At 40.3% G+C, this 46,104-nt stretch carries 38 protein-coding genes; 10 read left to right on the top strand and 28 right to left on the bottom strand.

Translation table 11 applies throughout. The annotated features are described in order from the left end of the window. Positions 1-123: 123 nt before the first annotated feature. The gene (rpsO, locus tag O3658_RS07320; RefSeq protein ID WP_001018251.1) at positions 124-393 is read right to left on the bottom strand and encodes a 30S ribosomal protein S15; all 270 of its coding nucleotides are present in this window, start codon (positions 391-393) and stop codon (positions 124-126) included. A gap of 205 nt (positions 394-598) precedes the next feature. On the opposite strand from rpsO, the gene O3658_RS07315 reads away from it, so the two are divergent. Together O3658_RS07315 and thrS are read left to right on the top strand one after the other, a co-directional pair. Further along, positions 599-973: a hypothetical protein gene (locus O3658_RS07315; RefSeq protein WP_371560431.1), complete on the top strand. Its 375-nt coding sequence runs from the start codon at positions 599-601 to the stop codon at positions 971-973. Positions 974-1,294: 321 nt separating this feature from the next. Then, positions 1,295-3,238: a threonine--tRNA ligase gene (gene thrS / locus O3658_RS07310; RefSeq protein WP_371560429.1), complete on the top strand. Its 1,944-nt coding sequence runs from the start codon at positions 1,295-1,297 to the stop codon at positions 3,236-3,238. Positions 3,239-3,443: 205 nt separating this feature from the next. Here thrS and O3658_RS07305 read toward each other — a convergent pair whose 3' ends face one another. From O3658_RS07305 to O3658_RS07285, 5 genes are all read right to left on the bottom strand, one after another. Next, on the bottom strand, positions 3,444-4,493 hold the full coding sequence (locus tag O3658_RS07305) for a DUF389 domain-containing protein (RefSeq protein ID WP_371560427.1): 1,050 nt from the start codon (positions 4,491-4,493) through the stop codon (positions 3,444-3,446). 450 nt (positions 4,494-4,943) lie between these two features. Then, positions 4,944-6,935 (bottom strand): ABC transporter permease, encoded by a 1,992-nt coding sequence (locus tag O3658_RS07300; RefSeq protein ID WP_371560425.1) that lies wholly within the window; start codon positions 6,933-6,935, stop codon positions 4,944-4,946. Position 6,936: 1 nt separating this feature from the next. Further along, a complete protein-coding gene (locus tag O3658_RS07295) occupies positions 6,937-7,695 on the bottom strand; it encodes an ABC transporter ATP-binding protein (protein WP_371560422.1) in 759 nt (252 codons plus the stop codon). Positions 7,696-8,021: 326 nt separating this feature from the next. After that, complete coding sequence (locus tag O3658_RS07290; protein ID WP_371560420.1) at positions 8,022-8,996, bottom strand: sensor histidine kinase; 975 nt, start codon at positions 8,994-8,996, stop codon at positions 8,022-8,024. Next, positions 8,989-9,666 (bottom strand): response regulator transcription factor, encoded by a 678-nt coding sequence (locus O3658_RS07285; protein ID WP_371560418.1) that lies wholly within the window; start codon positions 9,664-9,666, stop codon positions 8,989-8,991. The genes O3658_RS07290 and O3658_RS07285 overlap by 8 nt, the downstream gene beginning before the upstream one ends. 95 nt (positions 9,667-9,761) lie before the next feature. Between O3658_RS07285 and O3658_RS07280 the strand changes: the two genes are divergently transcribed. After that, a complete protein-coding gene (locus O3658_RS07280) occupies positions 9,762-10,838 on the top strand; it encodes a DUF2974 domain-containing protein (protein ID WP_371560416.1) in 1,077 nt (358 codons plus the stop codon). A 105-nt stretch (positions 10,839-10,943) separates the two neighbouring features. After that, entirely contained in the window at positions 10,944-11,573 is a 630-nt protein-coding gene (locus O3658_RS07275) for an MBL fold metallo-hydrolase (protein WP_371560414.1), read from the top strand. A gap of 104 nt (positions 11,574-11,677) precedes the next feature. Here the strand turns inward: O3658_RS07275 and O3658_RS07270 are convergent, their stop codons facing one another. Both O3658_RS07270 and O3658_RS07265 read right to left on the bottom strand, forming a co-directional pair. Then, entirely contained in the window at positions 11,678-12,442 is a 765-nt protein-coding gene (locus O3658_RS07270) for a hypothetical protein (protein WP_371560412.1), read from the bottom strand. A gap of 88 nt (positions 12,443-12,530) precedes the next feature. Then, positions 12,531-14,423 (bottom strand): M13 family metallopeptidase, encoded by a 1,893-nt coding sequence (locus O3658_RS07265; protein ID WP_371560410.1) that lies wholly within the window; start codon positions 14,421-14,423, stop codon positions 12,531-12,533. Between the two features lie 185 nt (positions 14,424-14,608). Here O3658_RS07265 and O3658_RS07260 point away from each other — a divergent pair, with 185 nt between their 5' ends. From O3658_RS07260 to O3658_RS07240, 5 genes are all read left to right on the top strand, one after another. Then, on the top strand, positions 14,609-15,331 hold the full coding sequence (locus tag O3658_RS07260) for a metal ABC transporter ATP-binding protein (RefSeq protein WP_371560408.1): 723 nt from the start codon (positions 14,609-14,611) through the stop codon (positions 15,329-15,331). Further along, the gene (locus O3658_RS07255; protein ID WP_000559787.1) at positions 15,328-16,176 is read left to right on the top strand and encodes a metal ABC transporter permease; all 849 of its coding nucleotides are present in this window, start codon (positions 15,328-15,330) and stop codon (positions 16,174-16,176) included. Before O3658_RS07260 ends, O3658_RS07255 begins: the two co-directional genes overlap by 4 nt. A 31-nt stretch (positions 16,177-16,207) precedes the next feature. Then, complete coding sequence (gene psaA / locus O3658_RS07250) at positions 16,208-17,137, top strand: metal ABC transporter substrate-binding lipoprotein/adhesin PsaA (RefSeq protein WP_371560406.1); 930 nt, start codon at positions 16,208-16,210, stop codon at positions 17,135-17,137. A 118-nt stretch (positions 17,138-17,255) separates the two neighbouring features. After that, positions 17,256-17,750: a thiol peroxidase gene (gene tpx, locus O3658_RS07245; RefSeq protein WP_371560404.1), complete on the top strand. Its 495-nt coding sequence runs from the start codon at positions 17,256-17,258 to the stop codon at positions 17,748-17,750. 89 nt (positions 17,751-17,839) lie between these two features. Further along, positions 17,840-18,490: a metal-dependent transcriptional regulator gene (locus O3658_RS07240; RefSeq protein WP_371560402.1), complete on the top strand. Its 651-nt coding sequence runs from the start codon at positions 17,840-17,842 to the stop codon at positions 18,488-18,490. 40 nt (positions 18,491-18,530) lie between these two features. Here O3658_RS07240 and dtd read toward each other — a convergent pair whose 3' ends face one another. From dtd to O3658_RS07145, 19 genes are all read right to left on the bottom strand, one after another. Then, positions 18,531-18,974, bottom strand: a complete 444-nt coding sequence (gene dtd / locus O3658_RS07235; RefSeq protein WP_371560400.1) for a D-aminoacyl-tRNA deacylase — start codon at positions 18,972-18,974, stop codon at positions 18,531-18,533. Between the two features lie 30 nt (positions 18,975-19,004). Then, the gene (locus O3658_RS07230; protein ID WP_001123766.1) at positions 19,005-21,221 is read right to left on the bottom strand and encodes a bifunctional (p)ppGpp synthetase/guanosine-3',5'-bis(diphosphate) 3'-pyrophosphohydrolase; all 2,217 of its coding nucleotides are present in this window, start codon (positions 21,219-21,221) and stop codon (positions 19,005-19,007) included. Positions 21,222-21,364: 143 nt separating this feature from the next. Beyond that, positions 21,365-22,495, bottom strand: a complete 1,131-nt coding sequence (locus O3658_RS07225; protein WP_049504000.1) for an ABC transporter ATP-binding protein — start codon at positions 22,493-22,495, stop codon at positions 21,365-21,367. Between the two features lie 113 nt (positions 22,496-22,608). After that, positions 22,609-23,478, bottom strand: coding sequence for a helix-turn-helix domain-containing protein (locus O3658_RS07220; protein WP_371560397.1), 870 nt, complete (start codon positions 23,476-23,478; stop codon positions 22,609-22,611). A gap of 2 nt (positions 23,479-23,480) precedes the next feature. Continuing rightward, a complete protein-coding gene (locus O3658_RS07215) occupies positions 23,481-23,867 on the bottom strand; it encodes a Mini-ribonuclease 3 (protein WP_045763483.1) in 387 nt (128 codons plus the stop codon). Continuing rightward, complete coding sequence (gene cysS, locus O3658_RS07210; protein ID WP_371560440.1) at positions 23,860-25,203, bottom strand: cysteine--tRNA ligase; 1,344 nt, start codon at positions 25,201-25,203, stop codon at positions 23,860-23,862. The genes O3658_RS07215 and cysS overlap by 8 nt, the downstream gene beginning before the upstream one ends. Before the next feature lie 229 nt (positions 25,204-25,432). Next, positions 25,433-26,194, bottom strand: a complete 762-nt coding sequence (locus O3658_RS07205) for a nucleoside phosphorylase (RefSeq protein WP_371560394.1) — start codon at positions 26,192-26,194, stop codon at positions 25,433-25,435. Positions 26,195-26,273: 79 nt separating this feature from the next. Next, on the bottom strand, positions 26,274-26,891 hold the full coding sequence (cysE, locus tag O3658_RS07200) for a serine O-acetyltransferase (RefSeq protein WP_248035959.1): 618 nt from the start codon (positions 26,889-26,891) through the stop codon (positions 26,274-26,276). A 15-nt stretch (positions 26,892-26,906) separates the two neighbouring features. Next, entirely contained in the window at positions 26,907-29,129 is a 2,223-nt protein-coding gene (pnp, locus tag O3658_RS07195) for a polyribonucleotide nucleotidyltransferase (RefSeq protein ID WP_371560392.1), read from the bottom strand. Positions 29,130-29,588: 459 nt separating this feature from the next. Further along, complete coding sequence (metF, locus tag O3658_RS07190) at positions 29,589-30,455, bottom strand: methylenetetrahydrofolate reductase [NAD(P)H] (RefSeq protein ID WP_371560390.1); 867 nt, start codon at positions 30,453-30,455, stop codon at positions 29,589-29,591. A 62-nt stretch (positions 30,456-30,517) separates the two neighbouring features. After that, positions 30,518-32,767, bottom strand: a complete 2,250-nt coding sequence (gene metE, locus O3658_RS07185; protein ID WP_371560387.1) for a 5-methyltetrahydropteroyltriglutamate--homocysteine S-methyltransferase — start codon at positions 32,765-32,767, stop codon at positions 30,518-30,520. A gap of 243 nt (positions 32,768-33,010) precedes the next feature. After that, positions 33,011-33,373 (bottom strand): TIGR02328 family protein, encoded by a 363-nt coding sequence (locus tag O3658_RS07180; RefSeq protein ID WP_371560385.1) that lies wholly within the window; start codon positions 33,371-33,373, stop codon positions 33,011-33,013. Further along, complete coding sequence (locus O3658_RS07175; RefSeq protein ID WP_371560383.1) at positions 33,357-33,761, bottom strand: YbgA family protein; 405 nt, start codon at positions 33,759-33,761, stop codon at positions 33,357-33,359. Before O3658_RS07175 ends, O3658_RS07180 begins: the two co-directional genes overlap by 17 nt. A 100-nt stretch (positions 33,762-33,861) precedes the next feature. Then, entirely contained in the window at positions 33,862-36,906 is a 3,045-nt protein-coding gene (locus O3658_RS07170) for a type I restriction endonuclease subunit R (RefSeq protein ID WP_371560381.1), read from the bottom strand. 55 nt (positions 36,907-36,961) lie between these two features. Next, positions 36,962-37,480: a restriction endonuclease subunit S gene (locus O3658_RS07165; RefSeq protein ID WP_371560379.1), complete on the bottom strand. Its 519-nt coding sequence runs from the start codon at positions 37,478-37,480 to the stop codon at positions 36,962-36,964. A 64-nt stretch (positions 37,481-37,544) separates the two neighbouring features. Next, positions 37,545-38,651, bottom strand: coding sequence for a restriction endonuclease subunit S (locus O3658_RS07160; protein ID WP_371560377.1), 1,107 nt, complete (start codon positions 38,649-38,651; stop codon positions 37,545-37,547). Beyond that, a complete protein-coding gene (locus O3658_RS07155) occupies positions 38,651-40,219 on the bottom strand; it encodes a type I restriction-modification system subunit M (protein WP_371560374.1) in 1,569 nt (522 codons plus the stop codon). The genes O3658_RS07160 and O3658_RS07155 overlap by 1 nt, the downstream gene beginning before the upstream one ends. A gap of 150 nt (positions 40,220-40,369) precedes the next feature. Next, positions 40,370-41,542, bottom strand: a complete 1,173-nt coding sequence (locus O3658_RS07150) for an AbiH family protein (protein ID WP_371560372.1) — start codon at positions 41,540-41,542, stop codon at positions 40,370-40,372. A 46-nt stretch (positions 41,543-41,588) separates the two neighbouring features. Next, on the bottom strand, positions 41,589-44,234 hold the full coding sequence (locus tag O3658_RS07145) for a DEAD/DEAH box helicase family protein (protein ID WP_371560370.1): 2,646 nt from the start codon (positions 44,232-44,234) through the stop codon (positions 41,589-41,591). A gap of 140 nt (positions 44,235-44,374) precedes the next feature. On the opposite strand from O3658_RS07145, the gene O3658_RS07140 reads away from it, so the two are divergent. Then, complete coding sequence (locus tag O3658_RS07140) at positions 44,375-44,995, top strand: TVP38/TMEM64 family protein (RefSeq protein WP_371560368.1); 621 nt, start codon at positions 44,375-44,377, stop codon at positions 44,993-44,995. A gap of 254 nt (positions 44,996-45,249) precedes the next feature. Here the strand turns inward: O3658_RS07140 and O3658_RS07135 are convergent. Continuing rightward, positions 45,250-46,104: IS3 family transposase (locus O3658_RS07135; RefSeq protein WP_371560366.1), on the bottom strand; the 855-nt coding region annotated here is incomplete at its 5' end.

The raw sequence follows: 46,104 nt of genomic DNA, 5'->3' as shown, positions 1-46,104 counted from the left end.
TGATATCAGAGAGCTTGATTCTTGCTGGACAAAACGTTTATAGACTAGGCGGCAAGCCGAAGATTGTACTGATGGTACATCGAGGAGAAGCCAACGAAGTATAGAAACGTTTTAGACGCAAGATTAGCGACGAAGTCCAAGAGAGTTGATTAACTCACGGTAACGGTTAACGTCGTTTTTACGCAAGTATGCAAGCAAGTTACGACGGCGACCGATTTTCTTCATCAATCCACGGTAAGTAGCGTGGTCTTTTTTGTGTTGTTTGATGTGTTCGTTAAGGTGGTTGATTTCCCAAGTAAGGACAGCAACTTGAACCTCTACTGAACCTGTATCACCTTCGTGACGTGCATATTGTGCAATGATTTCATTTTTTTTCTCTTTTGAGATTGCCATGATGTTTCTCCTTTTTATTTGGCTTCATCCGAGTGACAGGTTGGCATGCCTGTAACCAAGAAGAAGTTATTTGTCTTTACGACATTTCCTATTCTACCAATAACTAACTTCTTTGTCAACTGATTTACTATTCTTACCGCAAAAGTGCTATAATAGTTATAGGAAGTATATCTAAGTAGACATCTTGAAAAGAGAGGTGATTACCATGCGTAAATTCTCGCAATATCTCCCCTACTATCTGGTCATATTTTTCTTTTATTGGCCACTTTATGAGCTGTTATTATGGACTATTACTGAAAACTATATCTTGAAGGAGCTCACCATCGGCAACGTTATTATCTTCTCTCCACTGGTGACTTTCATAGTATCACTATTCTACACTTATCGTTTCAAATTCTCAGTTTGGTGGTTAATTGGAGTTGGCTTGCTCTTTTGCTTTACCATCATTACTTTCGGAGAATTTATCCTTCTCTACTTCCTAGCCTATGAAATCTTTGCCCTCGCGGGTATGGCTGTCGGTGCCGCTATTAAGAATCTAGTGCAAAAACTGAAAAACAAAAAACTTTCACAAAATCCTTGAAAAATCTCACAATCATGCTATAATAATGCATAGAGACAAGTCACTTAGAACCTTTCTACCAGAGAGTGCGTGGTTGCTGAGAACGCATAGGAAGACTATACTGATACTACTCTACTGACTTTTATGCAAACATAAAACGGTGGCCACGTTAGAGCCAATCAGAGGTGTCAACAGTTTTTGTTGTACATAAACGAAGGTGGAACCACGTTGCGACGTCCTTTTGGGAGGTCGCTTTTTGTTTTTCTTGATTTAAAACTGCTGAAATAGGGAAACACTTCTGCTATAAAAATAATTGATAACTAATAATATAAGGAGAAAATCATGATTAAAATTACTTTCCCAGATGGCGCTGTTCGTGAATTCGAATCTGGCGTTACAACTTTTGAAATTGCTCAATCTATCAGCAATTCCCTAGCTAAAAAAGCCCTTGCTGGTAAATTCAACGGCAAACTCATCGACACTACTCGTGCTATCACTGAAGACGGAAGCATCGAAATCGTGACACCTGATCACGAAGATGCTCTTCCAATCTTGCGTCACTCAGCAGCTCACTTGTTTGCTCAAGCAGCTCGTCGCCTCTTCCCAGATATTCACTTGGGTGTCGGTCCAGCCATCGAAGATGGTTTCTACTACGACACTGACAACCAAGCTGGTCAAATCTCTAACGAAGACCTTCCTCGTATCGAAGAAGAAATGAAGAAAATCGTTAAAGAAAACTTCCCATCAATCCGTGAAGAAGTGACTAAAGACGAGGCGCGTGAAATCTTCAAAAATGATCCATACAAGTTGGAATTGATCGAAGAACACTCTGAAGATGAGGGCGGTTTGACTATCTACCGTCAAGGTGAATATATAGACCTTTGCCGTGGCCCACACGTCCCATCAACAGGTCGCATCCAAATCTTCCACCTTCTCAACGTAGCTGGTGCTTACTGGCGTGGAAATAGCGACAATGCCATGATGCAACGGATCTACGGTACAGCTTGGTTTGACAAGAAAGACTTGAAGAACTACCTTCAAATGCGTGAAGAAGCCAAAGAACGTGACCACCGTAAACTTGGTAAAGAATTGGATCTCTTTATGATTTCTCAAGAAGTTGGTCAAGGTCTTCCATTCTGGTTGCCAAATGGTGCGACTATCCGTCGTGAATTGGAACGCTACATCGTCGACAAGGAAATCGCTGCTGGCTACCAACACGTCTACACTCCACCAATTGCCTCAGTAGAACTTTACAAGACTTCTGGTCACTGGGATCACTACCGTGAAGATATGTTCCCAACCATGGATATGGGTGATGGTGAAGAATTCGTTCTTCGTCCAATGAACTGTCCTCACCATATCGAGGTCTTTAAACACCACGTTCACTCATACCGTGAATTGCCAATCCGTATTGCTGAAATCGGTATGATGCACCGTTATGAAAAATCTGGTGCTCTTACAGGGCTTCAACGTGTACGTGAAATGTCACTTAATGATGGTCATACTTTCGTAACACCTGAACAAATTAAAGATGAGTTCCAACGTACGCTTCAATTGATTATCGACGTTTACGAAGATTTCAACTTGACTGACTATCGTTTCCGTTTATCATATCGTGACCCTCAAGATACTCACAAGTACTTTGATAATGATGAAATGTGGGAAAATGCTCAACGTATGTTGAAATCAGCTATGGATGACATGGGACTTGACTACTTTGAAGCTGAAGGTGAAGCAGCCTTCTACGGACCAAAATTGGATATCCAAGTTAAGACTGCCCTTGGAAAAGAAGAAACCCTTTCTACTATCCAGCTTGACTTCTTGCTTCCAGAGCGCTTCGACCTTAAATACATCGGAGCTGATGGTGAAGAACACCGTCCAGTTATGATTCACCGTGGGGTTATTTCAACCATGGAACGCTTCACAGCTATCTTGATTGAAAACTACAAGGGGGCCTTCCCAACATGGCTTGCCCCACACCAAGTAACTCTTATCCCAGTTTCGAACGAAAAACACGTGGACTACGCTTGGGAAGTAGCTAAGAAACTTCGTGACCGTGGTGTCCGTGCCGATGTGGATGAACGTAATGAAAAAATGCAGTTCAAGATCCGTGCTTCTCAAACACAAAAGATTCCTTACCAATTGATCGTTGGTGACAAGGAAATGGAAGAGAAGGCTGTAAACGTTCGCCGTTATGGTCAAAAAGAAACTGAAACTATGCCGGTAGACGCATTTGTAGAATTGATTCTTGCAGATATTGCTAACAAGTCTCGTGTTGAGAAATAAACGATAAAACCTGAGATAAAAACTCCAGCTAAATAAAGAAGCAACAACTGAAAACGTTGTTGCTTCTTTATTTAACCTGAGCTAGTAGTGATTGGTCAAACTTCCACAAATGTATCCTCATCAACAATCCTTTCTATCCACTAACTTTTGGATATAGGATATCCTCCCAAGATTTGCTTCCATGAGTTAGATAAGTTGACTATCCTCAGTCCTTGTCTGCCTCATTTTCTTTTACGAGGTCTTTTTGTGAATCTTTTTCAGAGAGTTTTTGATCGATATACTGGTTAATGGTTTCGTAAAATTCCTTGGCCGTCTCACTATCTAATTTTGTCGAATTATGGACTTGATTGACTTTCAATTGAACAGATTGAATACCGTAAGAGGCTTGTTTTTGGCGAATGGTTTCTAATTCTTCTTCTGAAATCGGATCTCCAACAACCGTCAAGACCAATTCATTGCTCCTTGACTTGTAGACTTGATTAATGACCGTATGATTGGCGAACTCTTTGCCTACAAACTGTTTAATCCCTTCTTTTCGCGCTTGATCCATCGTCAGAGTGACTGCTGAATAGCTGGCTGGAAGAACCAATAATACAATCAAGGATATCAACCCAATTTTCATTTTAATATTTAGCTCTTTAAATGAACTTAAAGGAGATTTTCTCATCAAAATTCTTGTTCCAACAATGTTGGCTAGCATGATAAAAACACAGTTGATCAAGAAAAGATAGAGAGCCCCAAATAAAAATCGCACATTCCCATTAGCTAAACCATAGCCTGCAGTACAGATAGGTGGCATTAGAGCTGTTGCAATGGCTACTCCAGGCACGATATTGTTTGCTTCTTTTTTCCTTGAACCAATTACACCTGCAATCCCACCAGCAATAGCAATGAGAACATCCCAAATGGTTGGAGATGTTCGTGCAATCAACTCGCTACTTGCATAAGATAAGGGAGAAATCCAGAAATACAGAGTCGAGACAAGCAAACTGACCAATACTTGAGTAAATAAAACCTCTAGAGATTGCTTGATTAAACGCGTATCAAAAATAGCTAAACCGAATCCCAGTCCAACAATCGGTGTCATGAGAGGGGAAATCAGCATGGCTCCAATAATGACAGCTGTTGAATTCATATTTAGACCTATAGAGGCAATAAAAATCGCACACATTAAAATTACTGTATCTCTTAATCGAACATGAAGGTCATCATATAATTTCTCACGGTATTCACGTGTTGAATAGTTTCCGGTCATTGGTTACTCCTTTTATTTCATATAATCTTGTTTCTGCATGGATGGTGGTAGAGAGACATCCGTCCAATCTTACATATTTTTAATTCTCACTTGTCATTCTTTTGAAAATTATCCTTTAAATATCCATCAGTCCATATTTAACATTATATCAAAAATTTTACAGCCTTTCTCTGAAGAAATCAATCAATTTAAGAGATAGAGAAAGGTAGAAATTTTTGTTTCCTTATCCGAAGAAGAAAAAACGTTATCTCCTCTGAAAGAAGATAACGTTTTAATGTTTAAACATGATGAGTGTGTTTGGTTTTCCAATTATGTATCATGCAAATCTCCCAAGGTGTTGTGATCCTCAAGGTAAACTCGTAAATTATAGCTACTAAAATAGAGTATTCAATATAATCTAGGATTCCTCCGTCAAAATAACTTTCAGACTTTACATTATATCCTTTATTTTTATATTTGAACAATTTTGCGATAACTTCTTGAAGTAATCATAAAGATTAGGACATAGACTAAAGCAAAGATACCACAAATGGAAAGAGTTACGCTTAACATCATGGCTGAATCAACAACACCAACGACCTTGAGAATCAGGCTCAACATGTGATAAGCAAAAGCCAGATGAAGAAAGGCAAAGGCCAGAGGTAGGAAGAAAACAGTCAAGACCTGCTTGTTAATGGTTTGCTTGATTTGTTTTTGATCCAAACCAACCTTTTGCAGAATGACAAAGCGTTCACGGTCTTCATAACCTTCTGAAATTTGTTTATAGTAGATAACGAGTACAGTACCTACCATAAAGATGATAGAGAGAAAAATACCGATAAAGAGGACTCCACCAAAGAGAGCGTTCATTTCGACAGTTGACTCACTCGCAATGTTTGCACCATAAACCATACCATTCTCGTTCTTGAGATTGTGACTGAAATTATCAGAGTAGTTTTCAAAATCATCTGCAAGTTTGAGTTGTTCCTCTTTACTTGCCGTCACATCCATTCCACCGTATAGCTGAGTGTATATAGCAGAATCCTGGTATTTATCTAAAAAGTCCTGTAAATTTGAGACAACAAGGTAGTTATAATCTGAGATCAAAAGTACATACTGGTTAGCAACATGGTCTCTGAGGAAATCTTGCTGGATTTCTTGCTTGATCGTATAGTTCTGATTGTTCAGACTGAATGCTTTTTGACCTTTAAGGCCATCGTTCTTAGCGAATAGTCCCACCTCATTATTCGTAAGGTTCAGCTTTTGTCCAGTCATTTTTTCATAGTCTTTTTGATCAAAAACTAGGAAAACTGTCTTGGGCATAACACTATTTTGACCTTTTGCAAAGGTGGTTAATTTGGTACCATCTTGACTAGAAAGGCCGAAACTTGCATAGCTAAGAACATCCTTAGTGCTGATTGTTAGGTTCTTTTCCTTGGCATACTGAGTTAAAAGTTGGTCTAAATCCTCAACTTCTACATTTTGTCCTGAAATTGACATATCATGAGGATACAGGAGTTTTTTAATATTTTCAGAACCATTGTAGATACTGGTTGCTGCCGACATGGTGACCAAAACCATGGTGGAAAGGATGGCAATAGTCGCTAAACCAACCGCATTTTTCTTCATACGGAAAATGAGGTTAGAAACAGAAATGAGATTGTTAGGTTTGTAGTAATATTTCTTGTTTTTCTTGAGCATTTTCAAGAAAACTGTAATCCCAGCATTGAACAAGAGATAGGTTCCTAAAATGACCAGTATTACAGCTAAAAAGAAGGTAGAAATAGCTAATAGAGCATTTGTTACGCTTTGAGCTAGATAATAGCCACTACCTAAAGAGAGTAGTCCCAAGATTGTCTGAAACACTAGGAAACGACCCTTCTTCTCACCTTTTGCTTTCTCACGAGATAGTTGGAGAGCATCCATACGGATAATGCGGATAGCATTTAGGAAGACAATGACTAAAAAGATAAAACCAAATACCAGAAGGATGGAAAGGACTACGGACCATTGGAAGGTTGCGACTAACTCCACCTTCATCTTTGAAAGTTTTAGCAATAAAGCGAAAATCAGATTGTCAAAGAGGGCACCAATCCCAATCCCAGCAGTGACTGTTACAAGCCCAAATATCAAGAGTTCCTTGAAGGTCATACCAATCAAATGTCGCTTTTCTAGTCCCAACATGCCATATATACCCAGTTCTTTGGAACGATTTTTCATGACAAAACTGTTGGCATAAAGGACGATAATGGCAGATGCAAGTGTTACTACGATGAGACCTAGTTGTAGGGTAAATTGAATAGAAGATCCACCCCGCATTTCTACCATTTTAGGATTAAAAGTTAATGAATAAAATAGGTAGCTGATAGTAACTGCAAGGAGAACTGCTAGTGCAAAAGGATAATAGAGTTTGCGGTTTTTGATTAAGTTGGATATGGCCAACTTATTGGTTAATCGAAACATACTAGTTCACCTCACTTGCCATAACAGTCAAGGTGTCAGAGATTTCTTGGAACATCTGACGCTCAGTCTTTTCACCACGGTAGATTTGATTGTAAAGAATTCCGTCCTTGATGAAGAGGACACGTTTCGCACGACTTGCTGCAGCTGTTGAATGGGTTACCATGAGAATGGTTTGTCCTTGTTCATTGATCTGATCAAAAATATCAAGAAGGGCTGCAGATGACTTAGAATCTAGAGCTCCTGTTGGCTCATCAGCAAGGAGAATTTCTGGTTCTGTGATGATGGCGCGTGCAACTGCTACCCGTTGTTTTTGTCCACCAGAGATTTCATAAGGGTACTTCTCCTGCAATTGATTGATGCCAAGATTTTCAGCCGTTACGACTAATTTTTTCATCATTTCTGTAATAGGCTTTCTAGACAATACCAAAGGGAGTAAGATATTGTCTTTAACAGAAAGCGTATCTAACAAATTGAAGTCTTGGAAGACAAAGCCTAACTTTTCACGACGGAAGCTTGATGCTTCAGAATTTTTAATGGTAGCTGTGTCAGTTCCGTTTAGGAAGACCTGGCCACGAGTTGGTTTGTCAAGCATGGCGAGAATATTGAGTAGGGTTGATTTCCCGGAACCAGACTCACCCATGATAGCAACATAATCACCTTTTTCTACCGTAAAGTGAATGTCTTTCAGGGCTTCTACTTGGCTGCCTTGAAAGCGAGTTTTATAAATCTTCTGAACGTGTTTTACATCTAATACTGTCATTTTAACTTCTCCTTTTTAATATCCCATTAATTGAAACTGAGCTTGCATCATTTCGATGCCCATTTGAACTCGCTCGATATCCTTTGGACTCGGCTTACTTGTATGTTTCTTTTGTAAAATTGTTTTCATGGTTTCTCTCCTTTTTCTTTATGCCCTAAGTTTACTCCAAAAAAAGATGGCTTGCCATAACATAACCTTACAAAAGAGGCCTTTAATCTTACATTTTTGTAAGATTAAAATTTTTTATCTGATTGGAGCTTTTTTTCACCATATCAAGGTCTAAAGAAGAGCTTGAAAGGTTTCTTCCAAGCTCTTCACAATTCTTTTCATTCAATCAGTAAATTCACTTCAGAGAACTTAATCCTCACAGTTGTTCCTTGCCCAAGTTCAGATTCTATTTGAATCTGATGTCCTAATTCTTGGCTGATTTTCTGGGTTAGATAGAGCCCAAGTCCAGACGACTGCTGGGTCATTCGACCATTATAGCCTGAAAATCCGCGTTCAAAGACTCGCAATCGATCACTATTTTTGATGCCAATCCCAGTATCTTTGATGCAAAGGTCTGAACCTTCCATGTAGATTTCAACTCCACCTTCATTTGTGTACTTGAGACTGTTTGAGATGATTTGTTCAATAACCACTAGTAACCATTTTTTATCCGTCACGATGCTTCTATCCAAGTCATGCAGATCGACACTTAGACCTTTCTGGATAAAGAAAAGGGCATATTTGCGAATGACTTCCTTGACCAGATCTTCTATATTTTCTTTCTTCAAAACCAAATCATCATGGAAGCTTTCTAAGCGTAGATATTGGAGTACGAGATTGGTGTAGGAATCAATCTTAAAAATTTCCTGCTCCAACTGTTGTTTCAGTTGGCGATCCGCCACCTCACTCACTAGGAGTTTACTGGCCGCAATCGGTGTCTTTATCTGATGAACCCAGAGAGTATAGTAGTCCACTAAATCATTGTAGCGGTTTTCAGCATCCGATTTCTTTTGGTAGAGCTCAGCTTCGCTTTTTTCTAATTTTTCAGTTAGAAGGACTTCCATTGGTGACTTAGCTTCTCTCTCGCCATAGAGCAATTCCTTACGATAACGTTGCAATTCCACCCAAAAATCCCATATCAAGAATATAAAGGAAAAAACTGATGATAGAAGGAAAAAATAGTTAAAGTAAGGTCCTTGACTAACAAATAGGACATCAAAAAGAAAGATGAGACCCGTCAAAAACAGAATAAAAGCGAAAAAACGACTACGCGAACGGATATACGTTAGAAAAAAACTTTTGAGTTCAACCATGTTTCAATCCGTACCCTATTCCTTTCTTGGTTTCGATAAAACCAATCAAACCTTCTTCCTCCAGTTTCTTGCGCAAACGAGCGACATTAACGGACAAGGTATTATCATCGATAAAAAAGTCACTGTTCCAAAGCTCCCGCATCAAATCATCACGCGCCACGATATTGCCTGCGTGTTCAAATAAGACACGTAAAATCTGAAATTCATTCTTGGTTAAATTGATAGCTTTTCCATTGATATGCACATCCATAGACTTGGTATTGAGGATAACTCCTGCAAACTCTAGGAGACTCTCGTCCCGTCCAAACTCATAAGAACGGCGTAACAAACCCTGAACCTTAGCTAAAAGAACCTGTTGGTCAAAAGGCTTGGTCACAAAATCATCCGCTCCCATGTTGATAGCCATCACGATGTCCATAGCCTGATCTCTTGATGACAGAAACATAATAGGAACTTTGGAAATCTTGCGAATTTCCTGACACCAATGATAGCCATTAAAGAGAGGCAATCCAATATCCATAAGCACCAGATGAGGCTCAAACTGAGCAAATAGCGTCAGAACTTCCATGAAGTCTTCCACCATGACTACTTCAAAACCCCATTCGGAGAGCATTTTCCCAACTTGTTGACGGATTACTTGGTCATCCTCTACTAGTAAAATCTTATGCATCTGCTCCTCCTTTTTCTATATTATAGCAAAATTCTCCTGACTACTAGCGAAATTGATGTAAATCTGATATGATAAAAGTTAAGAAAGGAGTTCTCATGGCCAATATTTTTGACTATCTAACTGATGTTCAATACGATTCATTTTATGATATCCCATTAAACGAACTGGATGTACTTGCTCTGACTGAACTAACTTATCTGTCTTTTGATAACTTACTAGACGAATCAGATAATCGCTTACTAGATGTCGCAACACGTGTTCCTCGAGACAGTAACATGTTGACTAATAAAGAACGTCTGCAACTCTTAGATCAACTCTCCACACACAAGCGTTTTAGAAATTGCAAGCTCTCTAACTTTGTCAACGATATTGATGAGGAACTCCAAAAGCAATTCGCTGCTATGACCTATCGTCTGAACCTAGATACCTATCTGATTGTCTTTCGTGGCACAGACGACAGTATTATTGGCTGGAAGGAAGATTTCCATATGACCTATATGAAGGAAATCCCTGCCCAAAAGCATGCTCTTGAATACTTGGAAGAATTCTTTACCCAACATCCAAAACAGAAAGTGATTGTAGCTGGACATTCTAAAGGTGGGAATCTGGCTGTCTATGCTGCCAGTCAAATCCAGTCTGAATTGCAGGAAAAGATATCGTCGGTTTATACCTATGATGCCCCTGGTTTGCAGGCTCATCTGACTGAGACCACTGGTTATCAAGATGTTATTCCAAAAATTCACCGTTTCGTCCCACAAGGTTCTGTCATTGGCATGATGCTAGAAGTTCCTGATACTCCTATCGTCGTCAAATCTACGGCTCTCGGAGGAATCGCCCAACACAGCACCTTTAGTTGGCAAACTGAGGATAATCACTTTGTCCAACTAGAAGAAATCAGCAGTGAGAGTCTCCAAATTAAAGACACTCTCAAAGAATGGGTGGATAGTGTACCAGATGAGGAACTGGAGCTCTACTTCGATCTCTTCTTTGGTACCATTCTAGAATCTGGAATCAGTTCCATTAATGAACTGTCTTCTAAAAATGCTATTGACCATGTTCGACAACTTGTTTCTCAAGCTCAGACATTGGAGCCCGAGCAAGTCGAAATCTTAAAAAATCTGACACAACTCCTACTGGATGCTCGTTTCCAAGCCTGGAAGAATCATTTCTAATTTGTCAAAAAGTCCTTCCTTTACGGAGGGACTTTATTGTTGATTTCTTATTTTGTGCTTCTGTGTTATACTAGTAGGAGTAAATGCTTTGAAAGAGGAAATCCTATGAAAATCCATAAAACTGTGAACCCCGTTGCTTATGAAAACACTTATTATCTTGAAGGAGACCATCACCTGATTGTGGTTGATCCAGGTAGCCATTGGGAGGCCATTCGCAAAACTATTGAAACCATCAACAAACCGGTCTGTGCCATTCTTCTGACCCACACCCACTACGACCACATCTTGAGTCTGGACTTGGTCAGAGATACTTTTGGAAATCCTCCAGTGTATGTAGCGGAAAGCGAAGCCACTTGGCTCTACTCTCCAGTCGACAACCTTTCTGGTCTCCCTCGACACGACGATATGGCAGATGTCGTATGTAAACCAGCTGAACACACCTTTGTCTTTCATGAAGAATACCAGATTGAGGAGTTTCGCTTTACTGTATTACCAACTCCAGGCCACTCTATCGGAGGAGTTTCATTTGTTTTTCCAGATGGACACTTGGTCTTAACGGGTGATGCTCTCTTCCGAGAAACTATTGGACGAACAGACCTACCTACAGGTAGCATGGAACAACTCCTTCATAGTATCCAAACCCAGCTCCTCACCCTCCCTAACTACGACGTCTATCCTGGACATGGTCCGGCTACGACTATCGCGCACGAAAAAACTTTCAATCCATTTTTCTAAAACATAAAAACCAAGGACAATCATCCTTGGTTTTTGTGTAGCTTCAATTTCTACATCACTACTTGCTCGGTAGAATCAAAATTGACTAGAAAAACAATTCAAAACTAATTAGCTGGATTCAATTCTTTCCAGTCAATGTTAGACAAATCAAGCTTTTCAGAAGAAATATCTAAAACTTGCTCTGCTTTTTCATTACCACCGATTTGAATAGTTGCTTCTTTAATCTTCTGCACTCCATTTTTTTCAAACGAATATAGAGCCAGGTTCATTTCTGGACGAGTTGACTGCCAGTCTGCATAAGAGACTAGACCATTTTCGTAAATAACAAAGCCTGAGCGAAAACCACCTGCAGAAGCTACATAAGCTGTGTGAAGTAAGTTTGGTTTTTGATTTTCCAAATAATAAATGGCTGAAACAAATTTTTCATCGCCAATAAGTAACTCATCTTGCCCATCCTTATTCAAATCAAGAAGAGCATATTTAAAGTCTGGTGCATTTTGATAATCCATTCGAGAGAAAATCAGGCTATATTCTTCTGAAGCAATCTTGTGTTGTTTATTTTCCTCGTATAAATCTTCTCTATTACCTTGTTTTAAAAGCTCTGTATAGTGATTATAACGTTCAATCACTTCTTTATACAAATCTGGTCCCGTTTCCTTCTTATTTTCAGCAATTGATTGTGACGCCTTGGTTGAAGAGTCACTAGTATTCTCAGTATTTTCTCCTGTTGATGAACTAGTCTTATCGTCTTTGGATACAGATGATAGTGTAGATGAAGGTTCTATATTTCTATTATTTTTATTGAGACCACAAGATGCCAAAACTGAAATTGAAAGAATAGCTGAAAGCACTATTAAGTATTTCTTCATGTTAACCTCGATAGCATTTTATTTTCAGATGGATAAACTTCAAGCATGAGTCACTCACTTCAAGATGATACTTGATTTAGGACTCACTTTACCAAATAATCACACGGTCTTCTGGTGAGCGCCACATTCCGTCGCCTTCTTTGACATCATAGGTTGTAAAGAAGTCATCAAAGTTTGGCACTTGGACATTGACACGAAGTTTAGCTGGTGCGTGTACATCGACGCTAGCCATGAGTTTCATCAACTCTGGACGACCTTTCATACGCCAGATACGTGCAAAGTTATGGAAGAACTCTTCAGCTGAGAAGTCTGCTTCTCTCTTGGCAGCTTCAAGGGCAGCAGCAATTCCTCCTAGGTCCGCAACGTTTTCTGATACGGTCAATTTACCGTTAATAGTTGCGCCGTAAGATTCTTGACCATCAAACTGGTCGATAACCTTCTGCGTTTTCTCTTTAAAGGCTGCATAATCGCTCTCAGTCCACCAATCCTTGAGACTTCCATTTTCATCAAAGGAAGCTCCGTTGGTATCAAAGGCATGAGAGATTTCATGGGCAATAACCGCTCCAATTCCACCGTAGTTGGCAGAAGATGACTGATGTAAGTCATAGAATGGAGCCTGTAAAATAGCAGCTGGAAAGACAATCAGGTTCTTTTGTGGATTGTAGTAGGCATTAACCATATGAGCAGGCATTCCCCACTCCTTGTAGTCAACTGGCTGGTTCCACTTGCTCCAGCTGTGCTTAATTTCAACTCGCGCAAAGGATAGGGCATTCTCAAAGAGGCTAGCGTTTTCGTCTACTACCTTGTCCTTGTAACGAGCTGGCAATTCTTCTGGGTAACCGATATAAGGCTTGATGACATTGAGTTTGACGATAGCTTTTTCTCGTGTTTCAGGAGTGAGCCAGTCTTTTTTGGCCAAACGTTCCTTATAAACATCAATCATGGTTGCTACTTTTTTCTCCACGTCAGCTTTGGCTTCTGGAGAGAATTTTTCATGTGCATACCAAAGGCCAAGGGCTTGTTTGAATGGTCCTTGCGCTAAGTGGTAAGCAGCCTTGCGTTTGTCTTGGGCTTCTGGAACACCTGAAAGGGCACGTCCATAAGCACCTGACAAGATGCGAATCTCATCTGTTAGGTAGCTCGTTGAAAGATTGACCACACTCAAGATCAAGCTTGCCTTGAGCAAAGGCCAAGCTTCTTCACTATAGAATTGCTCTGCGGCTTGCCAGAAACGTTCTTCATCTACGATAACCTTATCAGGTACTTGCCCAATCACTGCTTGGAAGAAGTCGTCGAGAGGTAAAGCTGGTGCAAACTTTTTGAAATCTTCATAAGCGTATGGATGGTAGAGTTTGGCGTATTCTGAACTCTCTTCGTTTGAAAGTACGACCGCTGCGATGCGACGGTCCAATTCCAATCGTTTCTCTAGCAAGTCTTCGATTTCTTCATCTGAAAAGTTATAGGCTTTGAGGAGATTAGAAGTACTTTCTTTCCAAAGGTTCAATAATTCCTCACGCTGTGGATGGTCTTCCGCATAGTAGGTTGTGTCAGGCAAGATTGTTCCTGGAGCACTGGCCCAAAGAACATTGGTTCTAGCATCCATAAAGTCTGGTGATACACCAAATGGAAGGAAGTTTGGTTTACCAGCTAATTCAAACTCTGCTAATTTGCTTGCGAAATCCGCAAAACTTTCCAAATCTTGGTATTCCTTAAGCAAAGGAAGGACTGGTTTGATTCCATCTGCTTCTCGTTTGTCAAAATCTCTGACCATACGATGGTACTTAACAAAATTTGCCAAGATAGCATCTTCTGGCACATCTTGGCCTGCCAACCATTTGTCGGTTGTCGTTAGCATCAACTCTTCAATTTCTTCGTCAAGGTCGATAAAACCACCTGTTCTCGATTTATCAGCTGGAATGACGGCAGTCTTTTCCCATTCTCCATTGATTGCATCATAAAAATCGTCTTGATAACGTGTCATCTTGTTCTCGCTTTCATTTGTATTTGTTTATTTGTTTTTAGCTTAACAAAAATTACCTGGGAATGCAATTAAAAATAAACGGATGTTTCCTATTGTTTTTCAGTTAATATTTTAATTTTTTGAAAAATTAACTTGACTTAATTTTTTTTTTAAGGTATATTAAGAGTCAGGAGGAATATAAGTTTATGATACGTATCGAAAACCTCAGTGTCTCCTACAAAGAAACGTTGGCACTTAAGGATATTTCACTAGTGCTCCAAGGACCAACAATTACCGGAATCATTGGTCCAAACGGTGCTGGAAAATCAACATTATTAAAAGGTATGCTGGGAATTATCCCTCATCAAGGTCAGGCATTTCTCGATGACAAGGAAGTTAAAAAATCCTTACACCGAATTGCCTATGTCGAACAAAAAATCAATATCGACTACAACTTTCCCATCAAGGTCAAGGAATGTGTCTCACTAGGACTCTTTCCCTCTATTCCTCTCTTTCGCAGTTTAAATGTTAAACATTGGAAAAAAGTAGAGGAAGCCCTTGAAATCGTCGGCCTAGCTGACTACGCTGAACGTCAAATCAGTCAACTGTCTGGAGGTCAATTCCAGCGGGTCTTGATTGCCAGATGTTTGGTGCAGGAAGCCGATTATATCCTCTTGGATGAACCCTTTGTTGGGATTGACTCTGTCAGTGAGGAAATCATCATGAATACGCTGAGAGATTTGAAAAAAGCTGGTAAGACGGTTCTCATCGTTCACCACGACCTCAGCAAGGTTTCCCACTACTTCGATCAAGTCTTACTTGTCAATCGAGAAGTGATTGCCTTTGGTCCGACCAAAGAAACCTTTACCGAAACCAATCTCAAAGAAGCTTACGGTAATCGACTCTTTTTCAATGGAGGTGACCTATGATTGCAGAATTTATCGATGGATTGCAAAAATTCCATTTCCTACAAAATGCCTTGATAACAGCTATTGTCGTCGGGGTCGTAGCTGGAGCTGTGGGATGTTTCATCATTCTACGCGGGATGTCACTCATGGGAGATGCCATTTCACATGCTGTCTTGCCAGGTGTAGCCCTCTCCTTTATCTTGGGCCTTGACTTCTTTATCGGAGCCATTGTCTTTGGACTGCTAGCTGCCATCATCATTACCTACATCAAGGGAAACTCGATTATCAAAAGCGATACCGCCATCGGCATTACCTTTTCTTCTTTCTTAGCCCTCGGTATCATCTTGATTAGTGTCGCTAAAAGTTCAACTGACCTTTTCCATATCCTTTTTGGTAATATCCTGGCCGTCCAAGATACGGATATGTTTATTACTATGGGTGTTGGGGCAGTCATTCTCTTGTTAATCTGGATTTTCTTCAAGCAACTCTTGATAACTTCCTTTGATGAACTCTTGGCTAAAGCCATGGGAATGCCTGTCAATTTCTATCACTACCTTCTCATGGTACTCTTGACTCTCGTGTCTGTGACAGCCATGCAAAGTGTCGGAACTATCCTGATTGTAGCCATGCTGATTACCCCAGCTGCAACTGCTTATCTTTATGCGAATAGCCTGAAAAGCATGATTTTCCTTTCCTCAACCTTTGGAGCGACTGCTTCAGTTTTAGGACTCTTTATCGGTTATAGCTTTAACGTTGCGGCAGGTTCTAGTATCGTGCTTACAGCTGCTAGTTTCTTTCTCATTAGCTTCTTTATCGCTCCAAAACAACGATATTTGAAACTGAAAAATAAACATTTGTTAAAATAAGGGGAAACGCCCCAATAAATTGGAGGATCTAATGAAAAAATTAGGTACATTACTCGTTCTTTTTCTTTCCGTCATTGCTCTGGTAGCATGTGCTAGCGGAAAAAAAGATGCAGCTTCTGGTCAAAAACTAAAAGTTGTTGCTACAAACTCAATCATCGCTGATATTACTAAAAATATTGCTGGTGACAAGATTGATCTTCACAGTATCGTTCCTGTTGGTCAAGACCCACACGAATACGAACCACTTCCTGAAGACGTTAAGAAAACTTCTCAAGCTGATTTGATTTTCTATAACGGTATCAACCTTGAAACAGGTGGCAATGCTTGGTTTACAAAATTGGTAGAAAATGCTAAGAAAACTGAAAACAAAGACTACTTTGCAGTCAGCGAAGGTGTTGATGTTATCTACCTTGAAGGCCAAAATGAAAAAGGAAAAGAAGACCCACACGCTTGGCTCAACCTTGAAAATGGGATCATCTTTGCTAAAAATATCGCAAAACAATTGAGCGCTAAAGACCCTAGCAACAAGGAATTCTACGAAAAAAATCTCAAAGAATATACTGATAAGCTAGACAAACTTGACAAGGAAGCTAAAGAGAAATTTAACAACATCCCTGCTGAGAAAAAACTCATCGTAACCAGCGAAGGATGCTTCAAATACTTCTCTAAAGCCTACGGTGTCCCAAGTGCCTACATCTGGGAAATCAATACTGAAGAAGAAGGAACACCTGACCAAATCAAGACCTTGGTTGAAAAACTTCGCCAAACAAAAACTCCTTCACTCTTTGTAGAATCAAGCGTGGATGACCGTCCAATGAAGACTGTTTCACAAGACACAAACATCCCAATCTATGCTCAAATCTTTACAGATTCTATCGCTGAAGAAGGCAAAGAAGGCGACAGCTACTACAACATGATGAAATACAACCTTGACAAGATTGCTGAAGGTTTGTCTAAATAAATTTCTAAAAACGTCATTCTCCTTGAATTGGCGTTTTTGTCTAATCAATTTTCAGTCAAACTATTGGAAAATTCTGACCGTTTCAGCTAAAATGGAAGAAAAAAGATTGGAGTATCTTATGGTAACTTTCCTCGGAAATCCTGTAAGCTTTACAGGTAAACAACTACAAGTTGGTGACAAGGCACTTGACTTCTCGCTCACAACGACTGACCTCTCTAAAAAGACATTGGCTGACTTTGAAGGAAAGAAAAAGATTTTAAGTGTCATCCCTTCTATCGATACAGGTATCTGCTCAACTCAAACGCGTCGTTTTAACCAAGAACTGGCTGGATTGGATAATACGGTTGTCTTGACTGTTTCTATGGACCTTCCCTTTGCTCAAAAACGCTGGTGTGGGGCTGAAGGAATTGAAAATGCCATCATGCTTTCAGACTACTTCGACCACTCCTTTGGACGAGATTACGCCCTCTTAATCAATGAGTGGCACTTACTTGCTCGTGCGGTCTTTGTCCTTGATGCTGACAATATTATCCGTTATGTTGAGTATGTAGACAATATCAATTCTGAGCCAAACTTTGAAGCAGCCATTGAAGCAGCAAAGTCGCTTGACTAAAAGAAAGCCCACTTGTAACAGGGCAGAAAGCTAGAGAAATCTAGCTTTTTTTGGTATACTAGATAGAGATAATAAACAAGGAAATGCGAATGACACCAAATAAAGAAGATTACTTAAAATGTATTTATGAGATTGGCATGGAACTTCCTAAGATTACCAATAAGGAAATCGCTGCTCGGATGCAGGTATCACCTCCTGCGGTAACTGAGATGATCAAGCGCATGCAATCCGAAAATCTTATCCTAAAAGATCAGAAAAAGGGCTACTTACTAACGGATATTGGTTTAAAACTTGTATCTGACCTTTACCGAAAGCACAGACTCATTGAGGTTTTTCTGGTTCACCATCTTGATTATACCAGTAACCAGATTCATGACGAAGCTGAGGTATTAGAACATACGGTTTCAGACTTTTTTGTCGAGAGATTAGACAAAATGTTAGGCTTTCCAAAAACCTGTCCCCATGGAGGAACCATTCCTGCCAAGGGAGAGCTTTTAGTTGAGATCAATAACCTTCCTCTCTCTGATATCAAAGAAGCAGGAACCTATCTACTGACTCGGGTTCACGATAGTTTTGAACTTCTCCAATATTTGGAAAAACACAGCATCCATATTGGAGACCAACTCCAAGTCAAGCAGTTTGATGGCTTCTCTAATACCTTCACTCTGAGTCACAAGAATGAAGAACTCCAAGTCAGCCTAGAAATTGCCAAACAACTCTATGTTGAAAAAATGAACTAAATACATTACAAAAAAACCAAGCCCACAAGCTTGGTTTTTCTTATCTATTTTTAGTATCAAGGATGATGGTTACTGGGCCATCATTGACCAGTTCCACCTGCATATCTGCTCCAAAGACTCCTGTCTCAACAGGAACTTCCTTGGCTAGTTCTTGGTTAAATTCTTGATAGAAAGCTTCCGCCATATCCGGTTTAGCAGCGCCTGTAAAGGCTGGACGATTTCCCTTTTTGGTATCTGCAAACAAAGTAAACTGAGAGATGGAGAGGATTTGGCCTTGGATATCCTTAACCGATAAGTTCATCTTGCCTTCAGCATCTGAGAAAATTCGCATATTGACAAGTTTTCTCACTGCATACTCCAAATCTTCCTGCTGATCCTCAGGTCCAACACCTACTAAGAGTAAGAGCCCCTGCTGGATTTTCCCATATACTTGCCCCTCAATAGAAACTTGAGCTTTCTTGACACGCTGAACGATAATTTTCATAGCAATCCTTTCTGATGATATCAAGCCAACTTAACCATTGGTCCGTTTAACCGAGTAGACTTCTGGTACACTCTTAATCTTATCAACTACGGTGGTCAGCATTGAAAGGTTTGAAATTCCAAAGGAAACATGAATATTGGCAAATTTCATATCCTTGGTTGGTTGGGCATTAACTGTTGAGATATTCTTAGTTGTATTTGATAAGACTTGCAAGATATCATTCAATAGACCAGAACGGTTGAGCCCGTAGATATCGATGTGAGCCATATACTCCTTACTTGAGAATTGGTCTTCCCATTCAACATCGAGTAGACGTTGTTCGTAATTTTCCTGTGAACGAAGGTTCATACAGTCTACACGGTGGATGGCAACTCCGCGTCCTTTGGTAATATAGCCGACGATATCATCACCTGGAACAGGGTTACAACATTTGGCAATCCGGATCAAGAGCCCAGAAGCACCTTGGATGACTACTCCACCCTCATGCTTAACCTTAAGCGTGTCCTTGTTCTCCACCTTGACTTCGCCACCCTTGACCAATTCTTCAGCTTCTGCCTTAGCTTTGGCCCGCTCTTCTTCACGACGTTCTTTCTCTGTCAAACGGTTAAAGACAGTGATGGCTCCGATTTCTCCAAAACCAATCGCCGCAAATAGCGCTTCTTCTGTCTTGTAGCTGGTTTTTTGAAGGACTTCATCCATGTGGCGTTTGTCCATAAATTTATTGGCCACATAGCCGTTTTCTTGGAGCTGACTAATCAGCAATTCACGGCCTTTATTGATGGACAATTCTTTGTCTTGGTTTTTAAAAAACTGACGAATTTTATTGCGTGCCTTGCTGGTCTTGACCATATTGAGCCAGTCACGGCTTGGTCCAAATGAATTTGGATTAGTGATGATTTCAACCTGGTCACCCGTTTTTAACTTGGTCGTCAATGGAACCATACGGCCATTAACCTTGGCACCAGTCGCTTTTTCCCCAATCTTTGTATGAATTTCATAAGCAAAGTCAATCGGACCTGAATCTTTTGGAAGTGAACGAACCGCCCCATCTGGAGTAAAGACATAAATCTCCTCAGCCAGATAGTTTTCTTTGACAGTATCCACAAATTCTTTGGCATCATCTGCTTGATCTTGGAGCTCCATCATCTCCTTGATCCAGTTCATCCCAATAGCAGATTCCTTACTATTAACCTGACCCTTGATTCCTTTTTTGTAAGCCCAGTGAGCCGCAACCCCGTACTCAGCAACCTCGTGCATCTCCTTAGTACGAATCTGGAACTCAATCGGTCCCTTTGGTCCATAAACAGTTGTATGGATGGACTGGTAACCATTGGCCTTACGATTGGCAATATAGTCTTTAAAACGGCCTGGCATTGGTTTCCAAAGCTCATGAACGTAGCCCAACATCGCATAGACATCACTCTGAGTGTCTAGGATACAACGAATAGCAATCAGGTCGTAGATCTCCTCAAAGCGTTTTTTCTTGTCCTGCATCTTGCGATAGATAGAGTAGATATGCTTTGGACGACCATAGATTTTTCCTGTAAGGTGGCGCTCAGATGAGTATTCCTCAAGTTTTGTCACAACCTCATCTACCAAGGCTTCACGTTCTTGACGTTTTTCCTTCATCATGTGACTAATCTTGTAAAACTCAGTCGGATTTAGATAACGGAAGGATAGGTCTTCTAGTTCCCACTTCACACTTGAAATCCCCAAACGATGGGCAAGCGGAGCATAGATTTCCATGGTTTCTCTGGAAATTCGTTCCTGCTTATCTTTACGAAGGTGCTTTAGAGTTCGCATATTGTGCAGACGGTCAGAAAGTTTGACCAAGATAACACGGATATCCTCTGACATAGCCATGAGCATCTTGCGATGATTTTCAGCCAGCTGCTCCTCGATAGACTTATACTCAACCTTACCAAGCTTGGTAACACCATCTACAATCACTCGAACATCATGGCCAAATTCGCGTTCTAAGTCATCTAAAGTAGCATCTGTGTCTTCTACCACGTCATGCAAAAAACCACAGGCAACAGTGACAGCATCTAGCTTGAGTTTAGCCAAGATACCTGCTACCTGAATAGGGTGGATAATATAAGGCTCGCCTGATTTACGATACTGGCCACTATGGCATTCTACAGCATAAACCAAGGCCTTGTGTACAAAAGCCACATCTTCTTTCGATAAATATTTTTGCGTTAAAGCGACGACTTCATCGCCTGAATAAATTACTTCTTTCGGCATGCATACTCTCCAATTCTTCCTACCATTTTAACACTTTTTTGAGGATATGAAAACTAGTAAAGCCCATTCTGTAAGAGTTTGCTAAACTTGATAAAAAACACTACTAGAAAAACTCTAGTAGTGCTCATTGATTAAAATCTATCTTAGTAAACTGTTCTTTCAGTTTCTACGTCGAAGAAGTGTGCTTTGTTCAAGTCAAATCCAAGTTCAACTGTTGCACCTGCTTGCAAGTAGTCACGAGCGTCAACTTTTGCAACGAACTCATCTTTACCAACTTGGCAGTATAGGTGAGATTCTGAACCAAGCAATTCTGATACAGAAATAGTTGCTTTCACAACTGATTCTGGGAATGTTTCAAGGAAAGCAGGTTCTGCATTCACGTCTTCTGGACGGATACCGAAGATCAATTCTTTTCCTTCGTAGCCTTTTTCACGAAGAACTTTCAAAGCACCTTCTGGAACTTTCAAAGTAAATCCGTCAGCAACAATGCGGTCACCATTCAATTTAACATTGATGAAGTTCATAGCTGGGCTTCCGATAAATCCTGCTACGAATTTGTTCACTGGGTTTTTGTAAACTTCTTGAGGAGTACCGATTTGTTCAACACGTCCGATAGTACCAGTACCAGCAGGGTTTTTAGTTGCTGACATGATAACGATACGGTCTGCAAGTGTCATTGCTTCTGTTTGGTCGTGAGTTACGTAGATAGTTGTAGCACCGATACGACGGTGGATTTTAGCGATTTCAGCACGCATGGATACACGAAGTTTTGCATCCAAGTTTGACAAAGGTTCGTCCATCAAGAATACTTTAGCATCACGGACGATCGCACGACCCATGGCAACACGTTGACGTTGACCACCTGAAAGGTCAGCTGGTTTACGATCCAAGAATTCTTTCAAACCAAGAATTTCAGCTGCTTCTTGTACACGTTTGTCAATGTCTTCTTTGCTGTATTTACGCAATTTCAAACCAAAAGCCATGTTATCGTATACAGTCATGTGTGGGTAAAGAGCGTAGTTTTGGAATACCATGGCAATGTCACGGTCTTTTGGAGCCACGTCGTTGACAACCACGCCATCGATAGATGCAGTACCTTCTGTGATGTCTTCAAGACCTGCAATCATACGAAGAGTAGTTGATTTACCACATCCTGAAGGTCCTACGAAAACGATAAATTCTTTATCTTTGATGTTCAAGTTGAAATCTTCAACTGAATAGTGTTCGCTATTTGGATATTTTTTGTAAATATTTTTAAGATTTAATTCTACCATTTCGGTGAACTCCTTTTGTCATTTGATAGTTTTATTATAGATGAAAACGCTTTACATTTCTATGGCAAGGTGACCAAAAAAATAAAAAAGTTCTGTGCAACTTGCACAAAACTTTAGATTATATCTGGTAAAATCAACTGATAACACAAGGTTAAATCTGTCAATTCTTTCAACTGCAGTCCTGTCAGTTCTTCCCACTTATCAATCTTGTATTGGAGAGAATTGCGATGTAAATACAGTTGCTGAGCTGTTTTCGTAAGGACTGCACTGTTTTCCCACAGTGAAAGGATGATTTCCTGAATCTGATCCTGGTCCACAATCATCTGATGCAGATATTCCTTGATAACTCGGAGATCCACAATTCTTTCACCCATACTCCAAAGATAGAGTTGAGAAAAAGTATGGAATCCTTGATGACCTTGACGCCACCAGTTTTTAAACAAGTCACGTTCTGCTTTGATAAGATCTGACAGAGTCTGATGTCCTGTCTGTGACCAGACCTGACCTAACATGATGGATAAACGTACTCCAAAGTCATATTCTACGGCTTCCAAGGTATCCATCAAGATTGAGCGAACCGAGGTATACTTGTCCTGTTGGAGAACAAAAATGTAATCCTGAGCTCCAACCTGAAGAACTGTTTGACAATTTGGAAAGAGGGTTCCCATCATCTCTAACCAAGACGTTAAATTCTCCTGTTGAAAATAAGATAGGTGACAATAGACAAGCTGCAATTTTTTAAAGTTTTGCGGTGCCTGTCCTTTGCCTTCAATGAGATAACTATACCAGGGATTGAGGGAAATGGTTTGCTCCTGTTTGGTTAAGAGAGCCACCAGTTGTTTTTCACGCTCGCTAAGACTAGCTTCCTCAAGCAAAAGCCACTGATAATTTGACAGAGGTAGACTTAGATAACCCTCTTTATCAACTGGCTGATCTAAGATTTTACCATCAGGAAACCAATCCAGTAGTTCTTTTGCAATCATTTCTAGCCCTCCACTTTTTGGATGCACCAAGAAATCAAGGTTTCGAGGCGTTCCACATTTTCAGTCATATGAAGATAGCCCATGACCGCTTCAAAACCCGTGGACATACGGTAGGTTACCACATCCGCATTCTTAGCTTTTGTGTGACTATTGGTGTTACGGCCCCGTTTATAGATTTCTTCCTCTTTTTCCGTTAGGACTTCTTCTTCCAGCATGAGGGAAATCAAGTGTGCCTGAGCCTTGGCCGACACATACTTGGTTGCCTCTTGGTGGAGTTTATTGGGTTTGGTCATGCCTTTGAGAATGAGATGGCGACGGATATACATAGAATAAACCGCATCTCCTTCAAAAGCTAGAGCAATCCCGTTAATGAGATTGACATCAATCACGTGTCCACCTCACTCCATCCTTGGTGTCAAGTAGCTTAATCCCTTGTTCTGCCAATTGGTCACGGATTTGGTCAGCTGTTGCAAAGTCTTTATTTGCACGTGCTTCTTGACGTTTTTGGATCAAGGCTTCAATCTCTTCATCCAAAACTTCCTCAACAAAGACCACTCCAAAGACTTCTAACATAGCTGCAAGAGTCTCCTTGACAGCCGCATCATAGTTTCCTGAGTTGATCCACTTGGCCATTTCAAAGACAACGGTGATTCCGTTAGCTGTATTGAAATCTTCATCCATGGCAGCCACAAACTTGTCTTTAAATGCTTGCAACTCCCCCGCATCTACAGTTCCAGTAAATGGTTGCTCGTAGGTGTTCTTCAAATACTTGAGATTGGTCTCTGCATCTCGCACTGCTTTTTCCGTAAAGTTGATAGGCTTACGGTAGTGTTGAGTCGCAAAGAAGAAACGCAATACTTGGCCGTCGATCGTTTCAAGGGCATCGTGTACCGTAATGAAGTTACCCAAAGACTTAGACATCTTGACATTGTCGATATTGACAAAACCATTGTGCATCCAGTAGTTGGCAAAGGTCTTGCCTGTTTTAGCTTCAGACTGGGCAATTTCGTTGGTATGGTGAGGAAACTCAAGGTCAGCTCCACCACCGTGAATATCGATGGTATCACCCAAAATCTCCGTTGACATGACCGAACACTCGATATGCCAGCCTGGGCGACCTGGTCCCCATGGACTATCCCAAGAAATCTCACCTGGTTTGGCAGATTTCCAGAGGGCAAAGTCCACAGGATTTTCCTTACGAGCTGTTTCTTCATCCGTTCGACCTGAAGCTCCTAGCTCCAAGTCTTCCAAGGTTTTATTGGCCAACTTAGCATAGTTGTGGGATTTTTCTACACGGAAATAGACATCTCCTTGACTCTCATAAGCATAGCCCTTTTCAATCAAGTCTTCTACAAAGCGGATGATATCAGCCATAAACTCTACAACACGTGGATGACGAGTCGCAGGTTTAACACCCAAAGCTGTCACATCTTCACGAAAGGCAGCGATATACTTGTCCGCTACTTCCTGAGGTGTGATACCTTCTTCCTTGGCACGGTTGATAATCTTATCATCCACATCGGTAAAGTTTGAAATGTAGGCAACCTCATAACCACGGTACTCAAAGTAGCGACGAATGGTATCGAAGGCTACTGTTGAGCGGGCATTCCCCACGTGGATATAGTTATAAACTGTTGGCCCACAGACATACATCTTAACCTTGCCGTCCTCGATTGGGATAAATTCTCGCAAATCACGAGACATGGTGTCATAGATTTTAATCATAAAATAATAGTCAGGAAAGCTAAAATTCATAAACAGATATTTTCATAACTAAACTGTTCAACTAAATTTTAGTCCGATTGCTAGTCACAAATCGGATTTCCTTGCTCCTTTCTAAACATAAAAGAAGAATACAGTAAAAAGATGAAGGGAGTCACTACGGAAGTTTTATTGCTATGTTTTCCGTTAGGCTCCCTTCCTTTCTTGTTTCGAATTTATCGTAAAGACTAGTCTAAACTAACTCTTGAGCAATGACTAGGGCAATCTCAAAGAAAGTCATAGCATCCGCTTTTCTATCCTCGCGTCTAGCATCCCATTCATGATTGTGATGGTCGACATAGTCAGCTGTGTAGAAAAATTGATAGACATTGGCTTGTCGATATTGGGCCCAGGCCATGATAGCTGAAGCTTCCATATCTACAACTCTAGCTCCTGCCGCTAGTCTTCGTTTGACCTTAGCAGCTGTCTCACGATAAAAGGCATCTGTGGTCCAAGACTTTGTTCGAATATGCTCAATACCAGCTTTATCCAAGGCTTTTTCCATAGTTAAGAGTAGAGATCGCTCATAAGCTATTTCATCACTTGCTGGAGCATAGTGATAACTAGTACCTTCATCACGTAAAGCCGAGCTTGGTAGGATAATCTTATCTGATTGAATAGACTGGTCCAGAACTCCACAAGACCCTAAAACAATAAAGTTCTTAAATCCTCTTGCTTTGAGTTCTTCTAAGAGTCCAACAACCATTGGAGCACCAATCGTAGCCATAGCAACTGCTACCTTACTCCCATCTTTTTCATAGATAAACCATGGCAGTTTGCCATTTAGATTGGTAAGATAGCCACCTTCGTAGACACCATCTATCTGCTTTACTCGTTCAAGGATTTCTCCATTAAAAGACAAGATAATGGTATCACAAACTTCTCCACCACTAAGGAGGCTTCGATCAGTTGGCTCGATAACAGCAGGTACATTTTCAAATTCTTCTAATAGCATTTATTACTCTTTCGCATTCAGATAAACCACTTGGGTTTGTTTGACAAAGCCAATCTTTTCAAACGGACGAAATCAAATGTTAAAGCCCAGACGATCTATGACTGGCATCTCTCGCTTGCTCGAGTTTATTGACGTAATACTCTCGTTTTTCTTCGACTTCGTGAATGGTTGGTTCATCCTTTTGCCCATGCACTCGAACAATCTTGGCTGGAATACCGACAACCGTTACATCGCTAGGAACATCTGCCACAACAACTGCTGCAGCACCGACCTTGGCATTTTCACCGATTTCTACAGGCCCGATAACTTGGGCATGTGCAGATATGAGAGCTCCCTTACGCACGGTCGGATGGCGTTTGCCAACATCCTTCCCTGTCCCACCAAGAGTTACCCCGTGGTAGAGAAGAACCCCTTTTTCAACGATAGCTGTTTCCCCAATCACAAGACCAGAACCGTGGTCGATGAAGACACCTGAGTCAATCTGAGCACCAGGATGGATCTCAATCTGCGTCCAAAAACGCCAAAACTGGCTGTGCATACGAGCTAAGAGCTTAAAGCCATTCTTCCAGAGAAAATGAGAGAGACGGTGGGCAGCCAAGGCTTTTACACCAGGATAGGTCAAAAGAACCTCCAAAGTGGTGCGAGCCGCTGGATCATTTTCTTTTACGATATCAATGGTTTCACGCCACCATCCCATACAATTCTCCTTTTCTTATTCTGAGTCTTTTGGTGTTTCTGTAGTTTCTTTCTTAGGTTTGTGGTCCTTGTGGTGGTGACGAGGACGATCGCCATGACGAGGACCCTTTTCACCTTTTTCTTCTGAATGTTCAGGTTTCGGTGGACGTGGCAAGAGTGCTTTCATCGAAGCATCTACACGACCTTTTTCGTCAATCTTAATAATCTTAACATCCACTTCATCACCAATGGCTACCAAGTCTTCGACACGGTTAGTTCGAGTCCAAGCCATTTCAGAGATGTGAACGAGGGCATCTGTCTTGTCAAAGAGATTGACAAAGGCACCGAATTTTTCGATACGCACAACTTTGGCATGGTAGACTTCATCCACTTTCGCTTCACGAACCAAATCAGCAATGATTTCTTTAGCGCGGTTAATGGCAGCTTGGTCACTAGAGTAGATAGATACATTACCTTCTTCGTCGATATCAATCTTAACGCCTGTTTCAGCGATGATCTTGTCGATCGTTTCTCCACCTTTACCGATGACAATCTTAATCTTGTCCACATCAATCTTGATGGTATCAATTTTCGGAGCAGTTGGAGCCAATTCTGGACGAACTTCTGGTATGGTTGCTTCAATCACGTCAAGGATTTCAAAACGAGCTTTCTTAGCTTGAGCAAGAGCTTCAGTCAAGATTTCTGCAGTAATCCCTTGGATCTTGATATCCATTTGAAGGGCTGTAATCCCGTCACGAGTACCTGCAACCTTGAAGTCCATATCTCCAAAGTGGTCTTCCAAACCTTGGATATCTGTCAATACGGTGTAGTTGTTTCCATCTGAGATAAGTCCCATAGCAATACCTGCTACTGGTGCCTTGATTGGCACACCACCAGCCATAAGAGCAAGAGTTCCCGCACAGATAGATGCTTGAGATGAAGAACCGTTTGATTCCAAGACTTCTGCTACTAGACGGATAGCGTATGGGAATTCTTCCAAGCTTGGTAATACTTGAGCAAGAGCACGCTCACCGAGAGCACCGTGACCAATTTCACGACGACCTGGTGCACCGTAACGACCAGTTTCCCCAACAGAGTATTGCGGGAAGTTATAGTGGTGCATAAAGCGTTTCTTATACTCTGGATCCAAACCATCGATGATTTGCGTTTCACCCATTGGTGCCAAGGTCAAGATAGAAAGAGCCTGAGTTTGTCCACGCGTAAAGAGTCCTGAACCGTGTACGCGAGGAAGGTAGTCCACTTGCGCATCCAAAGGACGGATTTCATCGACCTTACGGCCGTCAGGACGAACCTTGTCTTCTGTGATCAAACGGCGCACTTCTGCGTGTTCCATTTGTTCCAAGATTTCAGCCACATCACGCATGATACGGTCAAATTCTTCGTGGTCTGCATATTTTTCTTCGTAAACTGCTGTGACTTGGTCTTTCACTGCTTGAGTTGCAGCTTCACGCGCCAATTTTTCTTCTACTTGAACCGCTTTTTGAAGATCGCTATTGTAGGCTGCGATGATTTCAGCTTGCAAGTCAGCATCCACATGAAGCAATTCTACTTCTGCTTTTTCTTTACCGACTGCTGCAACAATTTCTTCTTGGAAGGCAATCAATTCTTTAACGGCTTCGTGTCCTTTAAGAAGAGCTTCCAACATGATTTCTTCTGACAATTCTTTTGCACCAGACTCTACCATGTTGATAGCATGCTTAGTACCAGCTACTGTCAATTCAAGAAGCGATTGCTCAGCTTGTTCTTGCGTTGGGTTGATGATGATTTGGCCATCAACATAACCTACTTGTACCCCAGCGATTGGTCCGTCAAATGGAATGTCTGAGATAGACAAGGCCAAAGATGAACCAAACATAGCTGCCATTGGTGCAGATGCATTTTCATCGTAAGAAAGCACAGTATTGATGACCTGCACTTCATTACGGAAACCTTCCGCAAACATTGGACGGATCGGACGGTCAATCAAACGCGCTGTCAAAGTCGCATCTGTTGAAGGACGTCCTTCACGTTTCATAAAGCCACCAGGAAACTTCCCAGCTGCATACATTTTTTCTTCGTAGTTAACTTGAAGTGGGAAGAAATCCCCAGTTGCCATCTTCTTAGACATAACGGCAGCAGTCAAGACAGTTGACTCACCGTAACGCACCACAACAGAGCCATTTGCTTGCTTAGCTACCTGCCCAGTCTCTACGATCAACTCACGACCCGCAAAAGTCGTTTGAAACACTTGTTTTGCCATTTTAATCCCCTTTGGATTGATAAAATTATACGCCTTGCCTACAAAGATCAAGATATTTTGGACGGTTCGGCTTGCCGAACATTTCTGTAGAAAAATAGGAAGGTGACGCTGCACTCGATGAGTGCAAGGAAGCTTATCTTTTTTCCTAAGAAATGAGACCAAAATTCAGTTACCCAAGATACCAAGGCCGTCAGAAACAAAGTAAAAATAGGAACTGGTGAAGTCTTCGATGAAGACAAGACAGTTTATCTTTTTTACACAGCTTTTCGGCCGGGTTCAATTACTCAAAATATTTTGGACTTTTTGAGTTTCGTTTTCGCAACCTTTACAACCTAAATACCCTCATCTTTGTATCAAGTACGTACAGAGTCTATTTTATCATATTTTTCTTAAAAAGTGCTGGCTTTTCTATTAAAAAGGAACCATTCCTCCATGAAAAGAAGAATGGTTTGCTTTTTATTATCCTAAAGATTGGTGATTAAACAAGGCATGGGTTGCTTGGTGAATGTACTGAGCAGTATCTGCATTGTTCATGGTGTAGAGATGCACACCTGCTACGTCTTGCGTTACCAAGTCCACGATTTGGTCTACGGCATAGGCAAGTCCTGCTGCTCTGAGTGACTCAGGGTCATTCTCATACTTGTCTAAGATGGCTTTAAACTTACGTGGGAGATGGATATTCTCACAAGTCTTCAAAAGACGAAGAGCTTGGTTACGGTTGAGGATTGGCATGATACCCGCATGAATAGGCACATCAATTCCAGCCAAGATACACTTGTCTTGGAAATCGTAGAAACGCTCATTGTCAAAGAAAAGCTGAGTTACAAGACTTGAGCAGCCTGCATCCACTTTTTTCTTGAGATTTTGAATATCTGAGATTTGGTTTGGCGAATCAGGATGTCCCTCAGGATAACAAGCACCAATGATATCAAAGTGTGGGGCCTGCTCCTTGATGAATTCAATCAGGTCTGTCGCATAACGGAAATCTTTTTGAGGCTCAACATCTGGAATGATATCTCCACGCAAAGCCAAGATTTTCTGAACACCAACCTTATCCAAATCTGCAATGGTCTCAGCCACCTTATCCTTAGTCAGATAAATAGCTGGCAAGTGAGCAATGGTTGGAATCTCCAAGTCATTTTGGATATAATCAGCCAAACGAACCGTCGTCTCTTTGATATTAAATTTATTATTGCTGGCAGTCACACTGATGAAGTGTGGGGCCAAGTCCTGCATATCTTTCAGGGCTGCAATAATTTTGTCATTGCCTACTGCTGGGTTTGGAGGGAAAACTTCAAATGAGAGGGACGGTGTTTGACGTGACATATGTATGAACCTTTTCTAGTTGATTTCTTACTGATCAACCATGTATGGAGAAATGTCTTTTCTTACAATTTCTCACGCGCAGCTTTAGCAGCTTCTACAAGGCGGATCAAGCTTTCTTTAGTTTCTGGGATACCACGTGTTTTCAAACCACAGTCAGGGTTAATCCAAACTTTTCTGCTTGGTACTTTAGCAAGAATTGCTTCGATGGTGTGGTCGATTTCGCCTTCATTAGGCACACGAGGTGAGTGGATATCGTAAACCCCAGGTCCAACTTCTGTTTGGAAGTTTTTCGCTTTGAGTTCGTCCAAGATTTCAAGGTTTGAACGGCTAGCCTCAAATGAGATAACGTCGGCATCCAAGTTGTCGATAGCTGGGATGATATCTGTAAATTCTGAGTAACACATGTGAGTGTGGATTTGTGTGTCTGGTGCTACTGTTGAGTGTACCAAACGGAAGGCTGGAATAGCCCAGTCAAGGTAATCTTCGTACCAGTCGCTACGACGGAGTGGCAACTTCTCACGAAGAGCAGCCTCGTCGATTTGGATGATTTTCACGCCTGCAGCTTCAAGGTCAAGAACTTCATCCTTGATAGCAAGAGCGATTTGAAGAGTAGAATCCTTGATAGAGATGTCTTCACGTGGGAATGACCAGTTAAGGATAGTAACAGGTCCAGTCAACATACCTTTAACAGGTTTGTCCGTACGGCTTTGTGCGTAGCTAGACCATTTAACAGTGATTGGGTTGAGACGAGTGACATCACCCCAGATGATTGGTGGTTTAACACCACGCATACCGTATGATTGTACCCAACCGTTTTTAGAGAAGAGGTAACCTGACAAGTTTTGACCGAAGTACTCAACCATGTCATTACGCTCGAATTCACCGTGTACAAGCACGTCAAATCCAACTTCTTCTTGCCATTTGATCCATTCGTCGATGGTTTCAGCAAGGAAAGCATCGTATTCTTCTTGTGACAATTCACCCTTACGGAAGGCCAAACGTTTAGCACGAACTTCTTTTGTTTGAGGGAATGAACCGATGGTTGTTGTTGGAAGAGCTGGAAGTTTGAATGCTTCTTCTTGGATAGCTTCACGTTCTGCGAAGGCTGGCAAACGAGTGTAGTCTGCGTCAGTCAATCCAGCGATACGAGAACGAAGTTCCGCATTTTCACCAACACGTTCAGTCGCAAAGAGTTCTTTGTTTGCTGCAAGTGCCTCTGCCCCTTGACCGTTGCGGATAGCATCCAAGTCACGGATCTCATCCAATTTTTCAACTGCGAAAGCAAAGTGGTTCAAGATAGCTGGTTCAAATTCTTCGTTAGCAGTTGTAAATGGCACATGAAGAAGTGAACATGAGCTAGTCAAAACGATATTTTCAGCTGGGATTTGCTCAAGAATCGCCAAACTCTTTTCATAGTTGTTGCGCCAGATGTTCTTACCATTGACAATACCTGCATAAAGAGTCTTGTCAGCTGGGAAGCCACCTTTAACGAGTTCAAGAGTTTTCTTACCTTCAACGAAGTCAAGACCGATCGCATCTACTGGCAATTTGACAAGGTCAGCGTAAACGTCACGAACGTCACCGAAGTATGTTTGAAGCAAGACTTCAAGACCTTTTTTATCAGCCAAAAGCTTGTTGTAGAGGTTCAAGAAGAGAGCTTTTTCTTCAGCTGTCAAATCTTTTACAAGAGCAGCTTCGTCCAATTGAATACGAGTTGCACCAAGTTCAGCCAATTTTGCAAAAACATCTTGGTAAGCAGCTACTAAGCTATCCACGAAATCTTCTGCTTTCACACCTTCTTCAAAGTCTGACAATTGAAGGAACGTGAATGGACCTACAAGGACTGGACGAGTGTTAAGTCCAAGCTCTTTAGCTTCTTGGAACTCATCAAAGATCTTGTGACCAGCCAATTTTACTTGAGTGTCTTTTTCAAATTTAGGAACGATATAGTGGTAGTTGGTGTTGAACCATTTCTTCATCGGAAGGGCACGAACATCCCCTTTTTCCCCTTGGTAACCACGTCCCAAAGCAAAGTAGCGTTCAAGATCAGACAGGTCCAAGTTTTGAACAGATGCAGGAACTACGTTGAAAAGGAAAGCTGCATCTAGGAAGTTGTCATAGTGAGAAAAGTCATTTGATGGGATTTCAGTGATGCCTTTTTCTTTGACGATGTTCCAGTGTTTTGCACGCAATTCTTTCGCAGCAGCCAAAAGTTCTTCTTCTGAGATTTCTTTTCTAAAGTATTTTTCAGTTGTAAATTTTAATTCGCGGAATTCACCCAAACGAGGGAAACCGATAATTGTAGTTGACATGTTTTGTCCTCCAAAAATTGTTGTTGAAACTATCTTAACAGAAAAGAAATCATCTGTATAATTGTAAAAAATTAGGCTTTGATATAGTTTGAAACTATATCGCTTTTTAAAGCACAAAAAAAGATTTGGAGAAGATTCCCCAAATCCTTTGATAGACAATGATTAACAGATTTTCAAGATAGCCATGTTCATAGTCAAACTTGAGTAAACTGAGAGTTGACTATGGCTTGTTATTAGAAAAGACTATAGCTCTATCCCCTTGTCACGGAGATTAGACAGACACTCCTCATAGTAGGTATCGTCATGTTCGCTATAGATCGGACTTTTCAACTTCTCTTCTACCAAATCTTCATAAGGAGGGCAGGTCTTGCCACGGTAGTTCTTATCCAGCCACTCTGGACTTACATTGTAGCCACGGTCAGTCATCTCCTCCATGATCAAGCGATGATAGGCATAGAGACGATAGGGCGAGTGGGTAAAGACATAGTCAACCGTCGCATGCTTTCTGCCCCAGCCATTGCCACGCAGGGCGCAACACTCTCGATGTTGCCCCAAAAGTTGAGGACGGGGAAGTTGTGAAATTAAGGCCTCATGCCAAAGTCTCATGGGAGTCTCCTTTCAGTAACGTTGAATGTTGCAAATAGGTATTTGGATAGCGTTCAAGCAAGTCTCGAGTCCTAGCAATCAAATCTTCTTTGGAAGCTTGACCAAAGCGATAGCGATCCAACAAGAGCATATAGTCTTTGCACTCATCGAGGCTGGCTTGCTTTTTAAAATAGCCCCAAATATGCTGAAAGGCATTGCAAACCTGACCCCTGTGTTCTGGGATCTGGCAGGCACGGTCAATCATCTCTTGAACCTGACTCAGCTCCACCACTTCTTGCTTGAGATACTGGCGAATGTCCTTGTAAATATTGCTAGAATGACTCAAAATAAGGTATTTATTTTCCGCCCAGAGTTGCTGACAAAGGGCACGTTGGTTGTTATTTTCCATATTTCTCCTTACTTTCTACGAGTTCCCAGGAAATACGGAAACAAAGTTATTTTTATAAAATGAGTGAATCGATTTTTAGATGAGTCTTACGTCCACTTCGCTAAATTCCTGAATAAATCTCTACTAACGTTTGAATCTGATGTAAAACTTCTTGTTTCTTACGTTCACGAGCTCCTTGTCTACGAGAAGTCGGTGGAATAATCGAATCCAAATCAGCTCCACTATTCTCAGCATAACCTCGTTGAATAGATCGATCAATGAATAACTGATAATCTTTTACAAGCTTTTCAGACTCTGCTAATTCACGAATAGCGACTGCTTTACGTTCTTTACCATAAGCATAGAATGCATTGATAATTTCATCATGGTCTTTCAGACTCGCTAAATCAGTATCATTGATAAAGCCAATCACCAACTCTTCCTTAGCACGAATATCAATACTTGAGCGAATAACACGGCTAACTTCAGCTTTCATTGCTTCTTTAGACTCAGAGTTCTTCGATTTTTCGACAATCAAAGCAAGAATATAATCTAGATTAATCTCGTCAGTTTTTAAGAGTTCAATCTCAAATTCAATATCTGAAAGGTCAACACCTAGGTCTTTCGTTCTTTCATAATTTTTAAGGTTTAAGAATTCATCTCGAATTTCAACGTAAGAACTTCTTAAATCTTGGAGATAACCTTCCGAGATAGGTTTGTTGATTTCCTGAAATTCATCATAATTTCGAAGAACGTTGTCAAGTTTCAGAAACTCACCAAATAATTTAACAAACTCTTTTTTATCATGTTCTGTTTCAATTTCTTGTGGATTTGGGAATCTTTCCAGAATTTCCTGACAAACCGCAGTATAGCCTTTGACCTCAATACCTGTTACTTGGTCCACGAAACCATCCATGTATTCACTAAAATTTTTTTCTAAGATGATTTCAAGCTTATTGGTGTCCCCAAAAGTCTTAATAGCTTCTTGCGTAGCCTTCTCTAAATCACGGAAACAAACAATATTCCCAAAAGGTTTAACCTCGTTAAAAATGCGATTGGTTCTCGAGAATGCCTGAATCAAGCCATGATAACGTAGGTTTTTATCAACAAAGAGAGTATTCATGGTCGGCGCATCAAAACCTGTCAAGAACATACCCACTACAATCAGCAAATCCACTTCCTTGGACTTAACTCGTTTAGAAAGGTCACGATAGTAATTTTGAAACTCTTTCCCATCAGTCGAAAAGTTGGTCTTGAACATTTGATTATAGTCGTAGATTGCCTTAGTCAGAAACTCTTTAGATGAGAGAGGCATGGCTGTATCTTGAGGATCTAGCTCTTCATCTTGAATCTCTCCATAAGCTGACTGTTCTTCGTTAGGCGCAAAGCTAAAGATAGTCGCGACCTTCAAACGCTTAGCTTCTGGTAATGCTGCTTGTTGTCGCTGAAGTTCTTCATAGTATAATTTCGCAGCTTCAATACTTTGTACAGCCAGCATGGCATTAAATCCAGACAGTTGTTTTTGTTTGTGAGTGTAGTGTTGATTTCGGTGCGTCTTGTCGTTATAGACTCTCAACAGGTACTCTGTGATGGTTGCAATCCGTTCAGGATGCAAAAGGAGCTCCTTCTCCATCTTTTTGAGTTTCTTCTCATCGAGCTCTCGACCGACTGCCTTTTCTGCTTCTCTATACTTATTGATTTCAGGCTTGATATAGTTATAGTCGACTTTGAACTTCAACACTTTTTTATCTCGAATAGCATCCGTAATAACGTAGTTATGAAGTTGTTCTCCGAAAACTTCTTGTGTCGTTTCTCCCGTTAAACTATTTTCTGGGAAAATTGGTGTCCCTGTAAATCCAAATAGAGCATACTGTTTAAAAGCCTTCTTAATACGCTTTTGCGCCTTCCCAAACTGGGACCGATGACATTCATCAAAGATTAAGACACATTTTTTATTGTAGATTTCATGGCTTGGATTTGCTGTTATAAATTTATTTAACTTCTGAATAGTTGTGACAACAATTCGATCATCATTTTCTTCAATACTACGTTGGAGTTCTTTTGTATTGTTACTACCATTGACTGAATTTGGTTGAAATTTTCGATATTCATTCATAGTTTGGTGATCTAAATCTTTTCTATCCACCACAAAAATCACTTTATCAATATAGTCCAACTCTGTCGCCAAACGAGCTGTCTTAAAGCTGGTCAAAGTTTTCCCTGAACCCGTTGTATGCCAGATATAGCCACAGGCATTGATAGTGCCAAAGTTCTTCATCTCATTAGACGAATGAATCTTGCGTATGATACTCTCAGTAGCTGCTATTTGATAAGGGCGCATGATGAGCAAGGTATTATTAGTATCAAAAACACAATACTTAGTCAATACTTCCAAGAGAACTCGTTTACTTAGGAAGGTAACGGTAAAGTCCTCAAGATCATGAATTGTTTTATTTTTACGGTCTGCCCATTCACAGGTGAACTCATAATGATTTTTATTCTGAGCTGTTGTATTTGCAAAATAGCGTGTAAAAGTCCCATTAGAAATCACAAAAATTTGAATATACTTGTATAAAGAATTTTCGCTATTGAAACTCTCCTTGCTATATCTATGGATTTGTTCAAAAGCTTCTTTAAGACTTCCCCCTCGCTTCTTTAATTCAATCTGAACTAGAGGTAGACCATTTACTAAGATAGTGACATCGTAACGATTAGTATGACTACCCACCTGGGTCACTTGGTTGATGACCTGCATACTGTTGTTGTGAATGTTTTTCTTATCAATGATGAAAATATTTTTAATCCGTCCATCATCAAAGACAAAGTCATAGATATGATTCTCTTGGATTTTTCGTGTTTTTTCAACTAACCCTTCATTGGGACAATCCAGATATTCCACTACAAAGCGATTCCACTCATCATCTGTAAAAGTCACCTTATTTAGCTTTTCAATCTGAACCTTGGTATTTGCTAAAATTTCTGCAGGAGTATGAATATTTAAGCGTTCATAGTTGAGATGATTCACCAAATCAGAAATCAGCTGATTTTCTAAATCAGCCTCTGACTGATATTCTCTATCCGTGCGATACTCTGGTTGATACTCAGCCAAGAGAATCCCTTCATTTGTTTCCGCAATTACTTCATGTACTTTTGAATAATCAACCATAGCATGCTTCCTTTTTTGTTTTAATTGAGATACTTTCTCAAAATGATTAAAGAGTTTATCTAGTAAAATTTAATAATTGTTCTCTCCAGTATTCATACTGTTTCTGTCTTAGTTCGATTTCTTTTGGAAGACCTTCAGAAAGAGAGTTGGTTAAGGTGTTGAAATGGTCAAGAATGGAGACGATTCTTTCTTGTTCAGAAAGAGACGGTAAATAAAAAGCAACTTTATCAATAGCATCCTTAGATAATCTAGGAATACTTGCCTTTCGAACCTGTGATTTAAGCCTAGCTTGCTTACTTAACAATACATAATACATAAACTTATCCGAAATATTATCCAACGTCTCTAATGTATAGACATCATCTGCCGCCCAAAAGTCCAAATCGCTATACCCAATTTCGCCAGCAGCTCCTGCACAGATAACAAAACTAGTTTCTTTCGGTCTGTTTGAATGTGTAAAATATCCTAAAGGCGTCAAACTGTTCTGATAAACTGGAAAACTTCCTGAAGTAGTCAGCTGATTTCTAACAAGACGTTTTCCTCGTTGTAAATTGATGACTTGTCCCAAATTCACCCGAATTGGGCCAAATACCCACTGTAAAAGTTTGATAATAGCGGAGTTGTCCCACTCCTCTACTCTACTCTACTCTACTCTCAGTGTACTCGCCTTCGGCGACGAATGTCAAGAGTTTATCTCGAAAATATTCGTACTGTTTTTGACGTAGTTCAATCTCCTTAGGCAGTCCAATATTTAAGTCGTTACAAACCGTGTCAAAGTTGTCTAGAACCTGAACAATGCGAGATTGGATTTCGAGGGAAGGGACTGGGATTCTAATTTTATCAAGAATAGCTTGAGTTAAACTTGGTCTTGTTGGATTAGTTGCCATTTCTTCTAATCTAACAGTTGTTAAATAATAATAAAAATATTTTGGAATAATCTGTTTATCATCAATTTCTGTATAGTAAATTGTATCGACATTCCAAAAAGCTTTTTCTAAATAGAACAAATTAGTAATAGAGCCTTTTCTAGGAATTAAAACAGTTGGTTTATCATAAGAAAAGTCTGCAACAAACTCTCCCATTTCTCCACCACTTCCATATACTGGTATTTCTCCACTTGAAAGGTTTTTCCAATCTTTACCATTTTTCAATGTAGCAACATCTTTAAGAACTTTCCACTCAACTTGATATACCTCATTCTCGAATGATAAGAGTTTATCTCGATAAAAAGAATATTGCTTTTTACGTGAGGTCAATTCTGAGGTCAATTCTGAGGTCAATTCTGTAACATACTCAGTCATTTTGTCAAGTATCTGCACGATTTTTTCTTGAATTTCTTCACTTTGAGGAATTGGTATAAGAGTAGTTCTTGCTTTACTCCAATGTCTTTTATAACTTCCTTCTTTCTTATAAAAATTACAAAAGCAATAGTATATATATTTTGCTTTTATGCCACTCTTAGGTTTCAAAATTTTTAAACCATCAGCTCCTTGAACAAAAGCGAAATCTATATATTTTACATGCTCTGAGTGATCCCCAAAAATAATATATTCATCCTTTTTCAGATATTTTCCATAATCTGAAAAACCTGCAATGAATTGTTCCCCTTGATCAACAATTGGTATTTTCCCTGATACTTGATACTCCTTTTTAGTTAATTTTACTGGACTTGTAACAGTATCAGTCACTTCCCCCAACTCTTTCCACTCAACGGGACAGTTTTGGATTTCTTCTAGGATATTCATCATTTACCTCCTAGCTCCTCTACAATCTTGTCTATCTCTGCACGTAAGTGGTCAATCTTAGCAACGGTCTCAGCAATTTCTTTGTTGAGAACATCAATATCAATCTTTTCAGTTGTATCTTCTTGTTCGACATATGTAGAGACAGAAAGGTTGTAATCCTGCTCTGAACCAATCGCTTCATTATCAACAAGAGATGCTTTATAGTCAACACTTTGATAATTAGTGAATAACTCAACGACATGGTCGATATTGTCATCCGTCAAGACATTGTTATTGGTCTCTTTTTTGAACTCCTTGCTCGCATCGATAAAAAGTGTTTTATTTTCTAGTTTATTCTTCGCCAAAACTAAAATCGTAGTTGCGATAGAGGTTCCAAAGAAGAGATTTTCAGGAAGTGCAATAACTGCTTCAACAAAGTTGTTATCTACTAGATACTGACGAATGGTCTTTTCAGCACCACCACGATAGAAAATGCCTGGGAAACAAACAATGGCTGCTCGACCTCTGTTAGACAAGTGGTTGAGACTATGCATGATAAAGGCAAAGTCAGCTTTAGACTTAGGAGCTAGTTTACCTGCTGGTGCAAAACGGTCATCATTTATGAGAGTTGGGTCTCCATCTCCCACCCATTTGACAGAGTAAGGAGGGTTTGAAACAATCGCATCGAACGGTTTTTCATCTAAATGCTGAGGATTTAAAAGGGTATCTCCTCGCTTGATATCAAAGTTATTGTAGTTGATATTATGTAAGAACATATTCATACGAGCCAAGTTATAGTTGGTCATATTGATTTCTTGACCAAAGAAACCATCCTCCAAGATATGGTCTTCGTATTGTTTTTTCATCTGTAACAAGAGAGAACCCGACCCACATGTTGGGTCGTAAACCTTGTTAATCTTGTCCTTACCAACCATCACCAAACGAGCCAGTAATTTAGAAACTGTCTGAGGAGTAAAGAATTCACCACCACTTTTACCAGCATTGCTCGCATAGTTGGAAATCAGGAACTCATAGGCATCCCCAAAAGCATCAATGTCATTTTCCTCAAAGTTGCCAAAGTTAATGCTATTGATACCATTTAGAATATCAGAAAGACGTTTATTCTTTTCTGGAACAGTACCACCAAGGATGTTGCTTCGTGTGTCCAAGTTATCAAATAAGCCTTTGATATCATCCTCTGATTTGAATCCAATCGCGGATTTCTCAATATCTTGGAAAATATTGGCTAAGTCCTCGTTTAAATTTTCATTTTGTGACGCGTTCTTAACCACATTTTCAAATAGTTGACTAGGAAGAATAAAGAAACCTTTATCCTCAACTGTCCCTGGTTTAAAATCTCGCTCAGCTTCTTGGTTACTCAAATCAGCATAACGGAATTCTAAATCCCCAGCCTCATGCTCAGCACGGTCAAAATAGTCAGCCATATGCTCAGAGATAAAGCGATAGAATAGAATTCCAAGTATGTACTGCTTGAAATCCCAACCGTCTACAGCTCCACGAACATCGTCTGCAATCGCCCAAATTTTACGGTGAAGCTCCTTACGCTCTGCACTTTCTTTATTTGCCATTTTTATTTTCCTTAATTAATGTATTATCCTTTCTATTTTATCATATTTTAAGAAAAACCACTCGACCTTAATAGGTCGAGTGGGGTAGAATTATTTTCTAAATAAGATTTTATAATAGTATTCTATAACTTCAGTTACTTTGTGACTACATTAAGGCAGTAGCACTTTTTCCATGCCTTTCTTGTCATCACTTTTTACAAATACAACATTTCGTTTCCCTGTTAATTCTACCAGTTTTTCCTTACCAAGGATGATTGCGAGATTCTTAACAATTGAACGTTTAGCTGCATCATCGTAATAAGTAAAAATAAATCTATAATCATACTTTCCATTTTCTGCTGATTCTGCTAATGCAAAACATTTTTGAAATATTTCTTTATCCAAAGGGTCTACTGAGTGACCAAAAATAACAATGTTTTTCGAAACTAGAACTCTAGTCGGAACAGCACGCCCTGCAACAGAAGTATTTTTTACCGTATAATTTCTCTTAATAAAAAATTCTTCAAATTTATTCCCTGTTTCTTTGACAACTCGTTGATAATATTTCTGATAAGGTATCAAATCACTGTTGACATCATTTTCCTTATCCTCAATTCCAAAAACCATGGTATTGATTGTTCTATCTAAATCAATTCGCCCATGTATAAAATGAGTTTTCTCCTCAAAAGTTCCAAAGAGATGGCCCGATGTATTGGTGTAATTAAAATTTAGAACAGAGGAATTTGATATATTCGATACTGCATCTAAAGCTGTTGGCTTAGCTTTAATCTTGCTAACTTCAAAATCAAAATAATCTAAATACGATAGATAGATTTCTAATAATTCAATTAAAAAATCGAGGTGCTTAATAAATAACCCATTAAGGTTCTCTATGAAAAGTTCTTTTTTATAACTATCAATTTCATTCTCTGAGAATTCATCATCGAATACTTTTGCAATATAACGTTTTGCGATGTAATTACTTGCACCTTCTAAAACATCATCAATTAAAGAGTAATAATCAGGTCCAGTACATTTAAATAATACATTAGTATTTTTTTTAAAATACATTATTGCGTCTGCAAGTTGAGAAATCATGATTTCAAGGTTAGACCAGTTTTCTCCAAGTCTATCCCTATTTTCATTAATAAATTTCAAATACAAATTATCTTTATAATTGGATAACTTAATTTTTTTATACGGTTTAATAAATTTTCTAAAGTTTACTATGTATTTCTTTCTTGAATTTAAATCATTAGTAAATTCAATAAATTCTTCATACTTCGTTTTCCTCCCCATTGCAATATCAAAACCATTACCCAGAATTAGAATAGTATCTGCCATAATTATTTCCTTCTTTTTTATATAAATATTTAAATTGTGCTTCCCCCTACTTCAAAGCACTTTTTACCTTTTTCTTAGTTATGATGCGGTCGTTTTTGTTGGCTAGGGATTTGAGTCTAGCTTCGAGCAGGATTTTTCGACCTGCTTCGTTACGGGTGTAGACCAGCTGATAATCACCTAGCTGAGGGGCGACTGCGTCTAGAAAGAGCTGTGCATCTTCCTTACGTTTTTCAAAGAGGCTAGGGACTACGAAATACTTGGACTGACCTGCTGGTGCTTTTTTAGCGACTAAGAGGTAGCGTTGATTGTCCACGGCTGCAAAGAATTCACCCAAGGTCTGAGAAAAGAGTTCCTTATCTCTCATACTGCCCCCCTTAAGATAGGCAAAAATGCTATAACTTTCCTTATCTTCCTCTACCTGCACGCGCGACTGATCATCGGAAAGATGCCCCATCTTTAGCATGGCATTACGAATACCTTCACCCGCCTGCCGTATGCGTACATAAGGACTCTTGTAAAAGAAATAGCGAATCACAGTGTAGGCTAGAAAGAGGATGCTCAGTCCAAACAACCAGCGAATACTAGTTCCACGGACCCTAAAGATATAAAAGAGGAGATTGAGGGCCGTTAGCATAAAGGAATAACGGAGCCATTTTTCAGCATCAACAAGAGTGAGCAGAGGGATCTGCTTGCGATCTGTTGCTATCTCATTGACAATCTCTAGCTTATCCGCAACTACCAACGCCTCCTGCCATTTTTTGCGAAGGGTGGTACGGTCTTTGGACAATTCCTTGATTTTCTGATTATAGGCTTGAATCTTATTTTTCTTAAAGGGTGGTTTAGGGAAGTCCAAGCGATCTAGACCTGTCTCGATGGTATCCTCCTTATAGGACAAGCCAAGGAAGTGGTCCATACGACGGGCAAGAGTTTGCAGGTCCTGATATGGATTGAGGGCTTCCTCTTCTTGATTTTCATTTGAAAAGGCTGGATTTTTGTAAGGTTTGATGGCAACTAGGTGCCAGATATTGCTGGTCTTATCTGGATGTCCTGGCCAGATACGAATAGCACGGCCTCGCATCTGATTACTGAGCATAAAGCTTCCGACAAAACTTCCTAGAATGAGAGAGTTGACACAAGGCGCATCCCATCCTTCTCCCAAGAGAGACTTAGTTCCGACCAAGACCTGGATAGAACCACGTTGGAAGAGCTCAGTCACTGCTGCGACCATCCCCTTAAAGCTAGATGGAAATCCTACTTGGAGATAGGCACCTTGGTCAAGTTTTCCGATGGCTGAGAAGGTCAAGCTAGTGTTTGGGATGAGTGCTTCGAGTTCTTCCTTGACACTGGCAGGTATGATCACGACACTACCTGAAAGGACTGCTATAGGGACAGAAAGCCCTTGTTTTTGTGCACTTCTGCGAATCGTTTCAAAGTAAGGGAGGACACCTAATTGCGTGATTGGTGCTTGGTCATCTCCCAGATAACTGGCAAAATCCTTACGGATATAGTCTGCCAAGACCAACTGTCTCAAGTCCTGACCTAGACTAGTATACTCGGTTTCAAAGATAGATGCGATCCCAGCCAGTTTTCCTAGAGATTGATTGAGGATTTGGTCATTGGCCTTGGATTTGACCAAGTAAACCTGACGTTTTTCAATCAATCCTCTTGATTTCAACTCAGCTTCTATCTTTTTCTTTGTCTCCTGTGGATCCTCATACCAGTCGGGTGTCTGATAGAGAAGGCCTTGCAAGAGAACTTCCAGCCAGTAGTAATTAAGAGCAGGCAAGGCTTCAGCTCCCAGTAAATCTCGTAAGTGCTTAGGAATTTCTAGCTTTTGAGCCTGTAGATAAATGAGGAGGGCGGAGAGATACTTGGGATCTTCCAGGAGCATATCCGCAGAGATTTCCCCTTTGAGGACCTTGGAAGACCTAATGAGCGTCTGAAAATCAGGGTCAACCACTAGTTGACTGACATACTGCCACTTGGTGTCCTCAAATGCTTCCAGGCGCTTGTCTTCTTCCTTGGTCGGAAAACAGATATAGACAAAGTCCTGGTGTGGACAGAGGGTATCTTCCTTGACCAGTTCTGGCACCGTGATTTCTTGGTCAATCTCTCCACACATCTGGAGATAGCGATCCCAGAGTTCTGGCTCACTGTCATAAGGAGGTGTTGCTGTGAGAGAGATGACTTGCAGTTGTTGGTAATTTTTACGGAAATCTTCTAGGCTTTTCCACCATTCATTTCTCAAGTGATGGCATTCGTCCAGACAGAGGGTTTCAACGCCCCTTTCCTTGAGGCTGGCAATTAGGTCAAATCCGACAAAGTCCTCAACTTCTCCATTATCTTCTTGCGATTGTACTTGTTGCATGGCACTGTGAAAGGCTTGGTATGTGGCGATGGTGATTTGCTTCATGTCCTTGAGATTTTGAGAAACGAGACTTGTGACCTGGTCCTCATTCTCTAAAAAAGCCTGGCGAATCCTATCCACCCATTGTTCCCGAATGATAACCGTCGGCACCAAAACCAGAGCTGGCTTATCAAAGCGGGCAATCAACTCGATACCAATGGTTGTTTTCCCAGAACCTGGTGCTGCCACCAAGTGGACATGGCCATCTGATTGATATTCCTGAAAGTTATCCAAAACTTGTTTTTGGTAGTTGCGCCAAGTACCGTTAAACTTCAATCCTAACATGATTTTCCTCATTCTAAGCGGTCATTTTCTTATTCCCATTTTACCATACTTGAGGCAAAGTCACATGAAGTACCTACCCCATATAGTCTTTCTCCTCAAAATATGGTATAGTAGAATCATACTACTCAAGAGGAGTTTACATGTCACACGATAAACAAATGAAAGCTGTTTCTCCCCTTCTACAGCAAGCAATTAATATTTCTTCCATCATTGGTGGAGTTGGTACTTTGATTTTCTGTATCTGGGCCTATCAGGCTGGAGTCTTGCATTCCAAGGAAACCCTATCTGCCTTTATCCAACAGGCCGGTATCTGGGGGCCACCACTCTTTATCTTTTTACAGATTTTGCAGACGGTTGTTCCTATCATCCCAGGTGCTCTGACCTCTGTTGCAGGTGTCTTTATCTACGGGCATATCGTTGGGACGATCTACAACTATTTCGGTATTGTTATTGGTTGCGCCATTATCTTTTACCTGGTTCGCCTCTACGGAGCACCCTTCGTTCAGTCTGTCGTCAGCAAGCGCACCTATGATAAGTACATCGGTTGGTTAGACAAGGGTAATCGCTTTGATCGATTCTTTATCTTTATGATGATTTGGCCGGTTAGTCCAGCGGACTTTCTCTGTATGTTGGCTGCTTTGACCAAGATGAGCTTCAAGCGTTACATGACTATTATCGTCTTGACCAAGCCCTTTACCCTGGTCGTTTACACATACGGCTTGACCTATATCATTGATTACTTTTGGCAAATGTTCGCCTGATCACTAAAAAAAGTTGATCAAAAACTCAATTTTATACTCAATGAAAATCAAAGAGCAAACTAGGAAACTAGCCGCAGGTTGCTCAAAGCACTGCTTTGAGGTTGTGGATAGAACTGACGAAGTCAGTAACATATATACGGCAAGGCGACGTTGACGCAGTTTGAATTTGATTTTCGAAGAGTATTATCAGAAAATGAAAAAAATAAAACGCATAGTATCAAGGTGTACTGACCCCAAAAAGTTAGACAATTAATTTATTCAAAGGATTTAGTTCTGTATTGCACAGGACTGAGTCCTTTTAGTTTTACCTTAATTCTTTTATTGTTGTAGTAATCAATATAGTCTACAATAGCTTGTTCCAAGTGCTCAAGTGACTGAAACGTATTCTCATAACCATAAAACATTTCAGACTTAAGAATGCCAAAGAAAGATTCCATCATACCGTTATCTGGGCTATTTCCCTTACGTGACATAGATGGTTGGATTCCCTTATTCTTTAAAAAATGATGATAGAAATCGTGTTGGTATTGCCATCCTTGGTCACTATGGAGAATTGTATTTTCGTAATGGTTCTCTGTAAAGGCTTGTTCTAGCATAGCTTTCATTTGTACTAAGTTCGGTGAAGTAGAAAGATTGTAGGAGATAATTTCGCTGTTAAAGCCATCTAAAACTGGTGATAAGTAAAGCTTTTGAGTACTTGCTGGAATGGCAAATTCTGTCACATCTGTGTAGCACTTTTCCATTGGTTTGGCTGCTTCAAATTGACGTTGAATGAGATTCTCTGCCTTCTTGCCAACGTCTCCTTTATGAGAAGAATATTTTCGTTTCTGTAGAATTTTAGCTTGTAAATTGAGTACTTTCATCAAGCGTTGAACTCTTTTATGATTGACCAGATAACCACGATTTCTTAGTTCTAAATGAATCCGACGATAACCATAATTTCCCTTATGTTCGATAAAAATGGATTGAATTTCAGCTTTAAGCTCTTGGTCCTTATCTGGTTTGTCTAGCTGTTTCAAGTGATAGTAGTAGGTCGAACGAGCTAGTTTAATGGCTTTTAGAAGAATATCTAACGAAAACTCAGTAATTAATTCTTGAACAATTTCTGT

Origin of the sequence: Streptococcus sp. 27098_8_69, assembly GCF_041432445.1 — a bacterium.
Lineage (GTDB): Bacteria > Bacillota > Bacilli > Lactobacillales > Streptococcaceae > Streptococcus.
The sequence above is the reverse complement of the archived record's forward strand: the minus strand, read 5'-3'. Positions and strand labels throughout refer to the sequence as shown.

What these genes read in the sequence shown, in the direction of transcription:
- O3658_RS07140 (WP_371560368.1), top strand. Translation starts at nt 44,375, where the DNA reads ATGTCACACGATAAACAAATGAAAGCTGTTTCTCCCCTTCTACAGCAA.
- O3658_RS07145 (WP_371560370.1), bottom strand. Translation starts at nt 44,234, where the DNA reads ATGTTAGGATTGAAGTTTAACGGTACTTGGCGCAACTACCAAAAACAA.
- psaA (WP_371560406.1), top strand. Translation starts at nt 16,208, where the DNA reads ATGAAAAAATTAGGTACATTACTCGTTCTTTTTCTTTCCGTCATTGCT.
- O3658_RS07285 (WP_371560418.1), bottom strand. Translation starts at nt 9,666, where the DNA reads ATGCATAAGATTTTACTAGTAGAGGATGACCAAGTAATCCGTCAACAA.
- O3658_RS07150 (WP_371560372.1), bottom strand. Translation starts at nt 41,542, where the DNA reads ATGGCAGATACTATTCTAATTCTGGGTAATGGTTTTGATATTGCAATG.
- O3658_RS07240 (WP_371560402.1), top strand. Translation starts at nt 17,840, where the DNA reads ATGACACCAAATAAAGAAGATTACTTAAAATGTATTTATGAGATTGGC.
- O3658_RS07180 (WP_371560385.1), bottom strand. Translation starts at nt 33,373, where the DNA reads ATGAGACTTTGGCATGAGGCCTTAATTTCACAACTTCCCCGTCCTCAA.
- O3658_RS07305 (WP_371560427.1), bottom strand. Translation starts at nt 4,493, where the DNA reads ATGACCGGAAACTATTCAACACGTGAATACCGTGAGAAATTATATGAT.
- O3658_RS07260 (WP_371560408.1), top strand. Translation starts at nt 14,609, where the DNA reads ATGATACGTATCGAAAACCTCAGTGTCTCCTACAAAGAAACGTTGGCA.
- O3658_RS07275 (WP_371560414.1), top strand. Translation starts at nt 10,944, where the DNA reads ATGAAAATCCATAAAACTGTGAACCCCGTTGCTTATGAAAACACTTAT.
- O3658_RS07255 (WP_000559787.1), top strand. Translation starts at nt 15,328, where the DNA reads ATGATTGCAGAATTTATCGATGGATTGCAAAAATTCCATTTCCTACAA.
- O3658_RS07155 (WP_371560374.1), bottom strand. Translation starts at nt 40,219, where the DNA reads ATGGCAAATAAAGAAAGTGCAGAGCGTAAGGAGCTTCACCGTAAAATT.
- rpsO (WP_001018251.1), bottom strand. Translation starts at nt 393, where the DNA reads ATGGCAATCTCAAAAGAGAAAAAAAATGAAATCATTGCACAATATGCA.
- cysS (WP_371560440.1), bottom strand. Translation starts at nt 25,203, where the DNA reads ATGATTAAAATCTATGACACCATGTCTCGTGATTTGCGAGAATTTATC.
- O3658_RS07230 (WP_001123766.1), bottom strand. Translation starts at nt 21,221, where the DNA reads ATGCCGAAAGAAGTAATTTATTCAGGCGATGAAGTCGTCGCTTTAACG.
- pnp (WP_371560392.1), bottom strand. Translation starts at nt 29,129, where the DNA reads ATGGCAAAACAAGTGTTTCAAACGACTTTTGCGGGTCGTGAGTTGATC.
- O3658_RS07205 (WP_371560394.1), bottom strand. Translation starts at nt 26,194, where the DNA reads ATGCTATTAGAAGAATTTGAAAATGTACCTGCTGTTATCGAGCCAACT.
- O3658_RS07295 (WP_371560422.1), bottom strand. Translation starts at nt 7,695, where the DNA reads ATGACAGTATTAGATGTAAAACACGTTCAGAAGATTTATAAAACTCGC.
- metE (WP_371560387.1), bottom strand. Translation starts at nt 32,767, where the DNA reads ATGTCAACTACAATTATCGGTTTCCCTCGTTTGGGTGAATTCCGCGAA.
- O3658_RS07265 (WP_371560410.1), bottom strand. Translation starts at nt 14,423, where the DNA reads ATGACACGTTATCAAGACGATTTTTATGATGCAATCAATGGAGAATGG.
- tpx (WP_371560404.1), top strand. Translation starts at nt 17,256, where the DNA reads ATGGTAACTTTCCTCGGAAATCCTGTAAGCTTTACAGGTAAACAACTA.
- thrS (WP_371560429.1), top strand. Translation starts at nt 1,295, where the DNA reads ATGATTAAAATTACTTTCCCAGATGGCGCTGTTCGTGAATTCGAATCT.
- O3658_RS07280 (WP_371560416.1), top strand. Translation starts at nt 9,762, where the DNA reads ATGGCCAATATTTTTGACTATCTAACTGATGTTCAATACGATTCATTT.
- O3658_RS07290 (WP_371560420.1), bottom strand. Translation starts at nt 8,996, where the DNA reads ATGGTTGAACTCAAAAGTTTTTTTCTAACGTATATCCGTTCGCGTAGT.
- O3658_RS07270 (WP_371560412.1), bottom strand. Translation starts at nt 12,442, where the DNA reads ATGAAGAAATACTTAATAGTGCTTTCAGCTATTCTTTCAATTTCAGTT.
- dtd (WP_371560400.1), bottom strand. Translation starts at nt 18,974, where the DNA reads ATGAAAATTATCGTTCAGCGTGTCAAGAAAGCTCAAGTTTCTATTGAG.
- O3658_RS07300 (WP_371560425.1), bottom strand. Translation starts at nt 6,935, where the DNA reads ATGTTTCGATTAACCAATAAGTTGGCCATATCCAACTTAATCAAAAAC.
- cysE (WP_248035959.1), bottom strand. Translation starts at nt 26,891, where the DNA reads ATGGGATGGTGGCGTGAAACCATTGATATCGTAAAAGAAAATGATCCA.
- O3658_RS07170 (WP_371560381.1), bottom strand. Translation starts at nt 36,906, where the DNA reads ATGGTTGATTATTCAAAAGTACATGAAGTAATTGCGGAAACAAATGAA.
- O3658_RS07160 (WP_371560377.1), bottom strand. Translation starts at nt 38,651, where the DNA reads ATGAATATCCTAGAAGAAATCCAAAACTGTCCCGTTGAGTGGAAAGAG.
- O3658_RS07315 (WP_371560431.1), top strand. Translation starts at nt 599, where the DNA reads ATGCGTAAATTCTCGCAATATCTCCCCTACTATCTGGTCATATTTTTC.
- O3658_RS07175 (WP_371560383.1), bottom strand. Translation starts at nt 33,761, where the DNA reads ATGGAAAATAACAACCAACGTGCCCTTTGTCAGCAACTCTGGGCGGAA.
- metF (WP_371560390.1), bottom strand. Translation starts at nt 30,455, where the DNA reads ATGTCACGTCAAACACCGTCCCTCTCATTTGAAGTTTTCCCTCCAAAC.
- O3658_RS07225 (WP_049504000.1), bottom strand. Translation starts at nt 22,495, where the DNA reads ATGGTAGAATTAAATCTTAAAAATATTTACAAAAAATATCCAAATAGC.
- O3658_RS07220 (WP_371560397.1), bottom strand. Translation starts at nt 23,478, where the DNA reads ATGATTGCAAAAGAACTACTGGATTGGTTTCCTGATGGTAAAATCTTA.